The sequence below is a fragment of the Microcoleus sp. AR_TQ3_B6 genome, assembly GCF_036702785.1.
Classification (GTDB): domain Bacteria; phylum Cyanobacteriota; class Cyanobacteriia; order Cyanobacteriales; family Microcoleaceae; genus Microcoleus.
Genome location: NZ_JAUBVJ010000059.1, coordinates 1 through 52,162 on the forward strand (window position 1 = coordinate 1; position 52,162 = coordinate 52,162).

45 protein-coding genes are annotated in these 52,162 nt (G+C 44.3%); 26 read left to right on the forward strand and 19 right to left on the reverse strand.

What is annotated here, in order from left to right:
* Positions 1 to 1,156 precede the first annotated feature (1,156 nt).
* The 5 genes from QUB56_RS24420 to QUB56_RS24440 form a co-directional block, all read right to left on the reverse strand.
* A complete protein-coding gene (locus QUB56_RS24420) occupies positions 1,157 to 1,657 on the reverse strand; it encodes a low molecular weight protein-tyrosine-phosphatase (RefSeq protein WP_332958726.1) in 501 nt (166 codons plus the stop codon).
* Positions 1,658 to 1,878: 221 nt separating this feature from the next.
* Positions 1,879 to 2,229 (reverse strand): YbaB/EbfC family nucleoid-associated protein, encoded by a 351-nt coding sequence (locus QUB56_RS24425; protein ID WP_332958728.1) that lies wholly within the window; start codon positions 2,227 to 2,229, stop codon positions 1,879 to 1,881.
* A gap of 62 nt (positions 2,230 to 2,291) precedes the next feature.
* On the reverse strand, positions 2,292 to 3,248 hold the full coding sequence (gene murB / locus QUB56_RS24430) for a UDP-N-acetylmuramate dehydrogenase (protein WP_332958729.1): 957 nt from the start codon (positions 3,246 to 3,248) through the stop codon (positions 2,292 to 2,294).
* A 158-nt stretch (positions 3,249 to 3,406) separates the two neighbouring features.
* Entirely contained in the window at positions 3,407 to 4,963 is a 1,557-nt protein-coding gene (murC, locus tag QUB56_RS24435) for a UDP-N-acetylmuramate--L-alanine ligase (protein WP_332958730.1), read from the reverse strand.
* Positions 4,964 to 5,542: 579 nt separating this feature from the next.
* Complete coding sequence (locus QUB56_RS24440; RefSeq protein WP_332958731.1) at positions 5,543 to 5,713, reverse strand: hypothetical protein; 171 nt, start codon at positions 5,711 to 5,713, stop codon at positions 5,543 to 5,545.
* A gap of 701 nt (positions 5,714 to 6,414) precedes the next feature.
* Between QUB56_RS24440 and nadD the strand changes: the two genes are divergently transcribed.
* The 10 genes from nadD to QUB56_RS24490 all read left to right on the forward strand — a co-directional run bounded on the left by nadD (position 6,415) and on the right by QUB56_RS24490 (position 16,464).
* A complete protein-coding gene (nadD, locus tag QUB56_RS24445; protein WP_332958733.1) occupies positions 6,415 to 7,128 on the forward strand; it encodes a nicotinate (nicotinamide) nucleotide adenylyltransferase in 714 nt (237 codons plus the stop codon).
* Positions 7,129 to 7,319: 191 nt separating this feature from the next.
* Positions 7,320 to 8,339 carry a type I glyceraldehyde-3-phosphate dehydrogenase gene (locus QUB56_RS24450; RefSeq protein ID WP_332958734.1) on the forward strand — a complete coding sequence of 340 codons (1,020 nt, stop codon included), beginning with the start codon at positions 7,320 to 7,322 and terminating at the stop codon, positions 8,337 to 8,339.
* A gap of 425 nt (positions 8,340 to 8,764) precedes the next feature.
* Complete coding sequence (locus QUB56_RS24455; protein ID WP_332958737.1) at positions 8,765 to 9,724, forward strand: GDP-mannose 4,6-dehydratase; 960 nt, start codon at positions 8,765 to 8,767, stop codon at positions 9,722 to 9,724.
* A gap of 208 nt (positions 9,725 to 9,932) precedes the next feature.
* Positions 9,933 to 10,709: a glucose-1-phosphate cytidylyltransferase gene (rfbF, locus tag QUB56_RS24460; RefSeq protein ID WP_332958740.1), complete on the forward strand. Its 777-nt coding sequence runs from the start codon at positions 9,933 to 9,935 to the stop codon at positions 10,707 to 10,709.
* Positions 10,706 to 11,704: a GDP-mannose 4,6-dehydratase gene (locus QUB56_RS24465; RefSeq protein WP_332958742.1), complete on the forward strand. Its 999-nt coding sequence runs from the start codon at positions 10,706 to 10,708 to the stop codon at positions 11,702 to 11,704. The genes rfbF and QUB56_RS24465 overlap by 4 nt, the downstream gene beginning before the upstream one ends.
* A gap of 67 nt (positions 11,705 to 11,771) precedes the next feature.
* A complete protein-coding gene (locus QUB56_RS24470) occupies positions 11,772 to 13,004 on the forward strand; it encodes a class I SAM-dependent methyltransferase (RefSeq protein WP_332958744.1) in 1,233 nt (410 codons plus the stop codon).
* Entirely contained in the window at positions 13,001 to 13,534 is a 534-nt protein-coding gene (gene rfbC, locus QUB56_RS24475; protein WP_332958745.1) for a dTDP-4-dehydrorhamnose 3,5-epimerase, read from the forward strand. The genes QUB56_RS24470 and rfbC overlap by 4 nt, the downstream gene beginning before the upstream one ends.
* The gene (locus QUB56_RS24480) at positions 13,531 to 14,460 is read left to right on the forward strand and encodes an NAD(P)-dependent oxidoreductase (RefSeq protein WP_332958747.1); all 930 of its coding nucleotides are present in this window, start codon (positions 13,531 to 13,533) and stop codon (positions 14,458 to 14,460) included. Before rfbC ends, QUB56_RS24480 begins: the two co-directional genes overlap by 4 nt.
* A 75-nt stretch (positions 14,461 to 14,535) precedes the next feature.
* Positions 14,536 to 15,696, forward strand: a complete 1,161-nt coding sequence (locus tag QUB56_RS24485; RefSeq protein ID WP_332958750.1) for a class I SAM-dependent methyltransferase — start codon at positions 14,536 to 14,538, stop codon at positions 15,694 to 15,696.
* A 3-nt stretch (positions 15,697 to 15,699) separates the two neighbouring features.
* Positions 15,700 to 16,464 (forward strand): CmcI family methyltransferase, encoded by a 765-nt coding sequence (locus QUB56_RS24490; RefSeq protein WP_332958751.1) that lies wholly within the window; start codon positions 15,700 to 15,702, stop codon positions 16,462 to 16,464.
* Positions 16,465 to 16,563: 99 nt separating this feature from the next.
* Here QUB56_RS24490 and QUB56_RS24495 read toward each other — a convergent pair whose 3' ends face one another.
* Positions 16,564 to 20,601 (reverse strand): tetratricopeptide repeat protein, encoded by a 4,038-nt coding sequence (locus QUB56_RS24495; protein WP_332958753.1) that lies wholly within the window; start codon positions 20,599 to 20,601, stop codon positions 16,564 to 16,566.
* Positions 20,602 to 21,097: 496 nt separating this feature from the next.
* On the opposite strand from QUB56_RS24495, the gene QUB56_RS24500 reads away from it, so the two are divergent.
* Genes QUB56_RS24500 through QUB56_RS24525 form a run of 6 tightly spaced genes read left to right on the forward strand, consistent with a single transcriptional unit; the run spans position 21,098 to position 27,985 of the window.
* A complete protein-coding gene (locus QUB56_RS24500; protein ID WP_332958756.1) occupies positions 21,098 to 23,233 on the forward strand; it encodes a hypothetical protein in 2,136 nt (711 codons plus the stop codon).
* Between the two features lie 20 nt (positions 23,234 to 23,253).
* Positions 23,254 to 23,742, forward strand: a complete 489-nt coding sequence (locus QUB56_RS24505; RefSeq protein WP_332958758.1) for a hypothetical protein — start codon at positions 23,254 to 23,256, stop codon at positions 23,740 to 23,742.
* Positions 23,723 to 24,124, forward strand: a complete 402-nt coding sequence (locus tag QUB56_RS24510; protein WP_332958760.1) for a hypothetical protein — start codon at positions 23,723 to 23,725, stop codon at positions 24,122 to 24,124. Before QUB56_RS24505 ends, QUB56_RS24510 begins: the two co-directional genes overlap by 20 nt.
* Before the next feature lie 56 nt (positions 24,125 to 24,180).
* Positions 24,181 to 25,446 (forward strand): glycosyltransferase, encoded by a 1,266-nt coding sequence (locus QUB56_RS24515; protein ID WP_332958762.1) that lies wholly within the window; start codon positions 24,181 to 24,183, stop codon positions 25,444 to 25,446.
* A 21-nt stretch (positions 25,447 to 25,467) separates the two neighbouring features.
* Positions 25,468 to 26,724 (forward strand): glycosyltransferase, encoded by a 1,257-nt coding sequence (locus tag QUB56_RS24520; RefSeq protein WP_332958765.1) that lies wholly within the window; start codon positions 25,468 to 25,470, stop codon positions 26,722 to 26,724.
* Positions 26,725 to 26,782: 58 nt separating this feature from the next.
* Positions 26,783 to 27,985, forward strand: a complete 1,203-nt coding sequence (locus QUB56_RS24525) for a glycosyltransferase family 4 protein (RefSeq protein ID WP_332958767.1) — start codon at positions 26,783 to 26,785, stop codon at positions 27,983 to 27,985.
* A gap of 44 nt (positions 27,986 to 28,029) precedes the next feature.
* On the opposite strand, the gene QUB56_RS24530 is transcribed toward QUB56_RS24525, so the two are convergent.
* The 9 genes from QUB56_RS24530 to QUB56_RS24570 form a co-directional block, all read right to left on the reverse strand.
* On the reverse strand, positions 28,030 to 28,953 hold the full coding sequence (locus QUB56_RS24530) for a DUF4214 domain-containing protein (RefSeq protein WP_332958769.1): 924 nt from the start codon (positions 28,951 to 28,953) through the stop codon (positions 28,030 to 28,032).
* 118 nt (positions 28,954 to 29,071) lie between these two features.
* Entirely contained in the window at positions 29,072 to 30,073 is a 1,002-nt protein-coding gene (locus tag QUB56_RS24535) for an FkbM family methyltransferase (protein WP_332958770.1), read from the reverse strand.
* A 95-nt stretch (positions 30,074 to 30,168) separates the two neighbouring features.
* Positions 30,169 to 32,898: a tetratricopeptide repeat protein gene (locus tag QUB56_RS24540; protein WP_332958771.1), complete on the reverse strand. Its 2,730-nt coding sequence runs from the start codon at positions 32,896 to 32,898 to the stop codon at positions 30,169 to 30,171.
* A 471-nt stretch (positions 32,899 to 33,369) separates the two neighbouring features.
* A complete protein-coding gene (locus QUB56_RS24545; protein ID WP_332958772.1) occupies positions 33,370 to 33,975 on the reverse strand; it encodes a 50S ribosomal protein L25/general stress protein Ctc in 606 nt (201 codons plus the stop codon).
* 64 nt (positions 33,976 to 34,039) lie between these two features.
* Entirely contained in the window at positions 34,040 to 34,405 is a 366-nt protein-coding gene (locus QUB56_RS24550) for a hypothetical protein (RefSeq protein WP_332958773.1), read from the reverse strand.
* Positions 34,405 to 34,611: a hypothetical protein gene (locus QUB56_RS24555; RefSeq protein WP_332958774.1), complete on the reverse strand. Its 207-nt coding sequence runs from the start codon at positions 34,609 to 34,611 to the stop codon at positions 34,405 to 34,407. Before QUB56_RS24555 ends, QUB56_RS24550 begins: the two co-directional genes overlap by 1 nt.
* Before the next feature lie 8 nt (positions 34,612 to 34,619).
* On the reverse strand, positions 34,620 to 34,844 hold the full coding sequence (locus QUB56_RS24560) for a hypothetical protein (protein WP_332958775.1): 225 nt from the start codon (positions 34,842 to 34,844) through the stop codon (positions 34,620 to 34,622).
* On the reverse strand, positions 34,837 to 35,733 hold the full coding sequence (locus tag QUB56_RS24565) for an ATP-binding protein (protein WP_332958776.1): 897 nt from the start codon (positions 35,731 to 35,733) through the stop codon (positions 34,837 to 34,839). The genes QUB56_RS24560 and QUB56_RS24565 overlap by 8 nt, the downstream gene beginning before the upstream one ends.
* 69 nt (positions 35,734 to 35,802) lie before the next feature.
* Positions 35,803 to 37,143, reverse strand: coding sequence for an adenylosuccinate synthase (locus QUB56_RS24570; RefSeq protein WP_332958777.1), 1,341 nt, complete (start codon positions 37,141 to 37,143; stop codon positions 35,803 to 35,805).
* 398 nt (positions 37,144 to 37,541) lie between these two features.
* Between QUB56_RS24570 and QUB56_RS24575 the strand changes: the two genes are divergently transcribed.
* The 8 genes from QUB56_RS24575 (at position 37,542) to QUB56_RS24610 (ending at position 46,732) form a co-directional block, all read left to right on the forward strand.
* Positions 37,542 to 38,579 carry an adenosine deaminase gene (locus tag QUB56_RS24575; RefSeq protein ID WP_332958778.1) on the forward strand — a complete coding sequence of 346 codons (1,038 nt, stop codon included), beginning with the start codon at positions 37,542 to 37,544 and terminating at the stop codon, positions 38,577 to 38,579.
* Positions 38,580 to 38,828: 249 nt separating this feature from the next.
* Entirely contained in the window at positions 38,829 to 40,133 is a 1,305-nt protein-coding gene (locus QUB56_RS24580; RefSeq protein ID WP_332958779.1) for an aspartate aminotransferase family protein, read from the forward strand.
* 300 nt (positions 40,134 to 40,433) lie between these two features.
* On the forward strand, positions 40,434 to 41,912 hold the full coding sequence (locus QUB56_RS24585; protein WP_332958780.1) for a TldD/PmbA family protein: 1,479 nt from the start codon (positions 40,434 to 40,436) through the stop codon (positions 41,910 to 41,912).
* Between the two features lie 132 nt (positions 41,913 to 42,044).
* Positions 42,045 to 43,391, forward strand: a complete 1,347-nt coding sequence (locus tag QUB56_RS24590; RefSeq protein WP_332958781.1) for a TldD/PmbA family protein — start codon at positions 42,045 to 42,047, stop codon at positions 43,389 to 43,391.
* Between the two features lie 435 nt (positions 43,392 to 43,826).
* Positions 43,827 to 44,951, forward strand: coding sequence for a THUMP domain-containing protein (locus QUB56_RS24595; protein ID WP_332958783.1), 1,125 nt, complete (start codon positions 43,827 to 43,829; stop codon positions 44,949 to 44,951).
* A gap of 66 nt (positions 44,952 to 45,017) precedes the next feature.
* Positions 45,018 to 45,869, forward strand: a complete 852-nt coding sequence (gene yhdJ / locus QUB56_RS24600) for an adenine-specific DNA-methyltransferase (RefSeq protein WP_332958784.1) — start codon at positions 45,018 to 45,020, stop codon at positions 45,867 to 45,869.
* Between the two features lie 156 nt (positions 45,870 to 46,025).
* A complete protein-coding gene (locus QUB56_RS24605) occupies positions 46,026 to 46,232 on the forward strand; it encodes a hypothetical protein (protein ID WP_332958785.1) in 207 nt (68 codons plus the stop codon).
* A 5-nt stretch (positions 46,233 to 46,237) separates the two neighbouring features.
* A complete protein-coding gene (locus QUB56_RS24610) occupies positions 46,238 to 46,732 on the forward strand; it encodes a type II restriction endonuclease (protein ID WP_332958786.1) in 495 nt (164 codons plus the stop codon).
* A 124-nt stretch (positions 46,733 to 46,856) separates the two neighbouring features.
* Here the strand turns inward: QUB56_RS24610 and hpxZ are convergent, their stop codons facing one another.
* The 3 genes from hpxZ to QUB56_RS24625 all read right to left on the reverse strand — a co-directional run bounded on the left by hpxZ (position 46,857) and on the right by QUB56_RS24625 (position 49,000).
* Positions 46,857 to 47,243 carry an oxalurate catabolism protein HpxZ gene (gene hpxZ, locus QUB56_RS24615; RefSeq protein ID WP_332958787.1) on the reverse strand — a complete coding sequence of 129 codons (387 nt, stop codon included), beginning with the start codon at positions 47,241 to 47,243 and terminating at the stop codon, positions 46,857 to 46,859.
* Between the two features lie 231 nt (positions 47,244 to 47,474).
* Complete coding sequence (locus QUB56_RS24620; RefSeq protein WP_332958788.1) at positions 47,475 to 47,894, reverse strand: peptidylprolyl isomerase; 420 nt, start codon at positions 47,892 to 47,894, stop codon at positions 47,475 to 47,477.
* 236 nt (positions 47,895 to 48,130) lie between these two features.
* A complete protein-coding gene (locus tag QUB56_RS24625; protein ID WP_332958789.1) occupies positions 48,131 to 49,000 on the reverse strand; it encodes a prohibitin family protein in 870 nt (289 codons plus the stop codon).
* 122 nt (positions 49,001 to 49,122) lie between these two features.
* Here QUB56_RS24625 and QUB56_RS24630 point away from each other — a divergent pair, with 122 nt between their 5' ends.
* The gene (locus tag QUB56_RS24630; protein ID WP_332958790.1) at positions 49,123 to 49,917 is read left to right on the forward strand and encodes an RNA ligase family protein; all 795 of its coding nucleotides are present in this window, start codon (positions 49,123 to 49,125) and stop codon (positions 49,915 to 49,917) included.
* Positions 49,918 to 50,183: 266 nt separating this feature from the next.
* Positions 50,184 to 51,338 carry an AAA family ATPase gene (locus tag QUB56_RS24635; RefSeq protein WP_332958791.1) on the forward strand — a complete coding sequence of 385 codons (1,155 nt, stop codon included), beginning with the start codon at positions 50,184 to 50,186 and terminating at the stop codon, positions 51,336 to 51,338.
* Between the two features lie 33 nt (positions 51,339 to 51,371).
* Here QUB56_RS24635 and QUB56_RS24640 read toward each other — a convergent pair whose 3' ends face one another.
* A complete protein-coding gene (locus tag QUB56_RS24640) occupies positions 51,372 to 52,052 on the reverse strand; it encodes an HAD family hydrolase (RefSeq protein WP_332958792.1) in 681 nt (226 codons plus the stop codon).
* Between the last annotated feature and the right edge of the window lie 110 nt (positions 52,053 to 52,162).

The window sequence follows — 52,162 nt, forward strand, 5'->3', positions numbered from 1 at the left end:
TTGAATGAATTGTTGACTATATTGAGTGATTCTGTCATTAAGACACCAGTTGAAGTGGCTTCGCAGCATATCTACCCAATGGGACATTTTTAATTATTGTGTTTGATTTGGTCGCAACTTGTAGACATAGTTTGTTAACAAGTTCAACTCCTCCTTTTTTTGGGCTACTGTTAGTAGACAGTGAAGTGCTTGCGTGTTTGTATCTTTTACATTTCTTCAACAAAGAGGGCTTAAGGCTTATACTTTTACTTGCCAAGCCGTCCTATAAGGACGGGGTTTTAAACCCATTTCTTTGATAACAGCATAATCAACAATTACTTAAAAAATCAGAAAATTCTATATGCGGCCCCACTATAGCGGTTCGATCGCGTGGTGAGGTATGCCCTATGCCCTATGCGGACGGCTAGATAGTACCTTATGTTACTGAGAAAGGCTATAGCAGCTTCCCTACTTATACATTTTTACCAACCGTTGCAGCATGGAAAAGTTTGTTAAATCCCGGAGTAGTCTGGGCTACAGATCGATAGTTTCACCCCCTGATAAATATAGGTCGGAACTTCTTCCCAAATATAAATCTTGAAACCAGCCCAAGTATCCTATCCTTCCTCAAAGGTTTTTCCTACTGTATCTCGATGATTTATATCAAATCCGCCCTTCATCGGAATTATTCATCTCTCTGTTCTCGAACTCTGCGTTCTGGAGCGTACTCTGCGGTTTAATCATTCCAATGCAACCGGAATTCATATTACTACCTACTGACGTTACTTAAATCATACTTCCGCAACAACTATTCTGAAATCAATTTGGTATCGGAGATGGGATGGATAACTCTGAGTTTATTTTTGTTTGCTACACCTTGGCTAATGCCTTGGTATCCCTCTCTTCTGCTGCCAATTGCTGCTTAGAGTATCAATGCTCCCCATTTTGTCTTGACCAGCGTAACTTTTGCTCTGTCTCCAAGTATCATCTTAGTGGGTGGGGGTGCAAACTCTGCGGTCTCTATACTTACGATTTCGATCGCCGTTATTCCTCCTACAGCCTTACTCGTACTGAGGCGAAAATTTGTCAGAAGTATTTAAGTTATAGTTCCAAAGAAGAGATAAAATATAGTGTCCCATCGCACCGAGAGTTTACAGTAGCTGTCGATCGCCCTTTTCTAACTTTCCTTCTGACCGCCAACCCTTAAGCCTTCCTGACTGACAACGTACTCCAACAAACCCTCGCAGGCATCTAACAGTAAATCAATTACTCGATCGAATCCCTCCGGCCCACCATAATAAGGATCTGGCACTTCTTTCAGGTCATATTTATGGCAAAAGTCGCACATCAGCCGCACTTTTTTTTTATATTTTCCAGGATGATCTAGAGCAAGAATATTCCGATAATTTTCCCGATCCATCGCCAGAATCAAATCAAAATTCTCGAAATCTTCTCTTTTAAATTGGCGGGCTTCGCCTAACAATTCAATGTCTCGCTTCCTCGCCGCCAATGCCATCCGCCTGTCAGGGGGGCTGCCAACGTGATAGCTAGCAGTTCCGGCAGAATCGCAGGTGATACGATCGCTCAAACCAGCTTGTTCAATTAAGTGATTCATAATATTTTCTGCTGAGGGCGATCGGCAGATATTTCCGAGACAGACAAATAATAATTTAGTCATTAGTTAGTAGTTATTAGTTAGTAGTTATTAGTTATTAGTTATTAGTTATTAGTCAGTCAACAGTAAACAGTGCTAATTTGTAGGGTGCGTCGCTTTCAGAGTCAATCTGCAAGTTCCATCGAACATGGAACAGCGACGCACCTTACTATAGCAGTTTTCCAGAAAGTTTAATCAGTCAACAGTCAACAGTCAACAGTCAACAATTGACTGATAACTAATGACTAACCGAAACCCGGGAGATTCAGTCCGCCGGTGAGTTCTTCCATTTTCTCCCGCATCGTCATCGTAGACTTAGTGTAAGCATCCTGCATCGCCACCGTGACGAGTTCAGAAACCACATCAGCACCTTCACCGAGGGCATCCGGCGAAATTTCCACGCGGCGGGGTTCTTGGTTGCCGCTGAGAAAAACCTTGACCAAGCCGCCGCCTGCTGTTCCCTCAATTTCCATGACATCCAAGTCTTCTTGGAGCTTTTTAGCTCCTTCTTGAACCTGCTGAGCTTTTTTGAAAGCTTCAGTCAGTTCTTTCATTTTGCCCAGGCCGAAGCCAAATCCTTGTCCTGATTTTGTCATAACTACTTTTTGATTGTGTGTAGGCTGGCAGTCTGCCGTTTCCGTATTACTTCAATGATGCCTTAGAAGGGAAACTCTCCCAGTATTCTAACTTCTGGCTCCAACAACAGCGACCACCGCTGCTCGACTTGCTGTTGAACGTGGCGAATCACTTGAAAAATATCATTGGCCGTTGCCGACCCGCAGTTAAGAATAAAATTAGCATGGCGCTGAGCGACTTGCGCCCCGCCGATCTGGTATCCCTTCAGTCCCGCTTGTTCGATGAACCAACCTGCAGTTTTGGGGCCGGGGTTGCGGAAGACTGAGCCACAGCTCGGTAAGTGGTAAGGTTGAGTTGTCCGCCGCTGGCTGAAATGGCTATTAGTTTCTGCCATTACTTGCGATCGGTCGAATCCCGGCTGTAACTGGAAAGTCGCTTCTGTTACTAGCCGATCGCCCCCTTGCAGCACCGAAGTCCGGTAGCGGTACTCCAACTCTTGGGGAGTCAGAATTTCCACCTTACCACCAGGGGATAGGACGCGAGCGTTGACCAGAATATCAGCAGTACAGCCTCTGTGAGCCCCTGCATTCATCACCACAGCCCCTCCCACGGTGCCCGGTATGCCGACTGCCCATTCGAGACCTTTCCAGCCCCGTTTAGCCGCCAACCAAGCAAGGCGGGGAATTGACTCCCCCGCCCCCGCTGTAAGTTGACCTGTTTCTGGATTAAAATTCACCTGTTTGAGGTAGCGAGTGGCGACGACCAAACCCGACAAACCCCGATCGCTCACCAACAGATTAGAACCCGCACCCAGCAGAGTCACCGGCACCCCTTCATCGTGTGCCCAGGCAAAACTCGCTTGCAAAGCCTCCATACTGCGGGGAGCAACGTACCACTCAGCAGGGCCACCGACTCGGAACGAAGTCAGGCCCGCCAGCGAAACTTGGGAGTTAATCTTGCAATCAGTTCCCCGCAAAGAAATAGGAGAATACACTCGCCGATTGTCCTTAACAGAGGAGTCATTCGAGATAGTCACCATCTTGAAAATCCTTAAAAATACCTGCTTCGAGAAGACGTGGTTGAAAATTCCTTTACCTAACTTATCCCGCCCAATTGATCGAGCCGCTCGAGTCAGCAGTGTCGGTACAACCTGCACCGCAGAGGCTGTCGATCGACTCGAAGGGGCGAGCGGTTGAGCTAATCCGGGCGATCTGCTTGTTGATAAAAAGCCATAACCTCTGGAATAATCTGATTCAGATTGCCAGCACCCAAAAACAGAGCCAAATCCCCGGGTTGCAGATTTTCGGTTAAAAACTTACTTACCGACTCCAGGGAAGACTGAAACTCAACCTCTCGGCCTTCTTTAGCAATCAAATCAGCAACCTGCTGCCCGCTAATCTCTCCTAAATTCGCTTCCCCAGCACTATAAATATCGCAAGCCACAACCAAATCAGCATCCCCAAAAGATTGAGCAAATTCTGGCAAAAATGTCAGAGTCCGGCTGTAACGGTGGGGTTGAAAAATGGCAACCACTCTTCGGGATTTGGGATTCTTTTCGCTAGCTTCGATCCGCAAGCGAGCCGCCGCCAAGGTGACACGAATTTCGCTGGGATGGTGGGCGTAGTCGTCCACAAACAGGATGTCATTGTGAAAACCCCGCACCTCAAAACGGCGGCGAGCGCCTTCAAACCCGGCAATCGCTGTGGCAATTGCCGAAAACTCTAACCCCAACAATCGACCCACTGCTACCGCAGCTAGTGCATTGCTGAGATTGTGTGTGCCTAGCAACTTCAACTCCATTTCCCCTAGCAAAGCTCCTCGCTCCCAAATGCGGGCCTTGGTGCTTTCGGCTCCGTACTCCACGCCCGAAGCCGTGTAGTCAGCACCGCTTTCCGGCTGCAAGCTATAACTGACATGAGGCCCAAGGCAGTCTTTGACGATTTGGTCGTCAATGCAGCCCACCAAGGTTTGACAGTTTTGGGCAAACACCTTAAATGTGTCTATTACCTGGTCGAGGGTATCGTAATGGTCTGGATGATCCAGTTCCACATTCGTCACTATGCCAATTTTGGCTACCAGCTTGACGAGAGAACCGTCGGATTCATCAGCCTCGGCAACTAAGTAGGGGCCTTCCCCCAAACGGGCATTCCCTTCCCAAGCATTGACCTCGCCTCCTACCACGATCGTCGGGTCTAGACCCGCAGCCATCAGCATGAAGCCGATCAAGCTGCTCGTAGTAGTTTTGCCGTGAGTCCCCGCTACGGCTATGCTTTGGTAATCTTGAATTAACGCTGCCAACACATCCGAGCGATGAAAAATCGGACAGCCCAAATCTAAAGCAGCTCGATATTCGGCATTTGCCGGGTGAATTGCCGTCGAACATACTACTTGAGGTAATCCCCCAATTGCTTGGGCGCTTGAACGGTTGCCGTTCAATTGGAGAGCTTCGGCTGTCGCGACAGAAGCCCCTACCGTACCAGCGACTGCCGAGGATACGGTCCTTTCCTGTGGCCCGCGGTCGGGACTGCTACCGTTAAGAGCCGTTTGAAATAATTCAAAATTGTTGGCGTCTTGACTCCAAAAAATATGAGCTCCCATTCCTTGCAAGCGCTCGGTTATGTGACTCGATTTAATGTCGGAGCCGTACACAGGCAACTTGCGTTTAGCTAGAATGTAGGCAAGGGCTGACATCCCAATCCCACCAATGCCGATAAAATGAAATGGTCTACCGCTGAAATCAACAGAACTCGGCATCTTCGCTCCTCACACACCACACCACGCCAATAACACGCGATATCATATCAAGAATTGTTTTTTCAGGATACAGTTCGCTAGAGATTTTGTACAAAATTCTCTGCGCGTCCCTAGATTTGCGGGACTTGTAGAGATGTTTCTCTTGTATCCTATATGACTTAGTACCGAGTAGTTTTCCGGAACAGTCACAGCTCGAAAATTGCAGGTAACAGAAAACGGGGTCTGGGGTCTGGGCCAATAGACTAATTTTGGGTGGTTGCATACTCCTGCATTCTTTCTATTTCTATCCGCCTGCTGTGCTGGGATACCGCAGCAAAATCCCCACCACTTTTTTACCAAGATTGAGGGAAAACCCATAAGGATTTACAAACACTACCACGTATGACAAAATTTCGTTCATTTTATAGTCATAAATCTACTTTTACGGTCATTTTCTCCTCAAATTCAGAGATTGACACGCTCTCCGTTCTAGTATATATTTTTACGGTCTTTTATGTATACATAGGTAGCTGTTGTGTATATATACATAGGTAGCTGCTGTATATATACAAGTTGTGCAGTTAGTCGAAAAGCCATAGCTCAAACCAGATAATGGGTGGGATTGAGAAGCGGAGGGATGCTCTTGGCAGCCCTTAAGATTTTTACCACGGCGCTAAGTATATCTACGGTCAAAACTTTTTCGCCCGCCAACAAACGAATGCTCAGGCCGTCGATCGCCCACTCAAACCAAGTTGGGATTAATAGGGGCAAGGTTAATCCTCCAGTCCTAGACTCACTCGGACACTCGGAAATCGGTTTCTTAACTCGGATTGATGGTTTGAACGAAGTAAGGGGGTTAAAAAACCAGGTTTCAGCGTCCAGGACGATCGTCAAAACTAGGTTCGTCCAGGAGTTTGTCCCCGATGTGAAGCCAGGGTTTTATAATAAACGAGCTTATGGTTAACTATCAGCCGATTCGTCCAAGGCGTTTATTGAGAGGGGAGTCAATCGATTTTCGATTTTCGATTTTCGATTAAAGAATTGAAGAAAGCGACCCCACAGATAAATCCGGGGGCTCGCGATCGGGATTCGGAGCTTTTTTCTGCCTCCGTCCTGAGTCTGCTTTCGGAATGAATCCGGGGGCTTGTACCCAGGCTGCTTTCGGTCAAAGGAGGCCTTATAAGCCGCCGTACCCGGGCTCCACACCTCTCGATCTCTGGGGGTGGCGGCCCTTTGTTGGCGATCGGGCCAATTATATTTGGGGAGTATGCTGATTTTCAATGTACTTTCTGGCACGTTGAAACAGTAATGAAGAAAGTGGCCGCGGTTCTGGGTCACTCAAAAAAGCCCTTGCCTCGAGGGAAAAAGAAGCCTGCGGTCTAACGGAGTACCGTTAGACCGTCAGGTTTGCTCACAAGCGTAAAAACATAAAATTTACGCCATGTCTGTATTAATCCTGATTTTTGGGAAATATGCGGAAAATAGCGATTTTGGGGGGGACTTTTGACCCGGTTCACTGGGGTCATGTGTTGGTGGCAGAGACAGCTGCAAGTCAATTTGGTCTCGATCGAGTCATTTGGGTACCCGATCGCTCTCCTCCTCACAAAGGGCGCCCGGATTTGGCAAGTTTCGAGCAGCGGCGGGCAATGCTCGCTCTCGCAATCGGCGATCGCCCAGACTTCCTACTTTCGCCGCCGGAGGCAAATCCCAGAGGCAGTTCTTTTGCGATTGAGACCCTGCTGTATTTGCAAAAATTGTATCCAGGCTCGCGCTGGTACTGGATTATTGGTAGCGACGCACTCCTTACTCTCCCCAAATGGCACCGGTGCGGCGAAATTGCCGGGTTGTGCCACTGGTTGGTCGCCCCGCGTCCCAGTCAGAGAGATAGGGAAACAGGAGAAACCGTGGAGATTGGGGGAGTGTCCGAGTGGGGAGATTATCCGGGTGGAAAGCCCCTCGATTCCGGGGGGGACAGGATGCAGGTTCAGGCAAATGCTGTGGGCTTTCGAGTTGCCGAACAAATGGCTCTTTTGGACGTGGAAATGCGCTGGGAGGTGCTGTCCATGCCGGAGATCGAGATTTCGTCGAGCCACATCCGCCGCTGCTGCGCCGAAAGGATCGACCTCCGCTACTTAGTCCCGGAAGTTGTCCGGACTTATATTGCGGCCCATCAACTTTACCAGTAACCAGCGGCCGATGTGACGAATGCCTTCTGGCTTGCGATTTGGGCCTTCTAAAAAAGTTCCAGCTTTTTTGAGAAACACAAAAAGTTAGAAAGGATCGAGCTTTGCGATATGATCTTCTCTCATAAGTCAATTCTTAAATTTTTCCAAAATTTAAGCCTGAGCTAGGGGCTGCTATCGTTAGGAGGTACAAGGTGATTAGAGTCGCGATCAATGGTTTTGGGCGTATCGGCCGCAGTTTTGCACGCTGCTGGCTGGGGAGAAAAGATAGCCAGCTCGAACTGGTAGCTATTAATGACACTTCCGATCCCAAAACAAATGCCCACTTGCTGAGATACGATTCCATGATGGGAACGTTGAAGGATGTGGACATCAGTACGGATGAAAATTCGATTATTCTCAACGGCAAGACAGTTAAATGCGTGAGCGATCGCAATCCGCTCAACCTGCCTTGGAAAGATTGGGGTATTGATCTGATTATTGAAGCAACCGGCGTCTTCGTTGACCAGGCTGGTGCATCGAAGCATATCACAGCCGGCGCTAAAAAGGTGCTGATTACAGCTCCCGGCAAGGGACCTGAGGTCGGTACTTACGTGATGGGAGTCAACCACGACACCTACAAGCACAGTGACTACACGGTCATCAGCAATGCTAGCTGTACCACTAACTGCCTAGCTCCCGTGCTGAAGGTGCTTCACGAAAATTTTGGCATCATCAAAGGCATGATGACCACTACCCACAGCTATACTGGCGACCAGCGCTTGCTGGATGCCAGCCACCGAGATTTGCGCCGGGCCCGCGCTGCTGCGATGAATATTGTGCCGACTTCTACCGGAGCGGCCCAAGCTGTGGCTTTGGTGATTCCAGAATTGAAGGGTAAGTTAAATGGCATCGCCATGCGCGTCCCGACTCCTAATGTGTCGGTAGTTGATTTTGTGGCTCAGGTAGAGAAAAAGACTTTTACCGAGCAGGTAAATCAAGTTTTCAAAGAAGCAGCCGAAGGCCCGATGAAGGGGATTTTGGAGTACAACGATTTGCCTCTTGTTTCTTGCGATTATCGCGGAAATGATTCTTCTTCGATCCTGGATTCCAGCTTGACGCTAGTTATGGACGGCGACATGGTGAAGCTGTTGGCTTGGTACGACAATGAGTGGGGCTACAGTCAGCGGGTGGTTGACTTGGCTGAATTGGTCGCCCAAAAGTGGGAAGCCTAGTACCCGAAGGCAGAAGGCTTTAGTCATTCGGCAGAAGGTAAAAATGCTGACTTGTTTGTACTTTTGAGTCGATTTCTAGCTAACTGGTTATTTCTGTTTTCGAGCGGTAGAGACTTTTGGCAGTTGATAGTTGGCGAGTAGAAGATGAAATATCGTAGGGACACGGCAGTGCCGTGTCCGGATCCCGATATCCGTATGCTGCTACTCCCAGCTATCGATAGAACTTTTTGCAATCATACTTCGATCGGGCTTTCGGGTCTGCTTGATGATAAATTTGTTGTTGGTTGGTAGTAAGCGCTGAAACTTGCTCTGGTAAGTCCTCGGAAAATCTTAAATATTAAAAAGAATAAAAATTACGAGTATAAAAGTTAAACAACTGGAAAAATAGCAACAGCTACGGTAGACTTTTGAAAGTAAAATGTGGTATGAAAAAAGCGTTAATTAGCGGTATATCAGGTCAGGACGGAGCTTATTTAGCTAAACTGTTGCTCGATCGAGGTTATGAAGTTTGCGGCACCTCCAGGGACGCCCAAATGTCTAGTTTCGGAAACCTGGCCCGTTTGGGCATCCGAGACAGAGTAAAACTAGAATCCATGTCTCTCAACGATTTTCGCAGCGTCTTGCAGGTTCTAGCGAAAATTCAGCCCGACGAAGTGTACAATCTAGCAGGTCAAAGTTCCGTCGGTCTGTCTTTTGAACAACCCGTAGAAACCCTCGAAAGCATTGCCACAGGCACATTAAATCTGTTAGAAGCAATTCGGTTTACAGGCGGAAAAATTAAACTTTATAATGCCAGTTCCAGCGAATGTTTTGGGGATACCGGAGGCAGTGCAGCGGATGAAAATACGCCTTTTCGCCCCAGAAGCCCTTACGCCGTGGCAAAAGCAACGGCATTTTGGGAAGTAGCCAATTATCGAGAAGCGTACAATTTGTTTGCGTGTTCTGGTATTCTGTTCAATCACGAATCGCCGCTGCGGCCGGAGAGGTTTGTTACCCAAAAAATTGTATCTGTTGTCTGCCGAATTGCTGCGGGTAGTTCGGAAAAACTGCATTTGGGAAATATTTCAGTGCAGCGAGACTGGGGGTGGGCACCGGAATATGTGGAGGCAATGTATTTGATGTTGCAGCAGGAAGAACCGGACGATTATGTAATTGCCACAGGTGCAAGTTGTGCTTTGGAAGAGTTTGTGCAGACAGCGTTTGTTTGTGCTGGTTTGGATTGGCAGGAACATTTAGTAACCGATGCAAGTCTCTACAGACCAACGGAGATTGCAGTTGGGAGGGGAAATCCGGGTAAGGCGAAGCAAAAGTTAGGGTGGGAGGCGAAGTATAAGATGCCCGATGTGGTGCGGATGATGGTCGAAGCGAGGATGGAAAAAGTGTGAGGAGTTTTGAATAGAAAATATAGCACTCAGGACTTGCTCGCGCTTGCCGGAGAAACCCGGTTTGTTTATACATATCTCGCTGTCAAACCGAAGACTTTTCGTAGAAACCGGATTTCTGGCTGACTCAATGTAAAGATTGCTTTTTGTTTGAGCCATGTACCTGTTTTGAATTATAAGTGATTGTGTACCATTTGAAAGATGGCGAAAAATGCAAGTAGTTATATTAGCGGGCGGTTTGGGGACACGTCTCCGAGAAGAAACAGAATTCCGCCCCAAGCCCCTAGTTGATGTGGGCGGGCGTCCGATTCTCTGGCACATTATGAAGACCTATGCCCACTACGGATTCCTGGACTTTATTGTGTGTTTGGGCTATCGCGGCAACATGATTAAGGAGTATTTCCTGAATTATGAAGCTATGAATAATGATTTTACTATTTGCTTGGGTCGCCAGAATTGCATTACTTATCACGAGGATCATAAAGAGCAAGACTTTAAGGTGACGCTGGCTGAAACTGGCTCGGACACTATGACTGGGGGGCGGGTGAAACGTGTGGAGAAATACATTACTCATGATACCTTTATGGTGACATACGGTGATGGAGTTGCTGATATCGATATTGGAGCTTTGGTGGATTTTCATAAGGCTCATGGTAAGCTAGCAACTGTTAGTACAGTGCGTCCGATATCTCGATATGGCATTTTAGAGGTGGACAACCAAGGCAAAGTTCTGGAATTCACCGAAAAACCTCAACTAGAGGGCTGGGCTAGTGCGGGATTTTTGATACTTCACCGCAGCATATTTGAGGATTTGAGCGGGGATGATTGTTTTTTGGAGCGAGAGCCACTAGAGCGGTTAGCCGCAGAGGGACAATTGATGGCGTACCGCCACGAAGGTTTCTTCTTTGCGATGGATACTTACCGCGAGTATAAATATTTGAATGAACTTTGGGATAATGGAGAGGCTCCTTGGAAGGTGTGGGAATGAGTGAATTTTGGCGCGATCGATCTGTGTTGGTAACAGGTTGCACAGGTCTTTTGGGTAACTGGTTAGTGGCTGAGTTGCTGGAAAGAGGAGCCTTGGTAACGGGATTAGTCCGTGACTTGGTACCTCAATCCCGACTTTATGCTGGAGAGTGGTATCGGCAAATTAATATCGTTCGCGGTTGTGTCGAAGATTTGTCAACGGTAGAACGAACGATTAATGAGTATGAAGTAGATACGGTGTTTCATTTAGCAGCTCAGACAATTGTGGGAGTTGCAAATAGAGAACCCCTGGCCACTTTTGAAACGAATATTAAAGGCACTTGGAATATTCTAGAAGCGTGTCGCCGCGTTGGAGGTGTGAGTCGAATTGTCATAGCATCCAGCGATAAAGCCTATGGAGACCAGCTTGTGTTGCCTTATAGCGAAACAACTCCGCTGCAAGGAGAACACCCTTACGATGTTTCTAAAAGCTGTGCTGATTTAATCAGTCGGGCTTACTACGTCAGTTACGGTTTGCCCGTGTGCATTACGCGCTGCGGGAACTTTTACGGCGGGGGAGACTTGAATTTTAATCGCATCGTTCCGTGTACAATTCGATCGGCATTACGAGACAAGCCGGTAGTCATCCGCAGTGATGGCACTTTTATCCGCGACTATTTCTATGCGAAAGATGGGGTTTTAGCTTATCTCCATTTGGCGGAACAAATGGACAGGAAAGAAGTTTTGGGAGAGGCGTTTAATTTCAGCAACGAGTTGCAAATTTCTGTGCGGGGCATGGTAGATCATATTTTGAAATTGATGGGTAAGAGTCATTTGGAGCCTGTCGTATTGAATAGGGCCCAGAATGAAATCAAACATCAGTATCTCTCGGCAGATAAGGCGCGAAAAATGCTCGGTTGGGAGTCTAAATATCCTCTAGAAGAAGGGTTGAAAGAAACAATTGAATGGTATAAAAAATTTTTTAGGGAGGAAAATACCTGTGTCATCAGCGTGTGATGGAGGATTTCTGTGACTGGGGTTTTAATTTTCTTTCTCTTATTTGATAGTCAAGGGGGCTAATTCTGTGCCATCTAAATGTCGTTTTTGCAGTCACCTATTAGAGCATACTTTTGTAAATCTGGGGATGTCGCCGCTGGCGAATGCTTTTCTATCTCAAGAGCATCTGAATTGTGCAGAGAAATTCTATCCACTTCACACTTATGTCTGTGCTAATTGTTTTTTAGTCCAGTTAGAAGAGTTTGAATCGCCGGATAGCATCTTTAGCGATTATGCTTATTTTTCTTCCTATTCAGACTCGTGGCTGCGCCACGCCAAGAATTACACTGATTTGATGGTGGAGCGCTTTGGATTTGACGCCAACAGTCATGTAGTTGAACTTGCTAGCAATGATGGCTATTTACTCCAGTATTTTCAGCAGAAAGGAATTCCTGTATTGGGGATTGAACCTGCTGCAAATGTAGCTAAGGTAGCTGAGGAAAAAGGGGTTCCAACTTTAGTCAATTTTTTTGGCGTGGAAACGGCTAAAGAGTTGGTTTCAGAAGGCAAACAGGCAGATTTGTTGCTGGGCAATAATGTGTTGGCTCATGTGCCTGACTTGAACGATTTTGTGGCGGGGATGAAAATTCTCCTGAAACCAAACGGCGTATTGACAATGGAGTTTCCTCATGTATGGCAATTAATTCAACACAATCTGTTTGACACGATTTACCACGAGCATTTCTCTTATTTTTCGCTGTTGACGGTTGAGAAAGTTTTTGCAAGTCACGGTTTAACTTTGTTTGATGTGGAAGAATTACCGACCCACGGCGGTTCTCTGCGGATTTACGGGAGGCATGAGGATTTTGAGAGTATAGCAGTTGGCGATCGCATTTCCCAACTCAAAGCTAAGGAAGTGCAAGCAGGGTTAAATCAGATTGAAATTTATGTAGGATTTGGCGAACAGGTTAAGTCTACCAAGCGCCAAATCCTCAGTTTCCTAATTGATGCCAAAAACCAGGGCAAATCAATTGCCGGCTACGGTGCGCCGGCGAAGGCTAATACGCTGCTGAACTATTGCGGTATCCGCACGGATTTGATAGATTATACGGTGGATTTAAGCCCGCACAAGCAGGGTTTGTTTTTGCCGGGAACTCAGATTCCGATATATCATCCAGATCAAATTCGTGAGACTAAACCCGATTATTTGGCTATCTTGCCTTGGAACATTAAAGATGAGATAGTAAGTCAGATGGATTATATCCGCGAGTGGGGAGGTAAGTTTGTGGTGCTGATTCCTCAAGTGGAGGTAATATCGTGAAATTTACTGAAACAAAGCTTAAGGGAGCTTATGTTATTGAGGTAGAGCCCCTAGCAGATGAGAGGGGATTTTTTGCCCGCAGTTGGTGTCAAAAGGAGTTTACAGAGTTTGGCTTGAATCCTAACCTAGTGCAGTGCAATATTTCTTTTAACCTGAAGAAAGGTACTTTGCGGGGGATGCACTACCAGGCTACACCTCACGAGGAAGCGAAGTTGGTTAGATGTATCAAAGGGGGAATTTATGATGTAATTATAGATTTGCGTCCCGATTCTCCTACTTTTAAAGACTGGTTTGCAATAGAGCTAAACTCGCAAAATCGCAAGATGATATATATTCCTGAAGGTATGGCTCACGGCTGTCAAACTTTGGCAGATAATACGGAAGTTTTTTACCAGATGTCGGAATTTTATTATGCTGAATTAGCAAGGGGAGTGCGGTGGGACGATCCGAGTTTTAGTATTGATTGGCCGGAGATATCTCAGCGCGTGATTTCGGAAAAAGATCGAAGTTTCACGGATTTTGTGCTATGAAAAAAGTGCTGGTTACCGGTGCGGGGGGTTTTGTTGGCAGACACTCGCTCAACACGCTGGTGGAACGCGGGTTTGAGGTTCATGCTGTCGCTTCTAAGACTTTACCGACTTTAAGTTCTGACTGTACGTGGCATCTGGGCAATTTGTTAGATCATACATCCATTAAAGAGCTAGTTTGTCAAGTAAAGCCAACACATTTGTTGCACTTTGCCTGGTGTTATACTGTACCCGGTCAATATTGGAAATCTCAAGATAACTTTTTGTGGGTTCAGGCAAGTTTGGAATTATTGAGGCAATTTCGAGAGCAAGGGGGCGAAAGAGTAGTGATGGGCGGAACCTGCGCCGAGTATGATTGGAAGTATGGTTATTGCTCGGAATTTGTAACGCCTAGAAATCCAGATACTCCCTACGGTATTTGTAAAAAAGCTTTGCAGGAGATAGTGAACTCCTATTCCGAGACGACAAGTCTCAGCAGTGCTTGGGGACGTATTTTCTTTCCCTACGGTGCTTACGAGTATCCAAATCGGCTGGTTTCTTCAGTAATTCTTTCTCTCTTAAAGGGAGAGCCTGCTCGCTGCTCTCACGGTAATCAAATCCGGGATTTTCTGTATGTACAGGATGTGGCTGATGCTTTTGTGGCTCTTTTGGAGAGTGAGGTGACGGGTGCTGTTAATATTGGATCGGGACAGGCGATCGCGATTAAAGATGTTGTTTATAAAATAGCTGATTTAATCGGAAAACCCGACTTAGTGCAGTTAGGTGCTGTACCGTCTGCTGCGAAAGAACCACCCTTGTTAGTGGCTGATGTGCGTCGCTTATCGAATGAGGTGGGTTGGCAGCCAAAGTTGAGCTTAGATATGGGATTAAGGCAAGCTATAATCGGGTGGGAAACTCAAATAATACAGGATTGTAAATTGAGCAATTAGTCACTATTTTTTTTCAAATAAGGAAGTTAACACCTAGATAAAATCTAAAATTTTACCTGAAAATGAGTTTTAAATATGCAGAGATGCCCTGTTTGTAGTTCCAACTTAGTATCCCCATTTTTGCTTCGAGGTAGCGTACCCGTTCATCAAAACCTAGTGATGGTCGATCGCATATCTGCTCTAGAAATTAATCGCGGAAGTCTGAGTCTAGCAGTTTGTGAAGACTGTGGATTTATTTTTAATGCTGATTTTGATGGTTCCAAGTTAAGCTATGGCAAAGATTATGATAACAGCCAGACTTATTCGCCATCTTTTGAGAGTTATATTTCCGAACTGGCCCGGTCTCTAATCTATGATAAAAATGTTCAAAATTGCTCGATTGTGGAAGTGGGCTGCGGTAATGGTTCATTTTTAAGGAAGCTAGTAGAATCTGAGGAATGGGGAAATCAGGGTTATGGGTTTGACCCAAGTTATGTCGGGGAAGAAACTATTCTTGACGGCCGCCTGAAGTTTGAGAAGCGTTACTATGACTCAGAGTGTGCTAATATTCATGCTGACGTGGTTGTTTGTCGCCACGCGATCGAACACATTCCCGATCCTTTGAGCTTACTCTTTTCTGTCCGACAAGCTTTAGTTCATTCTCCTAACGCTCGCGTTTTCTTTGAAACACCTTGCGTTGAGTGGATCCTCCGCAATCAAGTAATATGGGATTTTTTCTACGAACATTGTTCCTACTTTACAGCAGAGTCTCTAGCGACGGCTTTTGAAGTATCTGGTTTTCAGGTTAAGAGCGTAGATCATATATTTCAAGGGCAATATCTATGGTTAGAAGCTACGATTCCGTCAGTAGAACCTGCTGTCACGAAACAACCAGCACTCATTTCAACTTTAGCTAAGCAGTTTGCGACATCAGAACGTGAACTGCTTAACAAGTGGGAAATTAAGATTCAAAAATTAGCTAACCAAGGCAAAGTGGCTCTTTGGGGGGCTGGAGCTAAAGGTGTAACTTTTGCTAATCTGATCGATCCCGATCGTAAATGGATTGATTGCATTATTGACCTGAACCCGAATAAACAAGGTAAATATATTCCCGGGGCTGCTCATCCTATTGTCAGCTATCAGGATATAGCAAATCGAGAAATTACAACTGCTATTTTGATGAACCCGAATTATTATCAAGAAAATCTAGTCTTATTAAAGGCATCCAACTTAAACATTGACCTATTAGTGGAGTAAGTTATGAAAATCATAATTGATACGACTGAAAAAACACTCACTTGTGAGATTGATAACCAGCAGCAGGTATTAAGCCTTTATACAAAAGAGGCTTTTGAACTGATATCGCTTCAGTGGGTTAAAATTGGATGGAATCAGAAATATTCTTATACATTTAGTTGGCTGGGTCGCCCTTTGCTGCAACTTCCTGAAGATTTGATTCGCATTCAGGAAGTTATCTATCAGGTTAAACCCGATGTAATTATTGAAACCGGGGTGGCTCACGGAGGCTCGCTGATTTATTACGCGAGCCTTTTTAAAGCAATGGGGAAGGGTAGGGTTGTAGGAGTTGATATTGAAATTCGTCCCCACAATCGCAAGGCTATAGAGGAACACGAACTGTCATCGTTCATTACTTTAGTTGAAGGCAGTTCTACAGATACCAGTATTGTAGATGAGGTGAAAAAACTGGTAAATCCAGGGGAGACTGTCTTGGTAATTCTTGACTCGTGTCACACAAAACAGCACGTTGCTGATGAGTTAGAGGCTTATTCGAGTTTTGTGACACCAGGTTCCTATATAATTGCCACCGATGGAATTATGAAGGATTTGGATGATGTGCCGCGCGGGAATCCTGAGTGGAAGTGGGATCATCCTACTGCTGCGGCTGCTGAGTTTGCAGAAAAACATCCAGAGTTTGTATTGGAGCAACCTAAATGGCCGTTTAGCGAGAGCGATTTGACGGAGAATGTGACTCACTGGCCTGGAGCGTGGTTGCGGAGACTGTAAGGATAGAGTTGAGAAATTGCCAACTTGGGTCTGATGGCTCGTATTTAGCAAATTATTAAGAGGCTGGTACCCTCTTAATAAATATTTTTGTTTGAAATATTATTGTCGCTCCTGACTTAACTTTTCTATTAGTTTAACCGCTTCATTATAGATTACTTTCCAATCACAATCATAATTGCAGTCGCCATAATCAACGACACTATCATTTGGTATGAATACTTGTGGTATGAGCTTGTCAAAATAGGGTAGCTCTGAGCGCCCAGACTGAAGTGTTCTGACATCCTCATAATTGAGAACTTGAGTGTGTGCATGCAAGACGCCTGGTTTGTTAGCGATCCATGAGGGATAGATCAGTCCGGCCCCTACTGGTGATATGTGCAAATCTATAGCCTTAGCCCAAACGACTGTTTCGTAAGTTGTAGCACCGATCGCACTGTAGGTATTTATAGCCGGATCTATAACAGAAAGTATTTCTGCCATTACCGCTTTTTCGCTTTCTATCATAGACCAACTCACACTATCAGAATCCTCTTTTCCGCTAAGAGACCACCCATCAAACACAACTCCCAAATTCGGAAAATCTGAGTACAGACTTTGGATAATATTTGCTATTCCTTTTGCCTGACCTAGCCATACCCTACTACTGGTGCGAATTTGGACACCCAGAAGCGGAAAATGAGCCTTAGCTCTTTCCACTTCGTTCAAAAAATCTGGAGTACATTTTTTCAGTGAAACCTCACATATTCTGTTTATTAACGGCTCTTCTATAAATCTAGCATTAGCTCTGAAAGCAACATAATTATTATCCACTACCCTTTTAAAAACATCCCAAACATCCTTAACATAAATTAGGTCTTCAGGCAAAATTTCTGGAAAAATATCCCCGATACTGAAGTATTCCCCAGGACCAATTAAAATTTTATCGACTTTGGATAACTTGCCATTTCTAGAGAGACTGTCAATAGCAGCCACGTCCTGCCATAAATAATGCCCAATGTTGAACCCTAAACCTACAACATCAACTACTTTTTTTTCTTCATTTTGTAAATAAGATTTGACTTGCTGCCAATAACTAACCATATAAGCCTTGAACTTATTTATACTTTGTTCAGGACGGGCAAAAGGTACTAATGCATGATTGAAATTAATAATTAGCTCTCGATTTGGTAAGTAAATCAAAAGCTTTTCCCCCATAACACAGCCATTCATCAAATAGAACACTTCATTTCCCACAAAGCGATAAATAAAACCCTGCAAGTCGTGATGTCCAACCTCTTGATGATTGATCACGAAGGATTGATTAGACCGCATAACCTTTGAACTGAAAGGACACAATGAATAAATATAACCAGTTTCTACTAGAACTTGCTGGTAAGGAAGAGTGAAGTTACTTTGAGGGAGAAGCTGTTTTTTTATAGTTTCATCAAAACTATTTATATAGTTTTCTTCCAAAGCAAAGTTGTCTTGTGCTATTAATTCCAAATTGGCTAAGGACAACCCCACTTTTTCCAGATAGTTTTTGTCGTCATCAGTTAAGAATTGCAGGGTGATAAATCTATATCTGCTGGCTAGTTGGAAATATTGGAACGCTGCTTCTGGGTCGATTTCTGTTAGCAAATCAGGCTTATCCTCCTCAAGATGTTCTAGTTGATTTAATCCCTTCCAGATATCTTCGTAAATTTCGCTATTTTTATGTACATCAGTTTGATGAATTAAAGTTAGTTCTATAAAGTTAACAGAAAAGAATAGACCTGTTGCCCAAAACCTAACTTCTAAATCTTTAGCATAGACAAAATCTATGAAAAATTCATGCTCTTTTTGATTTTTTAGATAAACATTTTCTTCATAAACTACGCAGCCTTTATTTACACAAACATCAAACTTAAACCAAACTTGTTCAGATTCGTTCCCTTGATTCACACTAAAATTTGCCTTTTCCAGGCCGATCTTAACTCTATATAAACCAGCTAACAAACTGATATAAGGTCCATAGCAAATTTGGCCATAATTTCCTACGGGGATAACTAGCTGCTGACCAGCTTCTGTTTGCATAAGCTGTCCTGAAATTAAAGTATAATCTTCTGGGTTGATCCAGAAAGTCTTTATCCCCTCCAAGTTGCTTAAAAAACATTTCTGGCTGGTCACTTCGGGGTAAAGCTCTACTAGCTGTCGCCATTGTGCGATCGCTTCTACCAATTCACCCTTTTCCGCCAAAATTTCACAAATTTTGAGTAGATTTTGAATCCCATTTTCTAGGTAAACTTTTAGTTTTATGGCTTCATTCTTAAGAAGGTTTAGTTGAGTCTCAACTTGTTTAAAATCTCCCCCAATTTTAGCCATCAATGCTGTCTGCCTGGCTTGAAGAAAATGCCGATACTTGTGGATATTTTTTCTTAAAAATTCCGGCACATCTTTACCTTCTATGTCTCTGACATCGAAATAAAACTCACCTGATGATTCCATCTCCAAGCTGGGTCTACATACGTCATATTTTATTTTTTCAATTCTTCTTGCTTGTGAATCATCCCCTTCTTTATGTGCAAAACTTTGCAATTTGTACCGACGGGATACTTCTGAACCAAACCAACTAAATGACCAGCCACTCTTAACTAGGTATGGATGTTCAAAATACTGGTTGCTATTGATGTATCCCGAACGCTTGTAAGCAGGATCGCCCATGTCTAACCCTGTGTTTATTTTGTCTGAATACCTAACTTTAGTGTAAGTTCTAACTTTGAAGTCTTTATATTTACAAGCAACTGTTCCGCACCACCACTCACTGGCGATGTTATTTAAATGACCGTGATACAAATCTTGAACAAATATGACAAACTCATTATCTTTAAGTAATTCAATAGCTTCACTCAGCTTTTCTTTTCGGGGAATTTCATCACAGTCATTGACTAAGATTATATCCTCATCTTTGCATTCAAGAGAATTTAATACCCTACTTATGCAGTTTTTTTGGTGAACGTCAAGAGGCCATGCTTGGAGATGAACAGGTTGACTGTAGTCAATTTCAGGCATATCATCAACAACATAGTGAATGATTTTATCCTGATACTCAGCAAACTCATGGCTAAATTCTTGGTAATAAAGTGGCTTGGGGTTGCCACTAAAGGTTTTTGTAGCTTCTACTAAAATAAACTTATCTACAACATCCTTGAGTTCTTCTATCCGAATTCTGAGAACATCTAATTCATTGAAAAAGGCAAAACAGTCATAAATGCGAGGCCGCTTTTGATTAGCTTGCATATTATTGGGATTTAGCTTGAAAGCCTTGTAGTAACAGAGGCTGGCCTCAGTTGTGTTTCCTTGAGCTGCTACTGCTTCTCCTAAGTTATAGTAAGATTGGTCTGAGTTGGGACTCAGTTCAAGAGCATGACGCAAAGTATCGATCGCGCCTTCTAAATCCCCCTGTTTAATTAATAATTCCCCTAAGCGATAATGAGCTTGCACATCATCAGGATTTGACTCAGTAAGGCGGCGATAAGGAGCGATCGCCTCTTCCCACTGCTCTTGTTTCACCAATGCTTCCCCTAACTGCAACCAGACTTCAAAGTTATCTGGCTGTATCTGTAGGAGCTTGCGGTATGCTGGCACATCATCAGGATTTAACTCAATGGCTCGACGGTAAGACGCGATCGCCCCTTCCAAATCCAACTGAGTTCGCTGTTGCAGCAATTCCCCCAGCTTATACTGAATCCAATCGGTCTCTAGGTCAAGCTCAGTAGCACGGCGATAAGCCGCGATCGCCTCATCTAGCTGACCCAGTTTTTCTAAACTTTTTCCTAATCCCACATACGAACCAAAGTGATCGGCATTGAGTTCAATGGCTTTACGAAAGACAACAACCGCTTCCTCCCATTGTTGCCGTCGTTCTAAAGCATCCCCTAAGTGATGATAAGACCAAGAAAAATCCGGGTTTAGTTCTATAGCGTGGCGATAAGAGGCGATTGCTTCTTCGAATTGACCTAGTTTCCCTAGAGCTTCCCCTAACTTGTGGTGAGACCAGGAGAGGTCAGGATTTAACTCAATGGCACGGCGGAAAGCTGCTATCGCGTCCTCCAGAGTCCCTGACTCTAGAAGTCGATCGCCCTCGTCCAAATAATCAACGGCAGTTTTTTTCGCTTCCATCTTGAGTTAATGTCAATCGTGCTAAGCTGATGAGCCACTTCAGGTTACACTAAGTTGTGTACCTTTGACAAGATGTAACCTTAATGACCTAACCTTAGTGTAAACTGTGGTTGAATCTCGGACTCTTGAGAGGCGATGTACTTGATGTTGTAGCACGAACAGCCAGAGGGCTGGGTAAGTGTAACAGGTGAAATTCATGATGCGTTGTCAGAAATTCTGGCGACAGTGCTTGATGCCAGATTAAACCAGGAACATATAGCGCTAGACGCCAGTCTTAACAGACTAACGGAAATTGCTGTATTAAGATACGCTTGGGGAGCATTTATGGAAAAATTGGGTGGGCTTGCAGATTAAGTGTAAGTGAAGGTGAGGTGTTTAATGTGGCAACAGAAATATATCGAGTTAAGGGCGATCGGGATATAGGAAATTTATTTCATAGCTGGTAAAAATTGTTAGAGTAAAGTCAAGATTGTTAGATAAAAAGGCAGGTATTATCGTGGTTGAACAAATCGTTGTTCACGTCCCAAAAACAGCAGGAGCAACATTTCAAGTTATTTTAAACCAAGTTTATGGTGGCAAACATATTTACTATGACTATCTAGAGGATTCTCTACCTAGAGTCTATCAACCTGCGGAAATACCATCACAATTTAGAGTGATTCACGGTCATTTTTCGATCGCCAAGTATGATAAAATTTTTCGGGAGGTCAAAAGGATAATCTGGTTGAGACACCTGGTACATTTATTGGTTTCTCTATATTTTTATTGGCTGCATCTTCCCTTAATAAATAATAATCACACAATAGTAGGGAAAATACAAACTTCAAGAAGGGGAATAGATGAGTTTGCCGAACAACCAAAGGTAAGAAATATATTATACCAACATACTTGTGGAAAAAATCTAAGTAATTTTTATTTTGTCGGGTTACAAGAATTTTTCCAAGAAGACTTGGCTGAACTTAAAATTATGCTAGGAGGGAAAAATTTTCGTAAGTCCTATGAAAATAGGAACCCAAATCCTAAATATCACGAAAATATACAAAAAGTATTTGCTAATCATAAAATTATCGATAAGTTAGTAGAGAACAATCAACAAGATTTGGCTCTTTATCAAGAGGGATTAAATCTGAGAGCCAACCGTAGAAAAGAGTCAATTTTAAGACAGCCCATTATGGCGGAAGGGAATAGGTATCAGTATCAATTGCGTCAATTCACACAAATCTTAAAACCGACTAATTTTAATAATGTAGGACAAACAGGAGAACCCAGCATGAAAGAAGGGAAAAGAACGTTTGTCTTCAATAAACAAGAGTTTTATTACAACAGGATAAGATTTAATAACCCTACCGAAAGAGCAGTAGAGATACCTATTGCTTTTAACTTCCTTGCAGCTCTCAACCAACCAGCAAGCATACTTGAAGTTGGGAATGTACTATCTCATTATGAAAATCATTTGAGTGAAAGGCTTAGTATAACATCAAGACGAATTGTCGATAAATTTGAAGTAGAAGTAAGGGTAGATAATGAAAACTTAATGAACCTGCCGTCTGACAAAAAGTACGACGCGATTGTCTCACTTTTTAGAGTCGAAGACATTGAACAAAAAGGAGATCCTTCTGGTGGATATGGAGAGCAGGAAGAAAACCGGGATTTTGAAGGTCTCTTAAAAGCAATTGCTAAGATAGACGACCTACTTACTCCTGATGGCCAAGCTTTGATTACCGTTACTTTTGGAAAATTTATAGATGGGGAATGGTATATTCAGTTTAGTAAAGAGTATTTGTATATGTTAGCTAAAAAATATGGAATTCCTAAAGAAGCAGTCTCAGTTAATTGCTTAAAGCTAATAGACAGAGAAAAAAATGGCAGTAGTTTTAAGGTGCTTTGGGAAGAGTTAGATGCTCTTGAACTTAGTTATGTGGAATACGGCTCGCCTTTTTCTCAAGCAAATGCGATCGCCGTTATCGAACTTTCCCAGCTTTCAAGTGACTTTCACTTAAAATTAAATGTCGAGTCGAGTCCTCTGTTATACAATATGTCCTATGAAACGCGGACAGAATTCGAGCAAAACAAGGCTCTGTTACAACAAACTCAGAGTGAAGTGGCAGAATTTCTGTTGCAATTGCAACAGACTCAGAGGGAATTGGAACAATCCCAGTTACAACTCCATCAGACTCAGAGGGAATTGGAACAATCCCAAGCACTCCAGCAGCAGACTCAGAGTGAATTGGAACAATCCCAGTTACACCTCCATCAGACTCAGAGTGAATTGGAAAGATTAAAGTTACACCTCCATCAGACTCAGAGTGAATTGGAAAGATTAAAGTTTTCGCAAGCTATGGTTAGAGAAAGTGATGTCAAAAGTCAGATGCAGTACAAACACTTATTGTGGGAGGGGTGGTACGCTTATTGCAAAGGCGATAGGGCGGGGATGGCTAACTTTATTAAAGAATCCTTGAATTGCACGCCTTTTTCAACAACAGAAACAGTCTTGAACTGGTTAGAAACTTTTACTAGGTTTTCGTCAGAAAAAGGAGATATTCTTGATACTAATACTTTAGTTAACTCAGCAGAATGCAAAGAATTGATGCGTCGCAGCATTAATGGCAAAACTGCGCTGACCATCCATTAGTAAGAGATTGCAAGCAAGCTATGATGACAAACTCGGATTTCAATATTGAGAAAACTATCATTAAGCATCAGCCATTGATTGTGAATGACGAGCCAAGCCTCACCAATCCAGTCTCGCAAATGGTCACCGAGACCCAGTGTCGATCGGATGCCTTCTACTATTGGTGTGAGGAAACTCCTCTGCCGCACCAGCCAATATTTCGTGGAAAACTGTGGGAGTACGCCTATATCCTCCAGTGTCTGTCTGAGGCGGGCATGATGTCACCAGGCAGGCGCGGACTAGGTTTTGGTGTCGGCCAGGAACCGTTAGTAGCTGTAATGGCTGCGCGAGGCTGCTCCGTGGTGGCCACAGACCTAGATTCAGAGGAAGCGACTAAGCAGGGATGGGCAGGTACCGGTCAATATGCAGCCACGCTAGAGGCACTTAACGATCGCGGCATCTGCCCCCTCCGAACGCTTCGCATCCAAGGTGAGTTACCGCGTGGTAGATATGAACAAGATAGATCCTGATTTGGTCGGCTTCGATTTTGTCTATTCGTCTTGCGCTTTCGAGCACCTCGGCTCGATCGAACTGGGGCTGCAATTCGTCAAAAACAGCCTTAAGTGCCTGCGTCCGGGGGGAATAGCAGTACACACCACCGAATTCAACGTTTTTTCTAATGACGCGACGATCGACCACCAACAGACTGTACTGTTTCGACGGCAGGACATCGACAGACTCGCAGCAGAGTTGACAAGCCAAGGACACGAAATAGTCCTCAACTACAACACCGGAAGCGGGTCATTCGATCGTCACATAGACGTACCGCCCTGGTCGGGGATACACTTAAAGCTTCAGTTGGAACAATATGTCACAACATCCTTGGGGCTACTGATTAACAAGGCTTCATAGATTAAATCGTTTTTCAATTATATTCAGACATTTCTACTCAGCCAAAACCAAGACGAATGTTAAATCATCAACTAAATAATTCTTTGGGTGTAAATTTAGCCGGTCATATAACCGGAGATTTTGGGCTAGCGGAAGCGGCTAGAGGAAATCTCAGAGCCCTAGAAGCCGCCAGAATTCCCTTTGCGCTTAAGGATCTGAAAATAGATTGGCTACCCAACTCCGATACCAGCTACAAAAAATTTTCCGACGACAATCCATATCCAATCAATATAGTCCAAACCAACCCCAATTGGGTTGAGCAGATGTTAGCCGGGTACTTTCCCGGCATTGGTTCTGAATATTTCAAAGGCAAATACAATATAGGTGTCTGGTTATGGGAATTGCCAGTATTTCCCTCTGAATGGCAGTGGGCATTTGATTTATTTGATGAAATCTGGACTACCAGTAACTTTTGTGCTGAAGCGTTTTCTGCCGTCTCCCAAGTTCCTGTACTCAAAATTCCTGTTAGCCTCGCCTTCCCGCAACCATTATTAACAAGAGAAAACCTCAACTTACCCAAAGATAAGTTTATTTTTCTATTCATGTTTGACTTTGGCAGTTCCTTTGAACGGAAAAATCCCTTTGCGACCGTTGAGGCATTTAAACGAGCCTTTGGTAAATCTAATCCAGATGTTTTACTCGTTCTCAAGTTTGCCAATGCTCATCTTTTTCCGGAACGGCGACAGGAACTAATGGATTTGGCTGAGGGTTGGTCATCTCTTCAGTTTATAGACGGACATTTGCAAAAAGAAGAGATTCATGCTTTGGTTAATAGTTGTGACTGTTATGTGTCTCTGCATAGGGCTGAAGGATTCGGTTTAACCATGTCGGAAGCCATGTACTACGGGAAACCAGTAATCGCAACAGCCTATTCATCTAATATGGAATTTATGAATGTTGGCAATAGTTTTCCTGTTAAATACGAGCTGGTGACAACAACTGAAGATTATGGAGCTTACCCCAAAGGCAGTGTCTGGGCGGAACCAGATATCGAGCATGCTGCATCTCTCATGCAGTCTGTATTTGAGAATAATCAGGAAGCTCAGAAAACAGGAAAAATAGCAGCCAAGGAAATCAGGTCTTTATTAAATCCTCAAGCTGTAGGTATAAAAATAAAAAATCGCCTTGAATTTATCAGGGCCCATCTAAATCATACCCAGTTGTCAAATCGGTTCCATGAACTTCAGACAGAAAGAGATCTATTGGCTCGTCAAGCCCAAGCTTGGAGGCAGACAGCATTACAAATGCAAATAGAACTCAAACACTTGCAGTTTCATCATTAGTACAAAAGTACAAAATTCGCTATGTTGCAGAAAATACAAACTTCTAATTTTGGCATCAATGTTGCAGGTCACGCTAGTGGGGAATTTGGCATTGGAGAAGGCATGAGAGGAACTCTCAGAGGACTTCAAGCCGTAGGCATTCCCTTCACAATCAGGGATATTAAAGTAGATTGGCACAGAAACCTCGATTCTACCTACACTAATTTCTCTGACGAGCAACCCTATGCTATCAACCTCGTTCATACACCACCTATAGGCGGAGTAATGGAAAGTTTAGGTTCAGAGTATTTTCAAGGGCGATACAACATAGGTTACTGGGCTTGGGAGCTGCCATTGTTTCCCCCTGGTTGGCTATATGCTTTTTATTCATTTGATGAGATATGGACTCCCAGCAATTACTCTGCTGAAGCCATTTCAGCGGTATCACCTATTCCCGTTGTAAAGGTTCCGCACAGCATTTATCTTCCAGAAACCTCCTTGAGTAGAGAAGCTTTAGGGTTACCGAAAGACAAGTTTATTTTTCTGTTTTTATTCGACTACCACAGTCGGCTGAGTCGTAAAAATCCTCTGGGAACAATAGAAGCGTTTAAACGAGCTTTTGGGAAATCAAACAACGATGTCTTGCTCCTAATCAAGTCTTCTAACGGGAAGTTTCATCCTGAGCTGCAAGAGCAACTTTTGTCGCACACAGATGGTTGGTCGTCAATTAAATTTATAGAAGGGCATTTGCAGAAAGAAGAGCTTCATGCCTTAATTGACAATTGTAACTGCTATGTTTCTCTGCATCGCGCGGAAGGGTTTGGCCTGACTATGGCGGAAGCGATGTTTTATGGCAAACCAGTAATTGCCACTGCTCACTCGGCTAATATGGAATTTATGAATGTCGGCAACAGTTTTCTAGTGAAATACGATATGGTGACAATTATTGAAGATGATGGGCCCTATTTTAAAGGAAATGTCTGGGCTGAACCAGATCTCGATCATGCCGCATCCTTAATGCAGTATGTCTTTGAAAACTATCAGGAAGCAGAGCAAGTAGGAGCTAGAGCCGCCAGTGAAATTAGGTCTTTACTCAGCCCGCAAACTGTTGGCAGCAAAATTAAAATCCGTCTGGAAGACATTATGAGCAGGATAAATCATCCTACACGCTCAACTCGCCTCCGTAAGATTCAGACAGAAACAGGTTTATATCAATCCCAAGTCCAAGTATGGAGGCAAACAGCACTGCAAATTCAAACGGAACTAGAGCGGTGTCAAAGGCTACCTTCTATTAAGTAGTAGAATTGAGCCGGTTTTCCAGAATAGTACAAATGTTAAAGGTAGATTAAAATTGGCTATGCTAAGTAAAGGACTAGATTATTCTTTTGGAATCAATGTTGTGGGTCATGTGACAGGCGAATTTGGGCTGGGAGGTGGCGTCAGAGGTACTCTCCGAGCAATAGAAGCAGCAGACATCCCCTTCGCAATTAAGGATCTTAGGGAAGATACGCAGCGAAACTTAGATTCTAGTTACACAGATTTCTCTGAAGATAACCCATATCCCATCAACCTGATCCATACAAACCCTCACAAATCATTACTGGATTTAATTAATCCTGCATATTTTAAAAATCGGTATAATATTGGATTCTGGGCATGGGAATTGCCAAAATTTCCTGATTTTGGGCGGTTTGCCTTTGATATATTTGATGAGGTTTGGACTTACAGTAATTACACGGCTGAAGCCATAGCAGAAGTATCGCCTATTCCTGTCCTTAAGCTACCGCCTAGCATTTCTATCCCGCCAAATTCCTTGGGCAGAGAAGTATTGGGATTGCCCGAAGACAAGTTTATTTTTCTGTTTATGTTTGACATTGGGAGCGGCTTTGAACGAAAAAATCCCTTGGCTACTATTGAGGCATTTAAACGAGCTTTTGGAAAGTCTAATGATGATGTTTTACTGATCGTTAAGTATAGACCGCATCCACTGTTTCTCCATCTGCAAGCACAACTCAAAGCGCAAGCAGAGGACTGGCAATCTATTCAGTTTATAGAAGGGGATTTAAAGAAAGAAGAACTCCACGCCTTAGTTGACAATTGTAACTGCTATGTGTCGCTACATCGGGCTGAAGGGTTTGGTTTGACGATGGCGGAAGCGATGTACTACGGCAAGCCGACTATCGCCACCGCCTACTCGTCTAATATCGAATTTATGAATGTTGGCAATAGTTTTCCAGTTAAGTATGAACTGGTGAAAACAACTGAAGATTATGGGCTTTATCCAAAAGGAAGTACCTGGGCGGAGCCAGATATCGATCATGCTGCTTCCTTAATGCAGCATGTGTTTGAGAATTATTCGCAAGCACAGCAAGTAGGATCGAGAGGAGCCGCAGAGATTAGATCTTTATTGAGTCCGCAGGCGGTGGGAAAAAAAATAAGAAGTCGCCTTGAATATATTACAAGGACAATAGAAGAGAAAAGCTGTTTTGAATCCCAAGCTCAAGCTTGGAAGCAAGCAGCGTTGCTAGCTCAGGTGGAACTAGAGCGCTCAATGTTTTAACGGCAAAACACTCAACAAGAATCCCGTTAGAGTTATAAATAATTCTAACAATCCTCTGCTCGCATACAGCAGATGAAAAAACAGTAAGAGTTATTGGGATTGTCGTTGAGTTTTTCACTGCTGATAAACTCGTTTTTGAAATGCTCCATACTTGATGTTTCAATTGACTTTGATAGATCGATCACTCCCTTACTCTGAATAATTTTGAAGTTGTGCTTCTCCAAAAGTTTACACAAATCTTCATAGTAGTATTCTATCTTGTGTTCGGGATGGATGTAACTATTAGGAAGCTGTAACTTGGTAGCTCGTCTGTTAGGGGTATCTAGTGCCAGCTTACCACCTGGTTTTAATAACTTGTAGGCTTTTGAAAAGACTTTTTCAGCATCTTCAGGGGTGATGTGTTCTATTGATTCTCCAGACCAAATTAGGTCAAAAGTACCTTCCTGAAAACAGTCTAAGTCAGTCATACTTCCATAAACATATTCAATGTCACAGGTTTCGTATTTAACTTGTTTTGGCCATTCTGGCCCTGGAAACATCATTTTGTCGGGATGAAAATCTAAAATGTAGAGCTTTTGTGGCACATGAGGATAGCCAAAACTTAGCAAAGCACCTCTTGGATCGCTTGAGGAATAACCACCCAAGTCTAATATAACTTCAGCAGGTGGAAGGAGTTGTTTCACCATTTCCATTCTGGCATTGTGAAGCTTTTCATTAATTTGGTTTCCGCTTTCCTCACCTGAAATGCGTTGGTAAAATTCGCTTGACTTAATCATCGTTTGTACTACGCTTGCCCGACTAACACCAGCATTTAGCAAACCTAACCAACCTTCCAGCCCCTCAGGATCGGCTTCCCGTTCAAAGATTACCCAATAAGCCATCCATAGATAGCTTTTGTCGCTTTTGGCATGAGTGGATAAAGTTTTTTGAATGGCTGCTTCCAGATGCTTTGTTGCTTCGGGGTTCATCGTGGCTCCTTTGATATCTATAAATGTATTTTAAGGGATTTTTTTTTGAACGCGCACCCACCTGACAAATACAGGCTAGTGTGGAATCGCGACTCGCTTTAGTATATCTAACTTCAGGTTACAAAGGCAGAGCCATCAGGTCAAGGTGTATTCTGTCAAAATTAACTTTTTCGGCTAATCTTTGCCAGAAATCCATCACAAATAGCGGGTCAGTAGCTTCCGTAATTTTTCCTACTTCTTCAATGATAAATAACCGATAATTATACTGTGTCAGTTGTTTTAAATACCCTTCACCAACCGCATAGGGATGAAACTCAGTAAAAATAATAGGTCGGTGTTTATTTATAATCCGATCCATGCCGCGCAGCGCAATAGGTTCATGTCCTTCTATATCCATTTTAATTACATTAATTTGTTTTTCTGCTTGCAGCAATTCATCCAGTACCACTGATTGCACTAATTGATAATTTACAGATTCCTCTGATAACTCCACAACCCACCCATTAGATCCCGATGTCATTAGCCTTAAAATTTGTTGAGAATCTGAAACTGCAAAGGGATAAACGGTAATATTTTCAAACTGATTTTCAACGATACTTGCATATAGCAGTTGTCTATTGTATTGGTTTGGTTCAAAAGATATTACTTTACCCTCATTTTTAACAATGCTTGCTGCTAGGAGAGTGAAATAGCCTATGTTAGCTCCGAGATCGAGAAAAACATCGCCTGACTTTAAGTGTTTAACAATAGCATCAGTCACATGAGGTTCATAGCTTCTGGTACTAATAATTGTTTGACCAACTGCAGTGTCATTAGTCATTGCATAGATTTTAAAATTTTCCTGTTCGATTAATACTTGATTTTCTGTACTTGCAAAGCTCTGCGTGCCTGGTGGTAAGCGGTGTTGAAATTCATTAGACTCAATCATCTTTGCGATTAAAGTAGGTCGAGTCAATCCTTCTTTTAGCTGGTTTAAGAACATAGCTATTCCCTCTGGATCAGCTTCGCGCTCAAAGATTACCCAATAGGCCATCCATAGATAACTTTTGTCGTTTTTCGCATGAGTGGATAAAGTCTTTTGGATGGATTCTTCCAAGCGTTTAGTTGCTTCAGGGTTCATGGTAGTTCCTCTAATCTCGTTCATATTATTTTAAGGCAAGTAGGCTCTATTAGCCTGTATTAAATTACCAAATACAGGCTCAAGTGCACGGAAAATTAGAAAATCTTGGGTTCTAACTCTAAGGCGTGACGGTAACAAGCACTTGCTTCATCTATTTGCCCTTTTTTAGTCAAGACTTCCCCTAAATTATAGTGGAACCAAGAGAAATCAGGCTTTAGTTCTATGGCGCGGCGGTAAGCTGCGATCGCTCCTTCCACATCTCCTTGATGTCGCAGCATATCCCCTAAATTGTTGTGGATATACGGATCGTCAGGTTTTAAATCGATCGCGCGGCGGTAACAGTTCATCGCTTCCTCCCGCTGACCTTTTGCGCTCAAAGCATCGCCTAACAATTGGTAAGGTTTATACTCATGGGGTTGAACCTCAATAGCGCGGCGGTAACAAGCGATCGCCCGATCCGTATCATTCTTTTGCGCGAAAAGCAACCCCAACTGCAAGTGCGCCTCACCGCATTCGGGATTTACCTGCAATGCCATCTGATAAAAGACGATCGCCCCATCCGGCCAATTTTTCCGCACCAAAGCATCAGCCAATCCAACATAAAGGTCAGCATCATTCGGCGCAATCTCCAGGGCCTTGTGATACAACTGCACGTCATCAGGATTATCCTGAATCGCCCGCCTGTACAAACCCATAGCATCCTTCAAATCCCACTGCGATCGCATCCTCAAAGCATCAGCCAACTTTTGCGAAAGCCATGGCAAATCCGCTTGAATTTCCGCAGCGCGGCGGTAAGCGGCGATCGACTCATCCCACCGTTCCAGCTTTTCAAAAGCCGTCCCCATGTTGTAATAAGTCCACGGAAAATCAGGATTTAACTCGGCCGTGCGCCGATAAACATCGATCGCTTCCTCCCACCTTTCCATGGATAGCAGCACGTCGCCCAACTTGCTCGCGGACCAGAAGAAATTCGGATTGATTTCGTTAGCACGCCGGTACGCAACAACCGCCTCATCCCACCGTTCCAAATTCACTAGCGCTTCTGCTAAATTGTTGTGCGCCCAAAAATGATCGGGATTGAGTTCGATCGACCTTTCGTATGCCGAAATTGCCTCATCCCACCTTCCCAGTTTAATCAGCGCGTCTGCTAAATAATTGTGCGACCAACTGAAATCCGGATTTAACTCTGTTGCTTTCCGGTAAGACTCTACAGCTTCTTCCCACCGTTCCAACTTCAGCAGCACGTCTGCTAAATTGTTGTGAGACCAGCTAAAATCTGGATTTAATTCGATCGCCTTGCGGTAGGCATTTACAGCTTCTTCCCACCGTTCCAACTTAACCAGCGACTCAGCTAAATTGTTGTGCGACCAAGAGAGATCGGGATTATTTTTAATAGCATTGCTGTAAGCATCTACCGCCGCTTCCCACTGTTCTTGACTCTTAAGAATTTCGCCCAATTCGTGATAAGCGGAGCCCGCATTTGGGTTCAACTCAACCGCCCGCCGGTAACAGTCAATACCTTGATTTACTTTACCTTGCTCGATCAAAGTTTTGGCTAAATTCTCGTGTTCCTCAGCGGTGCCAGACTTTGGTTCTAGCGCAAATGCTCGATACCAAGCCTGGGCCGCCTCTTCCGACTTTCCTAACTGAGTTAACAGTTTCGCAAAATTGCGGAAAGCACCGGCAAAATCCGGCTTCAGGGCGATCGCCTTTTCGTAAGCCGAAACCGCTTGCTGCCACTGTTCCTGCTGCGCGCAAATGCTGCCGTAATTAGCGTAAGCTTCGGCAAAATTTGGGTTAATTTCTATTGCTTTGACATAGCAACTTTTAGCTTCATCAATTTTCCCGCCAGCTTGCAGGGCGTTGCCCAACATTTTGTAAAGCGGCGCTTCCGGCTTAATTTGCAGTGCCTTCTTGCAAGCTGCGATCGCCTGTTCCAATTTGCCCTGAGCAAAATAGCCTTCTGCCAGTATTTTGTATGCTTCTGGATCTTCTATATTAATTGTTGAATTAACTGGCTGCTGCACTGGCTGCTGCACTGGCTGCTGCACTGGCTGCTTGACTGCCGTTGCAGCAGGCTGCTGCTTAACTGCCGTTGCAGCAGGCTGCTGCTTAACTGCACCGTTTGTGGCAGTTGCACCTGCTAAAGTTTGCTGTCCCTCGCTGCCGTTTCTCGCATGAGCTGCGTTGAGTTCAATAGCTTTGCGATAATATGCTGTCGCTTCCTCTAACTTGCCTTGTTTTTTTAGCGCTTCGCCCAAATTTTGGTAAGCTGTCGCCACATTAGGATCTAATTTTATGGCGCGATTGTAACAGGCAATGGCTTCGGGTAATTTTTCCTGCCGAAAAAAAGCGTCGCCCATATTCAAGTGTTCGCCAGGCGGTACTTTTTCCGGTTCCAAACTAAATGCTTGATACCAGCAGTGCTGGGCTTCTTCCGGTTTGCCAATTTGTCCGAATACTTTTGCTAAATTCCGGTACACTCCCGCGAAATTCGGCTTAATCGCGAGGGCCTTTTGATAAAATCCGATCGCCTCCTGCCATTTTTGCTGCTGCGCGCCAAGGCTGCCCAGATTCGCGTATACTTCCGCAAAATTCGGTTCTATTTCAATCGCTTTTGCGTACCAGTGGCGCGCCTCTTCCATCCTGCCTTGAGCTTGTAGCGCGTTGCCCAAAGTCTTGTAAGCTGGTGCAAAATTGGGGTGAATCTTTAAGGCTTGCTCGCAGGAGGCGATGGCTTCTTCTAATTTTCCTTGGGATAAGTATATTTCTCCCTGTTGGTTAAATTGAACCGCTGTTGATTCTGTACTCACTGTTGATGGCATATGGGCGGCGGCTCCAGAGGCAGGAATTAAATAGGGTTGTCAAAACGTTTCACAATTATAGTGGAGTTTGACACTAACAGTACCGGACTTGTTCCCCCAATTCTTAATTTTTTTGACTGCCGGTGCTATCGAGAAACCAGGTTTCTCGGCTGATTTTTTTGATTTGACTGCTAAATATGTAAGAATCAGCCCGGTTTCTGGCCCATTTGCGCGCCAGTCCAGGCTTTTGTCGCTTCTGGTCGATCGCCCGTTTTGTAAAGAAAAGTAAACACTGCAGGTGCTGGCTTGTGCGATGCTTGCTTGTGGAGTGTGGGCAAGGGAACCCGCCTAAAAAAATGTTACAAACGGCGCCAAATGTGCGATCGAAGCCAAACGAAAATAGCCTTTTTAGCAAAAAACGATCGCCCTTTTGGGAGAAAGCGATCGCCCTTTTTTTTCAACCATTAGTTAACAACTATTAGCAATTACTAATCAAGCTGCTGTGTCTGCGTCTGCTTCTGCGTCTTCGGCTTCAGAACCTGCTTGAATTCCCAGCACGGTAACAACCACCTGATCTGGTTCGCCGAGAGCTACCACTCCCTCAGGCAAAACTAATTCGTGAATGTGCAGCGCATCCCCTAACTTTAAATTAGAAATATCTACTTCAATTGCTTCAGGAATGCTGTCAGGTTTGCACTTAACTGCTAGTTGCGTCAGCACGGTATCCAAGATGCCGCCTTCTAGCTTAACGCCGACAGCTTCGCCGACAAAATTCAGCGACAATTCAACTTCCAGGCTGTCTTGAGTCGCGACGGAGAAAAAGCTCAGGTGGTAAGGATAGCCCTTCCAAGGATGAACTTGAACTTCCCGCAGCAAGGTTTTTCCGCTCCAAGAGAGGTCGGGAATGCTGAGGTCAATTAGGGCATTGTTGACTACGTGCTTTTTGAGCAGGTGTTCAACTGTTTTGGCTTTAATGGTAAGGGAAATGGATTCCGATCCTTTGTGGCCGTAGAGGACGGCGGGAATCAATCCAGAGCGGCGGAGGGCGTTAGCTTTGCTGCCTTCTGCCCGCTTTTGACATTCTACTGCGAGTTCCATGTTCTGACTTTCTGCTGATTGTTTTCACATTTTATCAGAATTGTGATATTGTGATCGCGCTTAATTAAATTCGCTGGAGGTATTGATAATTTTCATTTTCCACGCACTTCAGCAGTTCGAGCATTTTTCTCAGACGGTACGTTCCTGATTGATACTCTTCTTTTGAAGGGCTATCTCCTAGTTGAGTGATGACAGCATCGCTTTCGCGGACAACCTCATCGCGAAAAAATTCTTTTAACTTCTTGCTATTACCTTTACTTAACTGCACTACAGATAACATATCCTCTTCCCCATCTATCTGTATTTTTCTTTTTACTGATTTGCCGATTTTGGAAAACTCTGACTTTGCCAACCACAAGTAAAAATCTTCCGTCAGTTCTACACTGTTGGTTAAACTACCATCCTTGGAAATAAAGCCGATGTCTAACATTATCCTTCCTCCTTAGCTTCAGATTCCCTAAATTCACTTTCTGGGACATTCTCAGCCCAAGCTATCCCTGCTTCGTCAAACCGCTTTTTTGCATCAGGAGAAATGGTTCCTGTAGTAATAACTGCAACAACAGTTTGTTTGTCGATAATTTTCTGAGCTTCACCTGGATAGATATTCTCTTTTGTCTTGATTTCAATGTGTGGCATGGGACTCTCTAACTATTATATTTATTTTGAATCTGCCGAATTATGTCTTTTACTCGTGAAGCGTCTTCAGGCTTAATTATCAAAATATCACCTTTTCGACTGTTTCCTTTTGTTCTTTCGCAGGGAATACCTTCTTTAGCCATTTGTTCGATTACCCACTTAATCATATCTCTATGGACTTCGTAATGATAAATCATTTTATCTTCATCAGTTTCAAAGTCTTTCTTAGGCATCTAATAACTCCTTGTATGTTTTATCTAAGTGTTGGCGGGTCGAAAATCCCTGTTCAAAAAGCTCCACAAGCCTTTCTGATATAGAGATATCTCCAGCGCCGCATATTACATCTATTAGTAACACTTTATACAAAGCTTTGATATCGCCTGCCGTAAAGGCGCGGCTCTGGTAGATGCCGTACAACTTTTGCAAATCTTCTTGTTTAGTATTATGTTTAATTGGCTGATTCAAATAGTCAAGATAGGATTTGAATTCATCCCGCGATAAACTGGGATCGACAGTTTGTTTTAAAGAAAATCTACGCACTACTGCTGTATCCACTAGATTAGGCACATTAGTAATGCCAAATACTAAAAAACGCTGACTTATTGACGGTTGAAGATTGTCAAGTTGTAGCATTAAAGTTGTCATAGCTCTGCGAACAGCATCGTGTTCCTGTGCGCGACTGCGACTCATGCAAAAAGCATCTAGTTCATCCAATAATAGAAACACTGATGAACCATCTGAAGAAATTTTACGCAAATCTTGAAATATTTGCTCTAGATTTCGTGAAGACTGCCCTAAAGCGGGGTCGAGCATTCTCCCAACGTCAACAGTATAGAAGTTGATTTCATTAGTAACTTCTTGCTTGATTTGGTCGAAAAGTAAGTAACAGAGTGTAGTTTTACCAGTATTAGGCGGCCCGTAGAGCAGAACAGACGGTACGAGATTGTAAATGCTAAACTGGTTGAGCAGAGAGTCATCAGCCGTTAGCATCGTCTTGCAGAAACGAAACAAATATTTCTGCAATTCATCTAATCCGAACAACTTTTGGTGGGCAATAATGCGTTTGATATCGCCGTGGGTCAGTTGTACTAATCCGCTGTCGCCTTTAACTAAATTGGTCATGCCGACACCGCCAAAAGTTTCAAACTGTACTGATTAAGCTTTCCGAGCATTACATTTTAGCTTAAAGTCTCATGATTGTGCTACTACAGGTCTACTGTCAGCCGACAATAACCCCCGCTTCGGGCCGTGAATCGGGTCTTCTACAATAATAGTTTGGTCGCGGCTCGCACCGAGAGAAACAATTGCGATCGGCACTGCCATCAAATCTGCCAAAAACTTTAGATAATCCAATGCTTGCGGCGGTAAATCTTCCAAATTGCGGCAGTCTTCCGTTGACTGTTTCCAACCGGGAAGGGTTTCGTAAATAGGTTTGCACCGAGCAAATATCCGGGAACTTTTCGGGAAATCCACACAGCGTTCGCCGTCTATTTCGTAAGCAACGCAAACTTTTATTTCTTCTAATTCATCCAAAACATCTAGTTTGGTAATTGCCAGACAGTCAAGGCCGTTGATGCGGACTGCGTAGCGGCCGATTACTGCGTCGAACCAACCGCAGCGGCGTTTCCTGCCCGTTGTCGTGCCGAATTCGGCACCTCTCTCGCCCAAAATTGCGCCAACTCCATCTACCATTTCGGTAGGGAAGGGGCCTTCCCCGACGCGGGTTGTATAAGCTTTTGCTACGCCAATTACGCGATCGATCGCTGTTGGGCCGACTCCGGTTCCCACACAAGCCCCACCAGCGATGGGATTGCTCGAAGTAACGTAAGGATAAGTACCGTGGTCTAAGTCTAATAATGTGCCTTGGGCGCCTTCAAACAGAATATTTTTCCGCTTGTGAATTCCCTCATAAATCTTCAGCGAACTATCTACTACGTGCGGCCGCAAACGTTCCGCATACACGCGATATTCATCAATTACATCTTGCGGATTGAGAGGCGGCAAATTGTAGAGTTTTTCCAGAATGACATTTTTACAATTAATCGTCCATTCCAGTTGTTCTTGCAACCCTTCCAAGTCCATTAAATCGAGCATCCGAATGCCGGTACGTTCCGACTTATCGGCATAAGTAGGGCCGATGCCGCGTCCCGTCGTCCCGATTTTATAATTTCCCCGCTGCTCTTCCGATGCTACATCAATTAATCGGTGATAGGGCATCGTCACGTGAGCAGTCTGCGAAATCATCAGCGAGGCCGTCGAAATATTCAGTGCCTCTAACTGATCTAATTCTTCTATTAAAACTTTAGGGTCGATGACCGTGCCGCAGCCGATGATACACTCTTTATCAGGGTAGAGAATCCCGGACGGAATTAAGTGCAGCTTGAAAGTCTGACCGTTGACTACCACGGTGTGACCCGCGTTGACGCCCCCTTGGTAGCGGACAACGATATCTGCGGATTTGCTGAGCAAATCGGTAATTTTGCCTTTTCCTTCATCGCCCCACTGGGCGCCGATTACAACTACGTTAGCCAAGGGTTTCTCGCGTTCTGTTCAGGTTGACACAATCTCCGATTATGTACGAATGCGTCCCGGATGTCAAATAAATTTTTGTTACAATTGAAAGACTTGAGCCTGTATTGCACTCATCAACCCACTTCCAGGACTATCGGGGGACTTGGGAAGGGAGAGCCGAGAGGGGGAGAATGGGAGAGGGGAGAATGAGAGAGGATTGGATGAATTTTTATGGGAATCCAATGTGCAGCTTAAAGGTGGAACAGTTTACCTGCTTGAGGTTGTTGGCTAGTATGTGGGAAAACCCGGTTTCTGGCCACTGATGCGTATAGGACTAAATTACAAATTCTTCAATCCTTGAATTCTTCAATCCTTCAATTCTTTCAATCTAAAATCTAAAATCTAAAATCTAAAATCCCATGACTTTACACGCTGAGTTGCACCGCCATCTGGGTGGTTCTGTCGTTCCTAGGGTGCTGTGGCGGTATTTCGATCGCCACAATGCTGAGATGGTTAATCGATTTCCGAAATACTCGGAGTTTGAGGAGTTTTACACTCGTCCGCGCAATACTCTCAATGAGTATTTGGAACTGCACACGCTGGTAGAAAGCGTTCAAACTGTTGAGACTTTGCCTTATTTCATCTATCGGTTGATGCGGGGCGCTTACGTGTTTGAAAATTTGGCTTATTTGGAGTTGCGCTATACGCCTTATTTGCGGACTCCAGAACATTTGGAACAGTCAGAACGCATTGATTTGATGGCAGAAATTGTACAGGTTGTGGGCAAGGCAAGTCAAATTAGCGATTGTCCGATTGTTACTAGCCAAATTTTGTGTATGCACTCGCGTTTACCCTATGAGGTGAATCGGGCGATCGTAGATTTGGCGGCCGGGATGGGGGAATATGTTTGTGCGATCGATATAGCTGGCGGCGATGATTGTATAGGCGAGCGTTTGGAGGAGTTTGTCGGATTGTACCAGTACGCGAGGTCGATCGGCATCAAAACTACCGGTCACCTGTACGAAACTACCTCAGGCTGTTATCCCGAACTTCTGCCTTATCTGATGCGTATCGGTCACGGGATTCAAATTCCGTTAAAATATCCCGAATTGCTGCCAGAAGTCGCGCGCAGGGGTCAATGCTTGGAAGTTTGCCCGACTACCTATCTCAAAACGGGGACCTTGCAGGATATGCGCGAATTGAAGGTTGTGTTCGATCGATGTTTTGAAGCTGGCGTCGATATTGCCATTTGTACCGACAACGCGGGATTGCACAACGTGCGGCTGCCTTTCGAGTACGAGAATTTGTTAACTTTGGATATCATTGATTTTCGGCAGTTGCAAGCGTGTCAAGATGCGGCTTTCCGCCATGCTTTCGCGTGGCCCTACGACGAGAGGCCTGTGAAAATGCTGACCGGTTTGTTGCAGCATGAGTCGGTGGAGGCGATCGTTAATTAAAGAATATCTATTTAATGAACCGCGAAGGAGCGAAGGAAGAGAAAGAAGAAGATAGGTAGATGTCTTCAAGCAAAGACTCTACTTGGAAATAAGAAAAAGCTCTTTCTTCTCTTTCTTCGCGCTCTTTGCGTCTTCGCGGTTCGTTTAAAAGAGATATTTGTAAACTTATAATAAGTGTCCGGCACTCTCCAATCGGTAGCAAGTTATAGTTTGAAAGCAGAATCATCAATATAAAAAGATAAAAAAACGATGACAAATATGGACGCTTACTGGATGCCATTCACCGCCAACCGACAGTTTAAAGCGAATCCGCGAATATTGGTTTCGGCAAAAGATATGCACTTTACAACAGATGATAACCGCTCCATTTTAGATGGTACTGCGGGGCTGTGGTGCGTGAATGCAGGACACGCCCGCGAGACAATTGCCGAAGCAGTTAAACAGCAGGTTTTGCGTTTGGATTACTCTCCGGCTTTTCAGATGGGACATCCGGGTGCTTTTGAATTGGCGGAACGTTTGGTGAAGATGATTCCGGGCAATTTCGATCGCGTTTTCTTTACTAATTCGGGTTCGGAATCGGTAGAAACTGCTTTAAAAATTGCCATTGCTTATCACCGGGTGAAAGGTGAAGGAACTCGCCAAAGATTGATCGGCAGGGAACGCGGCTATCACGGCGTTGGTTTTGGGGGAATTTCTGTCGGCGGTATCGGTACAAACCGCAAGTTTTTTGGCAGTTTGCTCACGGGAGTCGATCATTTGCCTCACACTCACAGTCTCGAACACAATGCTTTCAGCCGCAAACAACCGGAATGGGGAGCGCATTTGGCGGATGAATTGGAGCGGATTGTCGCTTTGCACGATGCGTCTAATATTGCAGCGGTAATTGTGGAACCGGTGGCTGGTTCAACGGGGGTTTTGATTCCGCCGAAAGGTTATTTAGAGCGGCTGCGGGCGATTTGCGACAAATACGGAATTCTGCTGATTTTTGATGAGGTGATTACCGGATTCGGGCGACTCGGCTCTAGTTTTGCAACGGAATATTTTGGAGTGGTTCCCGATATTGTGACGGCGGCGAAAGGGATAACTAACGGTACGGTGCCGATGGGGGCGGTGTTTGTGAAAGAAGGTATTTATGATGCTTTTATGAATGCTCCTGAAAATGCGATCGAGCTGTTTCACGGTTATACTTATTCTGGTCATCCTGTGGCTTGTGCTGCTGCTTTGGCGACGCTGGATATTTATGAGGAAGAAAGGCTGTTTGAACGGGCTGATAAGTTGGCCGATTATTGGGAGAATGCGGTACATTCTTTGAAGGGTGTCCGGCACGTAATTGATGTTCGGAATCTGGGACTGGTAGCGGGTATTGAGTTGGAATCTATCGCGGGAAAGCCTGGGAAACGGGCTTTTGATTGTTTTATTCTGTGCTATGAAAAAGGGTTGCTAATTCGGACGACGGGTGATATTATTGCTTTGTCGCCGCCGCTGATTATTGAGAAGGAACATATCGATCGCATTGTGGAAATTTTGACAGGGGTTTTGCAGGAGATGGAGTAGGGTTAAAATGAGATGTTGCACCATTCTCGCTTAACAGGCAAGATGCCTGTTCCACATTAACAGGCAAGATGGCCTGTTCCACAAACAGTAAATTTATTGTGGGGTGGTTCTCCTGCCCGCCCATAAAAGAGCTATGGATAATGGTGCAAGATATTAGAGTAAATGAACCGCTTTCGTCGCGAAGGACGCGAAGGAGGAGAAAGAAGAAGAGGCAGTTGTTCCTTCGTGTTCTCCGCGGTTCGTTCAAAAAAATAAAAAGCGCTATAATAATTAACAACTAATGACGAATGACTAATAACTATGGTACAATTAACTGCAAAAATCTCTGCTAACGAGTTAGCAAATTTGGCTGTAGATTTGATTCGGAAAACAGGATGCGAGTACGGTGATGTGCGTTTTTGCAGTTACCGAAGGCAGAATCTTTACGCGCGCGATCGCTCTTTAAGTCAACTGTCAGATAATGTAAGTTCGGGTTTTGGCGTGCGGGTGCTTCTCGACGGCGCTTGGGGGTTTGCCGCCAGTCACAGCAAAACGCCGGCAGAGGTTGCAAGAATAGTCGCTTTGGCTGTAGAAATCGCTAAAGGCAGCCGCTTGACTCAAAAGGAACCGGTGCGGTTAGTGCCTGTCGAAAAATATGTCGATACCTACATTACTCCGATCGCCCTTGACCCTTTTTCTGTACCCGTTACTGACAAAGCCGAACTCCTGCTAACTATCAACGAGCGGCTGCTAGCACACGGCGCACAAGGCATCAAAAAAGCTTCTTCTTTTTTGCAGTCAACCCGCGAAGACAAGGTTTTTGCTTCTACAGAAGGCTCGCTAATCGAACAAACAATCTACCGCACCTATCCGGGTTTTAGCTGTACGGCAATTGCGGGCGGTGATGCCCAAAGTCGCAGTTACGAACGCCCGCCGATGAATATCGGTTACGAACATATTAATCCCGATGATTTGTTGAGTCAAGTCGAAAGAGTTGCCGCCGAAGCTATTGAAAAAGTCAGCGCTCCCACAGTCCCGGCTGGTATTTGCAAATCCCTGATTCTTAAGCCGACAAATTTATATTTGACAATCCACGAATCTGTAGGACATCCAACAGAATTAGACCGGGTTTACGGCTACGAATCTAATTTTGCTGGCACGAGCTTTGCTACTACTGATAAGTTAAATAAACTGCAATACGCTGCACCTTGGGTGAATTTTAAGTGCGATCGCACTCAACCAGGCGGCCGCGGTACCATGGGTTACGATGATGAGGGCGTAAAATCACAAGATTGGTACGTTGTCAAGGATGGGATTTTAGTTGATTATCTCACTGACAGAGAGACGGCTTATCGCCTAGGACGTGCCAGCAGCAACGGTTCTGCTTGCGCTGACAGTTGGTCGAGCGTGCCGATGGTGAGAATTCCCAATTTGGGATTGGAGCCGGGCCCGGATGGCGGCAGCCATACTGCTACTTTGGCACAGATGATTGCTGATACCGAAGACGGGATTTTAATCGACGGTATCGGTAGTTATTCGATCGACCAGCAGCGGCGCAATTTTCAATTCGGCGGCGATGCTTTTTGGAAGGTGGAAAAAGGTAAAGTTGTCGGTATGTTGAAGGATGTAACTTATCAGGCGATGACTACTGATTTCTGGAATCAAATAGATGCGATCGGGCCGGCTTCGGAGCTGGTTCAGTGCGGTACGAATATGTGCGGAAAGGGCGAGCCGATGCAGGTTGCTCAGATGACTCACGCTTGTGTGCCGGTGCGAGTGAGGGATATTCAAATTGGGTAATAGGGCATGGGGCCTCGGTTCTTAGTTATTAGTTAATTGCTAACAATGCCCAATTTGCAATGCCCAATTCGCAATGCCCAATTCGCAATGCCCAATTCGCAATGCCCAATTCGCAATGCCTAATTACCAATCATGATTGTAACAACATCGCCCGCACTTTTAAGTGAAGACCAAGCCTTATCTGTAGTAGAAAAAGCAGTCAAACTATCCAAAGCAGAGGAAGTATTTGTCAGTCTCTCTACTGGCGAAGAATCTCTTTCGAGATTCTCGGAAAATCAAATCAGTCAAAATATCAGCAAAACTGTATTTAGCCTGAGCATTACTAGCTATTTCGGCAAGAAAAGCGCCTCTGCTGCTGTTACAGAATTTGATGAAGATGCGATCGCCTCTGCCGTCAAGCGATCGGAAGAATTGGCCAGAATTGCGCCTGCAGACCCCGAATGGATGCCGCTGCTGCCGCCTCAAACCTACGATTTGCGATCGCCCGCCTTCGACTCCGCAACGGCAACTGTATCGCCTCTAGCCCGGGCCAAAATGGTGCAGCAAGCTTGCGCCATTACCGGACAGGGGGGGGCTCACGGTTCGGGCACTTTGAGCGCTGAGGCGTCGCTGACTGCCATCGCCTCGTCAACCGGACTCCGCGCCTGCAACCAGTCTACAAACGCGGATTTCAGCTTGACTGCTCGCGTTGAAGACGGTTCTAGCTGGGCGAGGAGCACTGCTTGGAGTATCAACGAATTGCCCATCGCCCAATTAGCAGAACAAGTGCTCGATCGGGCGAACTCCTCCCGCAACCCGCGCCCGATCACTCCCGGCGTTTATCCGGTAATCCTTGACGGCGCTGCTTTTGCGGCCTTGCTACCGTGGGTGATTTGGGGGCTGGATGCGAGGGCGGCGGATGAGGGGCGATCGTTTATGTCGATCGCCGGTGCAGATGGAAAACCAGCGGGAAACCGCGCGGGGGAACAACTTTTTAGCCCAAGAGTGCAAGTGCAGCGCGATCCGGCTCATCCTTTGCTGCGATCGAATACTTTTTTCGGCGACGGATTGAGCAATAACTATTTGGAAATCATCAAAGACGGCGTCCCTCAAAGTTTGTCTTATTCCCGCTACTGGGCCGCACAAAAAGGCAAAGAGGCAAAAGGTGCTTATTCCCCGATCGTGATGACAGGTTCCGACCAAAGTTTAACAGATTTAATTGCTCAAACCGAGCGAGGAATTTTTGTCAGTCGAGCTTGGTACGTGCGCTACGTTAATCCGAAAACATTGGAAGTAACGGGGATGACTCGCGACGGTACTTTTTGGATTGAGGATGGCAAAATTGCTTACCCGATTAAAAACCTGCGTTTCAATCAAGTTTTACCTGATATGTTGCGCGATGTGGATGCAGTTAGTGCGGTGAGGCGTTACGGCGGTAGTGTCGTGCCCGGAGTGCGCGTGAAAGCTTTTAATTTCACGAGTATTACTGACAGTTTGTGACTTGCAAGGGTGAGGTGCGCCCAAACTCACCCCCAGGAGTCGGAATTCTTCATCTCTCTCTTCTCTTAATCTGCGTAAATCCGCGTCCATCCATTGTCATCTGCGGTTAATACATTCTCTTTTTTAAACCGCAGATGAGGGCAGATAAACACAGATTAACGCAGATAAATTCTATCAATTCTGGTTGCACCGTCCGTGATAGTTGACCAAAAATTTCTTGATGGTACCCGCCACGTGATTTATCCGTGGAATCAATCCAAAATCTCAAATCGAAAATCCTCAAGCCCCCGCATTTATCCGTGGGGTCAATCTAAAATCTAAAATCTAAAATCTAAAATCGATTGACTGTTGACTCGATTTTACAATTCCGATGGTACCGGATTTGATATAATTTAGGGCGCTCGAGAAAAACCAATTCCCAATTTCCAATTATCAATGAATCAATATTTTGCTACAGTTGCGCGCGGTTTAGAAACAATTGCCGCCCAAGAATTAGAACGTTTAGGGGCGCAGGATGTCAAGCCAGATTTTACTGGGGTTTACTTTGCGGGCGATCGCGCTTTATTGTACCGCGTCAATCTGTGGTCGAGAACTATTTTTCGAGTCCTAATGCCGATCGCCGAATTCCGGTGTTACAACTCGGATATGCTCTACCGCGAAGTGCAGAAAATCCCTTGGGACGAATACTTATATCCTGACAATACTTTAGCAGTAAACTGCACCGGCGGCAACGATAAGTTGAACCACACTCACTATACAGCTTTGCAGGTCAAAAATGCGATCGCCGACCAACAGCGCCTTCAATTTAACAAGCGTTCTAATGTCGATGTAGAGCATCCCGATTTGCTAATTAACATTCACATTCATCAAGATAGAGCTATTTTAAGCTTAGACAGTTCTGGCGGCAGTTTGCACCGCCGGGGATATCGACCGGCGATGGGGCTTGCTCCCCTCAAAGAAACCCTCGCTGCGGCTTTGTTGGAGATGGCAGAATGGACGCCTGATTTGCCGTTTTTAGACCCGATGTGCGGTTCTGGAACTTTGCCTTTGGAAGCGAGTTTAAAAGCTTTGAATATTGCACCGGGATTGTTTCGAGAAAAGTTTGGATTTATGACTTGGCGGGATTTTGACGAACCTTTGTGGGATAAATTGTGGGCCGAAGCTGAAAACAGCGAATTGCCGGAACTTAAAGAGGTGATTGCAGGGTGCGATCGCGATTCCGATATGTTAACTCAAGCTCGCACGAACGCGCAGCAAGCTGGTATTTCCGGTAAGATTCAGTTTGCTCAAACCGAGTTATCTCAGTTGGAAGCCCCCGCAGACAGAGGCGTTCTGATTTGCAATCCTCCCTACGGAGAAAGGCTGGGAGATGCTAGCGAATTGGGAGATTTGTACAAGATGTTGGGGGATATTTTCAAGCATCGTTTTAAAGGTTGGAATGCCTTTATTTTGACTGGAAATAAGGAGTTGGGTAAAAAGGTTGGACTCAGGACATCGCGGCGAATTCCTGTTTATAATGGATCGATTCCGTGTACTTTGCTCAAATATGAACTGTATTAAATTATTATACAACATATTTCACGACACTTGGCAATAGCCAATATTAATTGGAAGAGGTTAGGCTGAATGAGAATCTTTGAAGTTGACGACCACAAGCTCATTTTAGGAGATGTCTTAGAAGTGCTTGGCAGTAAAATCCCAGACAACTCAATCGATTTAATTTTTGCCGATCCACCCTATAATATTGGCAAAAATTTTAATGGTTTTAAAGACAAGTGGGAATTTGAAAACGATTATTTAGAATGGAGTTATAGTTGGTTAAACTTATGTGTTAAAAAGCTCAAGCATAACGGCAGTTTGTATCTAATGGCGTCAACTAAAAGTATGCCCTACTTTGATTTATATTTGCGCGATCGTTTAACAATTCTTTCTCGAATAGTGTGGTATTATGACAGTTCGGGCGTACAAGCAAAAAAATATTACGGTTCTCTGTACGAACCAATTTTATATTGCGTCAAGGACAAACGAAATTATACATTCAATTCCTCCGATATTCTGGTAGAGGCAAAAACCGGATCTGTTAGAAAACTAATTGACTACCGCAAGGCTACACCATCAGTATATAATTCTAAAAAAGTTCCAGGTAATGTGTGGGAGTTTCCGAGAGTGAGATATCGTATGCCTGAGTATGAGGAACATCCTACCCAAAAACCAATATCATTGTTAGAAAGAATTATCAAAGCCAGTAGTAATGAGGGCGATGTTGTACTAGATATATTTTCGGGAACTTTTACAACATCATTTGTTGCCAAGCAGCTTAACAGAAAGTCAATCGGCATAGAATTACAAGAAAAGTATCTACAAATAGGATTGCGGAGGTTGCAAATTACCCCGGATGAGAGTGAAGAGGTTCTCATGTCTGAAGTCAACTCCGGTGAAGTTTCGCCACACCAGCTAACACTAAACTTACAAGTCTAATAAAAATGGAACATGAATTTACAAAAATAATTAATGTCCTTTTAGAGGCTAAGTTTGGCGACGTGGGGGATAAAATATTGCGTGAAAGCCAGCTAATTTTATATTTGAATATCAAGACTAAATCTTAAAATAAAGGCTCAAAATTAAGAGGAAGTTTTGCCAAGTTATACGCAATATATGTTTGATGGGTTTAACGAAAATTTATTAAAAGTCAAAATCAATGAGAATGAATACAATATAGCAGAAACAGTAATTCACATAATTAATGCTTACGTTGAAGCTAAGAGAGATAGCTTGGAAAAGTTTATTCAAATTTGTAAAGATGCTCAAACATTGACAGAGGTTCAGTCAGAGAATTTATAAAACAAATGGTAGCGCCGAATGTAGATGCTCGAATTTTCGAGATAGTCAGCTACAGTATATTAAAATACTACTACAATGACCGAGTTATTTATTGGGGTTGTGCACTAGACACACTCCAGCAAGAAAATTTAAAGCTGTTTAAAACAGGTAGGACAAATGCTAATGATGGGGGAATTGACTTTGTAATGAAACCCCTAGGACGTTTTTTTCAGGTGACTGAAACTGTAGATGTAAATAAACCTTTCCTAGACATTGATAAAATTGAAAGGTATCCGATAACATTTGTAGTTAAATCTTTAGATTCAGATAGTGAAATTAAATCAAAGATTGAAGCACAAGCTCGAAAGCTGTATTCAATAAATGCTATAATATCTCAGTACATGGAATGTATAGAAGAAATAATTAATGTTCCTATTCTGATAGAAAGATTTGAACAAGCTGTTGCCAAAGGGTACTTAAGCGATATATTGAGCGAGATTATTAAGCAGAGCCGATTATAATTTAATTATGAAGATCGGGAAGAAAGTCAGGAAATTGAATTATTAGACGTTGCTCTAGAGGATGAATGATTCAGTCATAAAGTCCGCCTGCTTTAGACAATTATTGTTTCCTTACCTTTAACATCTACACCGGCAACAAAGAAACGTGAGCGGAAACAATCTTCCAACCTTCAGGAAACTTGCGCCACATCTGACTCTGCCGCCCCAGCCGCACTACTCCATCGCAAGCACGGCGGAATTCCAGCGTCACAGCCGCCGTGTCTGCATCGAAAGTCACGACTTTGAGGTTGAACATTTCTCGATCGACATTTGCAGGCGATCGCCCTTTGCGAAAAGCCCTCACCTCCTCGCTCCCGTACAGGTTCTCCGTCACCCCAAACCGCACGACTTCCGGCGCATCCCAGAACAAATTATCGAGAGTTTCAATATCGTTCGTACAAAGAGCTTTTTCGTATTTTAAATATAGTTCCGTTAACTCAGTCACCACAGCCGAATCATTGATAACAGTCATTCGATTTTAGATTTTAGATTTTAGATTTTAGATTGACACCACGGATAAATCCGGGGGCTTGAGGATGCAAGGATTTTGGATTTGGGATTGATTCCACGCATAAATCCGGGGGCTTGTACCATCAATAAATTATAGCTCATAAATTGTAGATTTTAAAACTCTTAACTTTCACAAGTTTTGTTGGCAATAAGGACTTTATTCCTTATTGCCAACAAAACTAATTACTAGAAATTAATGCTCAATTTTGAGCGAAATAATCTTGTCACCTTGGCGGATAGCATTGACGACAGACATATCCTCAGTTTTGCCAAAAGTTGTGTGAACTCCATCTAGATGAGACTGCGGAGAATGGCAAATAAAGAATTGGCTGCCACCCGTATCGCGGCCTGCGTGAGCCATCGATAAAGTTCCTGCCAAATGTTTGTTGGAGTTGATTTCGCACTTGATTTTGTAGCCGGGGCCGCCCGTTCCATTGCCTTTTGGACAGCCACCTTGAATCATAAAGTTAGGAATGACTCGGTGAAAGGTTAATCCATCGTAAAAACCTTTTTCCGCCAATTCAACAAAATTTTTCACTGTGTTAGGCGCATCCGCATCGAACAATTCCAAATTGATTGTGCCTTTCTCGGTTTCCATAATAGCGCGGGTCATGATTTTTCCTTGCTTCCTAAAATGACTGTGTTGCCTGGGTGTTAATTGCGGACTTCGCTTTTATAGCGACAGGTTTCAAACTGTCGTTATATTGTGACTTTCAGAAGTGTAGCATATTCCGGCAACTCTCATAGGACTTGTGTGTGTTTTCTGAGGAAACCCGGTTTCTTGTGAGATTTCTGGTTAGCAAAGCCAATATTTTCGGAGACACCGGGTTTGTTACCCTCTGTCATATTTTAATTGTTGGTCGCTTGCGGGTGTTCTGGTTCTTCCTGAATATCGCTCATATTAAAAATGAAAGGAACCCGACTCGAACCTGCGCCCATAACCAGCACTTTTGGCATCTGAGCGCCGCCGCTTCTCCAAGCTTCGATCGCCTCTTTTTGCAGCACTAAATTGCCGCCTTGAGCCTTCAAAGTTTCAGCCAAAAGTCTTTGAGCTTCCGCTCTACCTTGAGCGCGGTTAATGTCAGCTTGAGCCTGCTGTTCTGCTTCCTGAGCTACATAAACAGCCCTTTGCGCCCGCTGTTCAGCAACCTGTTTCTCCTCAACCGCTTTCGCAAAATCTGTGGAGAATCGAATGTTAACAACGCTCGTATCGAGTACGATTACATCATACTTGGATAGCCTTTCCTTCAGCGCAGTATCAAAGTCTTGCTTCAGTTCTCTTCTTTGAGTAATAGATTGTTCGGCGGTTCTCAGTGCAGCCGCTGTTTTAAATGCTTCTTGCGTCTGAGGAGCAATAATTTTTGAGACTATATTCTCCAAAGTTCCTTGAGTCCTTCGGATCTCAACTATTTTCTCAGGATCGAGGCGAAAGTTGATCGCAAAACTAGCATTTAAATCCTGAAGGTCTTTAGTAGCACTCTGGGCGGGAACTTCAAATTTTTGCACTGTTACATCGTACACATCTACCTTGGATATTAGCGGGGGTCTGAAGTGAAACCCTTCTAACAATGCTCCATCTGTGGCTTTTCCTAAAATGCTGACTACCCCTGCTTCACCTGGATTGATGACGACAAAAGAGTTTAAGCCGAGGAGTAGCGCGCTTAGTAATAGAATCCCAGCGATTGCTGATGATATGCTCTGGAAACTTTGATTTTTCAACTTACACGCTCCTTTGTGCTCATTCCATTATAATGGTTAAATAGATTTGGTCGCCTCTAAAGTCTAAAATTTAAAATGGATGGGGTCGCCTCTCAAATTTAAAATTTAAAATCAATTAGCTGATGCTCAATATTGTTAAATATCCTAGAACTTATCACATCGAAGGTTCGCGTTTCCAACCGGGTGATGAAGACCTCGACAGCGTGCCATTTAGCGCCCTGATCGATCGCCCTCTAATTATAGAAGAAAAGGTAGACGGCGCTAATACAGGCATCAGCTTCGCACCCGATGGACAAATGCTGCTGCAAAGTCGCGGCCACTATCTCACCGGCGGGCCGAGGGAAAAACATTTTAACTTATTCAAACAGTGGGCTTTCAGTCTCAGCCCAGCCTTGGGAGAAGTGCTGGGAAATCGCTACATTCTTTACGGCGAATGGCTTTATGCCAAACACACTGTTTTTTATGATTTTTTGCCGCACTATTTTATGGAATACGACGTGCTGGACTTAGAAACGAGTCAATTTCTGAGTACAGAATCCCGCCAGAAGTTGTTAAGCGGACTGCCGTTAGTGTCAGTGCCCGTGCTGTTTTCGGGAGTGCTGAATTCGCCCAAGCAAATGATGCAGTTTATGGAAAAATCTAATTTTATTCAACCTGGACATTTGGATCGGTTGCGTTTGTACTGTCGGGAATTGGGATTGGATGAAGAACGAGGTGTGAAAGAGACTGACAAGAGCGATCGCATGGAGGGTTTGTACATTAAAGTCGAAGAAGATGGCATAGTAAAGGCGCGTTACAAATACGTGCGCGCCAGTTTTTTGACTGCTATTAAAAATGCCGAAGGACATTGGCTCAATCGCCCAATTATACCGAATCTTCTGCGTCCTGGTGCCGATTTATTTGATTTTAGTTTGTAAACTGATATCTTGCACCCTTGTCAAGAACGGGCAAGATGCCCGTTCCACAAAGAATGAGTTTTCTTGTGTAACAGGCATCTTGCCTGTTCCTAAACAAGTAATTGAGAATGGTGCAAGATGTGAGTCAAGTAAGAAATGGCGACCATTGGCGTCAACTTTCCACGATATTTCCCGAATTCCAGCAGCGGTTTAAACCCCTGCCTCAAAGCTAAAGTCCTTTTCCATAGGACTGATGAGTTGTTAAGTCAGATCCAACAAGTAAAGTTATGAATACACTGTTAGCCCCGCCTTGGACTTTTCCCTTTTGTCCCCAACCGCCCGATTGGTTTCTGGATTGGGACAGCATTCAAAATCATTTCGATTGGATTCAAAACTTAAAAGGATGTCAGCAAGACCCGATTTATCACGCCGAAGGAGACGTTTTAATTCATACTAGAATGGTCTGCGAAGCATTAATATCTTCCCCAAATTGGCGTCAATTACCCGTCCAAGAACGATCGATACTTTTTGCCGCCGCTTTGCTGCACGATGTCGCCAAACCAGCCTTTACCAAAATAGAAGCCGACGGCAGGATTAGCTCAAAAGGTCACGCCCGCCAAGGTGCGAGAATGGTCCGACAAATTTTATCTCAATTCGAGCCGCCCGTGCAGTTTGACATTCGCGAAACAGTTGTGGCGATCGTCCAATTCGGCAGTTTACCCATCTGGCTGATCGACAAACCCAACCCGCAGCAGTCTGTAATTAAAGTCAGTCAAGTTGTCCGCTGCGATTTCCTCGCGCTTTTAGCCGAAGCAGACGTGCGCGGCCGACTGTGTAGCGACAGACAAGAACTGCTCGATAAAATAGAACTATTTCGGGAGTTTTGTCAAGAAAATAATTGTTTTGATTCTCCCCGAAAATTCCCATCACCACACAGCCGATTTATCTACTTCCACAAAGAGAATGGCAACCCGGATTACGAAGCATTTGACGACACTAAATGCGAAGTAATTTTGATGTCTGGCTTGCCAGGAAGCGGTAAAGATTATTGGATTCGGAAAAATCTCCCAGATTTGCCAGTAATCTCGCTGGATGCACTGCGAAAAGAGATGAATGTGCCTCCCGACGAAACACCTGGAAATGTGGTGACAGCAGCCAAACAAAGAGCGCGCGAATACATAAATCAGGGGCGTTCTTTTGTGTGGAACGCCACGAATACAACTAAACAAATGCGGCAGCAATTAATTAATTTTTTTGCTGCTTATCAAGCGCGAATTCGCATTGTTTATCTAGAAGTACCTCTAGAAGAAATATTGCAGCGGAATCGATCGCGCCCAGCAACTGTACCCGAAGCAGTCATCCGCAAATTAGCTGCGCGGCTGGATATTCCCGATCGCACAGAAGCCCATCAGGTAGAGTGGATTGTGAGCGATCGCGCTTAATAGTGGCAATCCACCCGCTAGCGCCGTATTACTTCACCGCCCTACCAATTCCTTTTTTCCTAAAATAGAATCGTCATAATGCGCCAACAAATCAGCAGGGTGATCGTAAATTTCCGCAGCATTTGCCAGCGAAGCATCATCGAAACCTCCGCACCGAAAAGCAATTACTGGCACCCCGCACTTGCCCGCAGCTTCGATATCGTAAGGAGTATCAGCTAACATCACAGTCTGACTCGCTTCCATCTGCAATTTGCTCAAAGCAGCTTCCACAATATCCGGTTCCGGTTTAGAAGCTTCCGCATCGCTAGATGTCGTGGCTTGGTCCAATAAATCGTCAACTTGTGCAGCTTTCAGCAAACCGGAAAGTTCTTCGGTGGTAGCTGAAGTAGCAATAATTAGCCGCAATCCTTCTTGCTGCATTTTTAACAGCAAATCCCGCGAACCGGGGGTGGGAGAAAGTTCGGGAGAAAAGCGGTTAATAATCAGTTCCTTGCGCCGCTGTGCAATCTTTTTCCCGTCGCCTGCTTCGTCGGAAAGTCCTGATACCATTTTGGGTATAACTTTGTCGCCTCCCATGCCAATTAGCGGGCGAACTTTCTCGAACGGCACGTCGTAGCCGTAAGCCGCAAATGCCTCTACCCAAGCTTGAGCGTGGGCGTCATTGCTGAGCGTCAGAGTACCGTCAATATCGAGTATTACTGCTTGCAATTTCATAAGTTATATTAATTCCGGTTGTACCGGAATGATTGTTGACTGTTGACTGTTGACTGTTGACTGTTGACTGTTGACTGTTGACTGTTGACTGTTGACTGTTGACTGTTGAC

Excerpts from the sequence above, each read along its gene's own strand:
- QUB56_RS24610 (WP_332958786.1), top strand. The coding sequence starts at position 46,238 with ATGGTAGCGCCGAATGTAGATGCTCGAATTTTCGAGATAGTCAGCTAC.
- QUB56_RS24620 (WP_332958788.1), bottom strand. The coding sequence starts at position 47,894 with ATGACCCGCGCTATTATGGAAACCGAGAAAGGCACAATCAATTTGGAA.
- QUB56_RS24455 (WP_332958737.1), top strand. The coding sequence starts at position 8,765 with ATGAAAAAAGCGTTAATTAGCGGTATATCAGGTCAGGACGGAGCTTAT.
- QUB56_RS24505 (WP_332958758.1), top strand. The coding sequence starts at position 23,254 with ATGATGACAAACTCGGATTTCAATATTGAGAAAACTATCATTAAGCAT.
- murC (WP_332958730.1), bottom strand. The coding sequence starts at position 4,963 with ATGCCGAGTTCTGTTGATTTCAGCGGTAGACCATTTCATTTTATCGGC.
- QUB56_RS24595 (WP_332958783.1), top strand. The coding sequence starts at position 43,827 with ATGAATCAATATTTTGCTACAGTTGCGCGCGGTTTAGAAACAATTGCC.
- QUB56_RS24490 (WP_332958751.1), top strand. The coding sequence starts at position 15,700 with ATGAAAATCATAATTGATACGACTGAAAAAACACTCACTTGTGAGATT.
- QUB56_RS24630 (WP_332958790.1), top strand. The coding sequence starts at position 49,123 with ATGCTCAATATTGTTAAATATCCTAGAACTTATCACATCGAAGGTTCG.
- QUB56_RS24510 (WP_332958760.1), top strand. The coding sequence starts at position 23,723 with ATGAACAAGATAGATCCTGATTTGGTCGGCTTCGATTTTGTCTATTCG.
- QUB56_RS24525 (WP_332958767.1), top strand. The coding sequence starts at position 26,783 with ATGCTAAGTAAAGGACTAGATTATTCTTTTGGAATCAATGTTGTGGGT.
- murB (WP_332958729.1), bottom strand. The coding sequence starts at position 3,248 with ATGGTGACTATCTCGAATGACTCCTCTGTTAAGGACAATCGGCGAGTG.
- QUB56_RS24535 (WP_332958770.1), bottom strand. The coding sequence starts at position 30,073 with ATGAACCCTGAAGCAACTAAACGCTTGGAAGAATCCATCCAAAAGACT.
- nadD (WP_332958733.1), top strand. The coding sequence starts at position 6,415 with ATGCGGAAAATAGCGATTTTGGGGGGGACTTTTGACCCGGTTCACTGG.
- QUB56_RS24590 (WP_332958781.1), top strand. The coding sequence starts at position 42,045 with ATGATTGTAACAACATCGCCCGCACTTTTAAGTGAAGACCAAGCCTTA.
- QUB56_RS24555 (WP_332958774.1), bottom strand. The coding sequence starts at position 34,611 with ATGCCACACATTGAAATCAAGACAAAAGAGAATATCTATCCAGGTGAA.
- QUB56_RS24565 (WP_332958776.1), bottom strand. The coding sequence starts at position 35,733 with ATGACCAATTTAGTTAAAGGCGACAGCGGATTAGTACAACTGACCCAC.
- QUB56_RS24420 (WP_332958726.1), bottom strand. The coding sequence starts at position 1,657 with ATGACTAAATTATTATTTGTCTGTCTCGGAAATATCTGCCGATCGCCC.
- QUB56_RS24585 (WP_332958780.1), top strand. The coding sequence starts at position 40,434 with ATGGTACAATTAACTGCAAAAATCTCTGCTAACGAGTTAGCAAATTTG.
- rfbF (WP_332958740.1), top strand. The coding sequence starts at position 9,933 with ATGCAAGTAGTTATATTAGCGGGCGGTTTGGGGACACGTCTCCGAGAA.
- QUB56_RS24560 (WP_332958775.1), bottom strand. The coding sequence starts at position 34,844 with ATGCCTAAGAAAGACTTTGAAACTGATGAAGATAAAATGATTTATCAT.
- QUB56_RS24640 (WP_332958792.1), bottom strand. The coding sequence starts at position 52,052 with ATGAAATTGCAAGCAGTAATACTCGATATTGACGGTACTCTGACGCTC.
- QUB56_RS24515 (WP_332958762.1), top strand. The coding sequence starts at position 24,181 with ATGTTAAATCATCAACTAAATAATTCTTTGGGTGTAAATTTAGCCGGT.
- QUB56_RS24480 (WP_332958747.1), top strand. The coding sequence starts at position 13,531 with ATGAAAAAAGTGCTGGTTACCGGTGCGGGGGGTTTTGTTGGCAGACAC.
- QUB56_RS24465 (WP_332958742.1), top strand. The coding sequence starts at position 10,706 with ATGAGTGAATTTTGGCGCGATCGATCTGTGTTGGTAACAGGTTGCACA.
- QUB56_RS24425 (WP_332958728.1), bottom strand. The coding sequence starts at position 2,229 with ATGACAAAATCAGGACAAGGATTTGGCTTCGGCCTGGGCAAAATGAAA.
- QUB56_RS24550 (WP_332958773.1), bottom strand. The coding sequence starts at position 34,405 with ATGTTAGACATCGGCTTTATTTCCAAGGATGGTAGTTTAACCAACAGT.
- yhdJ (WP_332958784.1), top strand. The coding sequence starts at position 45,018 with ATGAGAATCTTTGAAGTTGACGACCACAAGCTCATTTTAGGAGATGTC.
- QUB56_RS24545 (WP_332958772.1), bottom strand. The coding sequence starts at position 33,975 with ATGGAACTCGCAGTAGAATGTCAAAAGCGGGCAGAAGGCAGCAAAGCT.
- QUB56_RS24520 (WP_332958765.1), top strand. The coding sequence starts at position 25,468 with ATGTTGCAGAAAATACAAACTTCTAATTTTGGCATCAATGTTGCAGGT.
- hpxZ (WP_332958787.1), bottom strand. The coding sequence starts at position 47,243 with ATGACTGTTATCAATGATTCGGCTGTGGTGACTGAGTTAACGGAACTA.
- QUB56_RS24575 (WP_332958778.1), top strand. The coding sequence starts at position 37,542 with ATGACTTTACACGCTGAGTTGCACCGCCATCTGGGTGGTTCTGTCGTT.
- QUB56_RS24530 (WP_332958769.1), bottom strand. The coding sequence starts at position 28,953 with ATGAACCCCGAAGCAACAAAGCATCTGGAAGCAGCCATTCAAAAAACT.
- QUB56_RS24540 (WP_332958771.1), bottom strand. The coding sequence starts at position 32,898 with ATGCCATCAACAGTGAGTACAGAATCAACAGCGGTTCAATTTAACCAA.
- QUB56_RS24580 (WP_332958779.1), top strand. The coding sequence starts at position 38,829 with ATGACAAATATGGACGCTTACTGGATGCCATTCACCGCCAACCGACAG.
- QUB56_RS24485 (WP_332958750.1), top strand. The coding sequence starts at position 14,536 with ATGCAGAGATGCCCTGTTTGTAGTTCCAACTTAGTATCCCCATTTTTG.
- QUB56_RS24495 (WP_332958753.1), bottom strand. The coding sequence starts at position 20,601 with ATGGAAGCGAAAAAAACTGCCGTTGATTATTTGGACGAGGGCGATCGA.
- QUB56_RS24635 (WP_332958791.1), top strand. The coding sequence starts at position 50,184 with ATGAATACACTGTTAGCCCCGCCTTGGACTTTTCCCTTTTGTCCCCAA.